A 55,848-nucleotide genomic window follows, 5' to 3' on the forward strand; every position below is an offset into this window, starting at 1 on the left:
ACCTTCTGCGCGATGGTGATCTGCTGCTCACGGGTGGCGTCGTCGGCGTTGTAGCCGTAGGCGCCGCCACCGAAGGCCTGCCAGGTCTGGTGGGTGAACTGCAGACCACCGTAGAAACCGTTGCCGGTGCTGGTGGACCAGTTGCCGCCGCTCTCACACTGGGCGACTGCGTCCCAGACGCTGCTGGCCGAGGCGCTCTGCGCGGCGGCGACGGAGCCCACGGCTGCGGTCGCGCCTGCCACGGCGACACCGGCGATGCGGCGGCGGGCGGGCGAACCCTTCAGGACCTGGGCGTGCTTGGGCGAGTAGAACATGGGGATTGGGGTTTCCTTCCACGGAGTTTCAGGGGCTTCGTGGTTGAAGCTGCCAGACGGTCTGGCTGGCACCTCGTGGGTGCCGTTCTGATGTGTGTGAACTGCCAGAACTGACTGGCTTCGTTCGCGGACGTTTCGGAACGTTACCTTCCCGTGATCTGGCAATGCAACCTGACTCGCCCGTGACGTGGAACTCACCGCCCGCTTACGTTCAGGTCTCCTCCCGCTCATCACTGTTGCGTCGTTCGGCCTCGCGAGCCGAGGTTTCCCGGCGCCGTTGTGCCACAGGCGAATCGAAGGGGGCCGCCAGTCGGTCACCGAGCGTGGCACCGGTCGCGATCGCCATGATGATGCCCAGAGCAGTCAGGACCTCGACGATGCCCTGCTGGACCATCGACCCTTCGGTGACGTCCGCGGGACCGACCATGTGGTACAGCCCGAGGAAGATCGCCAGACCGGGCAGCAGGCCGAAGGTGGCCGGTACCTGGATGGTCAGCGCGGGGGCGTCCTTGCGCAGGGCCACCACGCGGGAGAAGAAGCCGATGACCACGGCCGCGAGGCCGGTCGCGGTGACCCGCCCGACGCCCAGGTCGGACATGAAGGAGGCTGCGGCGACCCCGACGGCGGAGAGGCCGCCCGACCACAGGAGCAACCGCTCGTGGCCCAGCATGGTCATGGCTCCGGTCAGGCCGATGAAGCCGGCCCCGAGGAGGACCAGGGGGAAGGGGGCCGTGGCCCACTCCAGCTGCTCCAGCGGCGGCGGCCGCAGGCCGATGTGGAGGACCGTCACGGCCTGCAGGCTCAGGCCCAGCCCGCCGGCGACACCGATGATCAGGCCGAAGGTGTGCAGCATCACCTCGAAGAGCCGGGCCGTCCCCGTCACGGGGAACCCGGAGAGCACGTCCTCCATCGCCGAGGTCAGCGTCAGCGAGGGCAGCAGGAAGACGATGCCACCGGCCATCGCGAAGACGAAGTCGCTGGGATTGAGCGGCACCGCGTCCTTGACGCTCAGCAGGTACCCGCAGAAGGCGACGATCGTCGCCGCGGCACCGCCGAGCGCACTGAGGTAGAAGTCGGGCAGGTTCAGCCCCGAGACGAGCTTCGCGGCCCCGCTGACGGCGGTGACCGCCAGGAACGCGAGCACGAGGCCGCCCGGGCTCGCCCCGAGCATGAGCGCGACGCCGGCGGCGACGCTGCCCTCCGCGCAGGTGACGACCCACCGCGACCAGGTCCGGGGGGAGGTGTTGATCTCCTTGAGGCGCTGCTGGGCCTGCTCGATGTCGACGTCGCCGTCGACGAGGTCGTCGACGAGGGAGTGGACCTGGGACAGCCGTCCGAAGTCCCGCCGCGGCTGACGCACCACCCGCAGCCGGGAGATGGTCTGGCCGGACGGGGTGCGGCACTGCATGTGCATCGACTGCATCGTCAGGTCGACGTCCATGTCCTCCAGCCCCGCCACGACGCCCACCGCGGTCGTCGCCGCCTCGACGGCGCTCGCGCTCGAGCCGCAGCGCAGCATGACCTCGGCGACGCGCAGCGCGAGGTCCATCGCGCTCGCGGCGGCCTGCTCCTCCGCGACCGCACGCGTGACACGCGGGTCACGGTAGGGAGTGCCGCGCAGCGAACCCCGCAGCGGGATGGTCTCGGTCGGGTTCTCCCCGCGCAGCGAGGGCCGACGTCGCGGCTTCGGCTGCGGCCCCTGCGGCGGCGTGGGCTCCGACGTCGCGAAGGGCCGTGCCCGCCGACGGACAGGACGCTGCTGCTGCACCGGGATGGCCTGCGCCCCCGGCTCCTGCTTCCGCGGGGGCCGCTGCTTCGGCTGGTCGTCCTGCGGCCGCGCGCGGCGGGGCCTGCGTGGTTCCGGTGGCGGCGGTGTCGTCATAGGCCGGGCAGCTGCGGCGGGTCAGGCACGGGCGATTCCAGCATGGGCCACCACGAGACGTCCAGCGAGCCCAGCACGAGACCACCGAGGACGATGAGCCCGACGGCCAGCAGCGCCAGCACGGCCACGACCCGGAAGGGGGTCGGCGTCGTCACCCCTCGGACCATGCTGCGGCTGCCCCGGCGCAGGCTCGGCCCGCCGGGCCCCCACCAGCCGATGACGATCGCGAGCAGCGCGCCGACGGCGATGGGGGCAGGGTCGTCCAGGCGCACCTCGTGGCCGCCCGTGGAGGCGAGTGCGACCGCCGTCGCGAGGAGCCCCGCGGCGCCGACGAGCAGGGGCAACAGGGCCGTCGTGATCGTGGCGAGCAGCGCGCCCAGCAGGTGCAGCGGGCTCGATGCCACCGCGACCGGCGTGTCGCTGCGTCGGTACCCGCGGCGGTAGCGGCGACGCACCGTGGCCGTCATCGACTTGTCCACGGTCCGGGCGACCAGGGACCACAGCAGCACGACTGCCACCCCGACCCACGGCAGGGCGGCGGTCAGCGCCACGAGCGCCACGAGCAGCGAGGCGAGCACGTCGCTGCGCTGCGGCTTGCCGATCCGGGGGTCCCCCGGCCGGTCCGAGAGGCCGGGCGCGACTCCGGGCCACGGCCTGCGGCCGTCGCTCGGCTGCGGCGCGGGCGCCACGGGTTCGGGCTGCGGGTTCGGGTCCTCCCAGGCCCCGCTCCCCCACGGGGGCGGCGGCTGCTGCGGCTGCGCCGGCAGCTGCCGGGTGCGGTCCGGCTCGAGGGTCCGGGTGCGCTGCGGCAGCACGTCGGTGACGGGCCGGCCGTGGGCACGGGCCTCCAACGCCGCGATCACCTCGTCGGCGTCGGGGCGCAGCTCGGGGTCGGGGGTCAGCGCGGCGTGCAGCAGCGGCGCCAGGTCCGGGTCGACGTCCCGCAGGTCCGCCTCGCCGCGCGCGACCCGGGAGAGGATCGCCTCCATACCGCCACGGCCGAAGGGGGACCGGCCGGTCGAGGCGAAGACGAGCGTGGCCGCCCATCCCCACCAGTCGGTCGCGGGGGTGACGTGACCCCCTTCGACCAGCTCCGGGGACAGATAGCCCGGGGTGCCCATGACCAGCCCGGTCATCGTCATCCGGGAGGTGTCGGCGATGTGGGCGATCCCGAAGTCGATGACGACCGGCTCGCCGTCGAGCATGAGCACGTTGCCCGGCTTGAGGTCACGGTGGATGACCCCGACGCCGTGGATGGCCCGCAGCGCCTCCGCGAGACCGCGGGCGAGGGAGAGCAGCTGCTGGGCGTCGAGGGGGCCCTGCTCGTGGACGTACTGCTCGAGGCTCGGCCCCGGCACGTACCGGGTGACGATGTAGGGCTGCTCGGCCTCCAGATCGGCGTCGAAGACCGGCGCGATCCGCCTCGAGCGCACCCTGGCCAGCGTGTCGACCTCGCGCGAGAGGCGGGCGCGGGCGTCCTCGTCGTGCGCGACGTGGGCACGCAGCACCTTGATGGCCACCGCCCGACCGCGCTCGTCGAGCGCCAGGTGGACGATGCCCATGCCCCCTTGGCCGAGCTGCTGGAGCACCCGGTAGGGGCCGATCCGTTCGAAGTCCGCCACTGGCACGCTCCCACGCTCGTCCGGGGCGGGGTCCTCCCCGATGAGCTCAGTCGTCATGGGTCCAGACTAGGGCGACACGGGTGTGAGTTGTCGCAGCGCTACCTGAGTGCCTGCTGATGCCTCACTGCTGGATGTAGGCCTCGAGGTGGTCCCGCTCGGCCGCCAGCGCGTCGATCCGGTGCTTGACGATGTCGCCGATGCTCACCACGGCCTGCAGCTTGCCGTCGCGCAGCACGGGCACGTGGCGGATGCGTCGCTCCGTCATCCGGGCGGCGAGGTCGGCGACCTGGTCGTCCTCCTCACAGGTCTGCACCTGGCGCGTCATGATCGCGCTCACCGGCCCCTCGAGGACGCCCACCCCGTCCCGGTGCAGCCGTCGCACGACGTCCCGCTCCGAGACGATGCCGACGACGACACCGTCCCCGGAGGTGACGACGACGGCGCCGATGCCGTGCTCGTCCAACGCGGCGAGCAGCTCGGTGACGGTCGAGTCGGGCGACACCGTGAACACATCGGTGCCCTTGTTCCGCAGCACGTCCGAGATCTTCATGTATCGACGCTACCGGGCCGCCGATCCCAGCGGTAGCCCTTGCGCGGTACATAGGCTGGTCACCACCGACCGTCAGGAGCACTGCCGTGGCCACTCGCAAGTTCGACCTCGTCATCGCCGCCAACCGCCTGCCCGTCGACCGTGTCGTGGGTCCGGACGGCAGGAACGAGTGGCACCGCTCCCCCGGGGGCCTGGTGACCGCGATGGACTCGGTGATGCGACATCGCGACGGGGCCTGGGTCGGCTGGGCCGGTGAGGCGGGTGAGGCTCCGGCCCCCTTCGCCGAGGCGGGCATGTGGCTGCACCCGGTGCCGGTCTCGCGGGAGGAGATCACCTCCTACTACGAGGGCTTCAGCAACGAGACGCTGTGGCCGATCTACCACGACGTCATCGTGCCGGCCCACTTCCACCGGGAGTGGTGGGCGGACTACCGGGCGGTCAACGAGCGCTTCGCCGAGGCCGTGTGCGACGTCGCCGCGCCGGGCGCGAAGGTGTGGATCCACGACTACCAGCTGCAGCTCGTGCCCGCTCTGGTGCGCGAGCGGCGCTCCGACGTGCGGATCGGCTGGTTCAACCACATCCCCTTCCCGCCGGTCGAGCTCTTCGCCCAGCTGCCGTGGCGCTCACGCATCATCGAGGGCCTCCTCGGCGCCGACTACCTCGGCTTCCAGCGCCAGGCCGACGCCCAGAACTTCCTGCGCGCGGCCCGGCAGCTCGACGGGCGCACGACGAAGGGGGAGACCGTCACCACCACGGACCCGGACGGCTCCGTCCGCGTGGTGCGGGCCTCCGCGGTGCCGATCAGCGTGGACTACGAGGGCCTCGACGAGCTGGCCCGCACCCCGGCGGTGGAGCAGCGGGCGGAGCAGATCCGGGCCTCGCTCGGCGATCCCGAGGTCGTCATGCTCGGCGTCGACCGCCTCGACTACACCAAGGGCATCCGGCACCGCCTCAAGGCCTACGAGGAGCTCCTCGTCGATGGCACCCTGCGCTCGCCGGAGGTGACCTTCGTGCAGGTCGCGACGCCCAGTCGGGAACGGGTCGCGGCCTACCGGCAGCTGCGCAGCGAGGTGGAGACGACCGTCGGGCGGATCAACGGGACCTACTCGGCGATCGGCCGGCCGGCCCTGCACTACCTGCACCGCAGCTACCCGCGCGAGGAGATGGCCGCGCTCTTCCAGATGGCCGACGTCATGCTCGTCACGCCGCTGCGGGACGGGATGAACCTCGTCGCCAAGGAGTACGTCACGTGCCGCCACGACGACGGCGGCGCCCTCGTGCTCAGCGAGTTCACCGGCGCCTGGCACCACATGAAGCAGGCCTTCGTGTGCAACCCGCACGACATCGAGGGGCTGAAGCTGACGATGATGCGCGCGATCGAGACCGACCCCCGGCAGAAGCGGCGCCAGATGCGTGCGCTGCGGCGCCAGGTCAGCGAGAACGACGTGCAGACCTGGGCCGACCGGTTCCTCACGAACCTGGAGCTGGCCCCGGAGCGGCCGGACCGCACCGGGGCGAAGGGGGCCCGGCCGTGACCGGGGAGGGGGCCGCCGGAGCCCTCGAGCGGGTCGCCGGGGCCGGACGACTGCTCGTGGCAAGTGACTTCGACGGGGTGCTGGCCCCCTTCGTCATGGACCCGATGGATGCCCGGGCGCAGGAGGGCACGACCGAGACGCTACGGGCCCTGGCCGCCCTCCCCCGGACCTGGTCCGCCGTCGTCTCCGGCCGCGACCTGGCCACGCTGGAGGCGCTGACCGGGCTCGCCGGGTCCGCGGTCGTGCGGATCGGCAGCCACGGCGCCGAGACCACCCGGGAGAGCGGGACCGGGCCCACCGCGGAGGTGGCCGATCGGCTGCGGCGGCTGCGGGAGGCCGTCCACGCCGCCGTGGCGGAGCGCGACCCGGCCATCCGCGTGGAGGAGAAGCCGACCGCCGTGGTCCTGCACACCCGTGGCCTGGCGCAGGAGAGCGTCGCGGTCGCCGACGAGATCGCCGCGGAGGCGGCCACGGCGGAGGGCGTCGGGCTCCTCACCGGCAAGGCGGTGCACGAGCTGAGCGTCGTGCGGGCCGACAAGGGCACCGCGCTGCAGGGCCTGGCCGGGGAGCTCGGAGCCGACGCGATCGTCTACCTCGGTGACGACGTGACCGACGAGCACGTCTTCGCGGTGCTGGGCCCGCACGACCTCGGCATCAAGGTCGGGGACGGCGAGACCGCGGCGACGGTGCGGCTCACCGACGCCACCGAGGTCCCGGGCCTGCTCACCCGGCTGCGGGAGCAGCGCGCGGAGCGCGTGGCCCGCTCGGGGTCGGGACGGTAGGCGAGAGGCCATGTCCCTGGACATCTTCGCCGCCCGGCCGGACCCGGCGCTGCTCGACCTGCCCTGGTCGGTCCCGCTCGCGCAGTGGCCCGAGGACCTCCTCGCGGCGCTGCCCCGGGGCATCTCCCGGCACGTGGTCCGCTTCGCCCGGCTCTCCGGCGGGATCGTCGCGGTCAAGGAGATCAAGGAGTCGCTCGCCCGCGAGGAGTACCACCTGCTGCGCAACCTGCGCCGGCTGGACCTGCCCTGCGTCGAGCCGATCGCCGTCGTCGCGGGACGCACCGACGAGGAGGGTGCCCCACTCGATGCCTGCCTCGTCACCCGGCACCTGCAGTTCTCCCTCCCGTACCGGGCCCTCTTCAGCCAGCAGCTGCGCGAGGACACCGCCGACCGGCTCGTCGACGCACTCGCGGTGCTGCTGGCCCGGCTGCACCTCGTGGGCTTCTTCTGGGGGGACGTCTCGCTGTCGAACACCCTCTTCCGCCGCTCCGCCGGGGCCTTCGCCGCCTATCTCGTCGACGCCGAGACCGGTGAGCTGCACGACTCCCTCACCGACGGGCAGCGCGAGCACGACCTCGACCTGGCCCGGGTGAACATCGCCGGGGAGATGATGGACCTCGCGGCCGGTGGGTACCTGCCCGAGGGGCTGGACCCGATCGAGGCCTCCCAGGCCGTCATCGGCCGCTACCGGCACCTGTGGCGCGAGCTGACGGAGGACGAGACCTTCGAGGTCGGGGAGCGGTGGCGCGTCGACGAGCGCATCCGCCGGCTGAACGCGCTGGGCTTCGACGTCGACGAGCTGGAGATCTCCACCGACCTCGACGGGTCGTCCATGCGGATCCAGCCGAAGGTGGTCGACGCCGGCCACCACGCCCGCCGGCTGCTGCGGCTGACCGGGCTGGACGTCGAGGACAACCAGGCCCGGCGGCTGCTCAACGACCTGGACTCCTACACCGCCGCCACGGACCGCCAGGGCGAGGACGAGGAGCTCGTCGCCAACGACTGGCTGACCCTCGTCTACCGGCCCACGGTCCGGGCCGTCCCGTCCCGGCTGCGCCGGAAGCTCGAACCCCCGGAGATCTTCCACGAGATCCTCGAGCACCGCTGGTACATGGCCGAGCGGGCCGGGCACGACATCCCCCTCGAGGAGGCGATCACCGCCTACCTCCGAGACGTCCTGCCGGGGCGACCGGACGAGCAGGCCGTGCTCACCACCGACGAACCCGTCCCACCGACCGTGGAGGATGGGTATCCGTGAACCTCCGCACCGCCGACTTCGTCGACCGGATCCCGGCCGGGATCATCGACGAGCTCATCCCGGGCCTCGCGGCGCTCTTCGTGGGAGTCCTCGGCCTGATCGTGCTCCTCGCCGGCGACTCGGGCGCGCTCGTCGCCGTGGGGCTCGTCCTGCTCGGCCTGGCCCTCCTGGTCGACATCGCGCTCATCGTCTGGAACCGGGTGGTGCTCGTGGTCCGCACCGGTCAGAGCATCGGCAAGCGGGTCTGCGGGCTGCAGGTGGTCGACGCCACGAGCGGTCTGCCCCCGGCGGTCGGCCCCGCGCTGCTGCGGGAGCTGGTGGGCCGGGTGGCAGGGGTCTTCTCGTGGCTGTGGGTGCTCATCGACGACCAGGACCGGTCGCTGGCCGACCTCGCCGCGGGCACCATCGTGGTCCACCACGGAGGGTGACGGCAGGCCCCCTTCGCCCGCTCAGGGACGGGGCCGGCGGTACCAGGCCGTCGCCGGGCGCTGCCAGATCGCGATGACGGCGACGAGCCCGCACGGCAGGGTGAGCAGGTCGGCGATGAGCGGCACCGGGTCGGCGACGCTGATCAACCAGCAGATCGACACGAGCACGTAGAGGCCGAAGAGCAGGGTCCCCACGACCCGCGACCACTCCGCCCCGCGCCCGGTCAGCCAGGCCATGACGAGCCACAGCGCGGCGATCCCGAAGGAGATCGCGACCACGAAGATGACGCCGACCGCGAGGACGAGGCCGAGCATCTCGAGGGTGCCGTCCTCGCTGAGGGCGCGCTCGACCTCGCCGCGGAAGTCCTGCCAGTCCGCGGCGAGGGTGAGCGGACCCGCCAGGGCAGTGAGGACCGCGGCCGCCACCATCGCGACCCACGCGATGGTGATCGCGGCCGGTCTGGTCATGGGCCACTGCGGCTGCTGCGGAGTGACACCCACCCGCTCAACCTCTCCGCAGCCGGAAGATCTCGTAGAGCGTGACGCCGGCGGCGACTCCTGCGTTGAGGGACTCCACCGCGCTGCTCATCGGCACCGACACGATCTGGTCGCAGGTCTCGCCCACGAGCCGGGAGAGCCCCTTGCCCTCGCTGCCGACGACCACGACGAGCGGGGTGTCGGCCAGCTCCAGACCGGGCAGCTCGACGTCACCGTCCATGTCCAGACCGATGACGAAGAAGCCGGCCCTGCGGTAGTCCTCGAGGGCCCGCGTGAGGTTGCTGGCGCGGGCCACCGGGATCCGCGCCGCCGCACCGGCGGAGGTCTTCCACGCCGAGGCGGTCATGCCGGCGCTGCGCCGCTGCGGCACGACCACACCGTGGCCCCCGAAGGCACCGACCGAGCGGACGATGGCACCGAGGTTGCGCGGGTCGGTGATCCCGTCCAGCGCCACGACGAGCGGGGTGCCCGGCAGCTGGGAGTTGATGAGGTCCTTCGGGTACGCGTACTCGTACGGCGGCACCTGCAGGGCCAGGCCCTGGTGCACGGCCCCGTCGGTGAGGCGGTCCAGCTCCTGGCGGGAGGCCTCCATGATCGGGATGTCCAGCCCGGCCGCGGCCTTGAGGGCCTCCTTGACCCGGTCGTCCCCCTCGATCCGTCCGGCGAGGTACATCGTCGTCGCCGGCACCCCGGCGCGCAGTGCCTCGATGACGGAGTTGCGCCCGGCGATGACCTCGCTCGAGTCCGCCTTGCGCCGCGGGGCCGACCGGCCCCCGTCACGGCGGCGGGAGTCCCGGCCGGCCTGGTACTTCTTGTGGTTCGGGCGGTCCTCTGCCCGCGGTGTCGGTCCCTTGCCCTCGAGTCCCTTGCGCCGCTGGCCGCCGGACCCGACGGTCGGTCCCTTCTTCGAGCCGCTCCGGCGGACGGCTCCGCGGCGGCCGCTGTTGCCGGCCATCAGTGCTCCCTCCGCGTCAGGGTCCAGCGGGCGCCGCTCGGGGTGTCCTCGAGGGTGATACCGGCGGCCGTCAGCTCGTCGCGGATCCGGTCGGCGGTCTCGAAGTCGCGCGCGGCCCGGGCCTCGGCACGGGCCTCGATCTGGGTGCGCACGACCGCGTCGAGGGCACCGGCCAGCTCGTCCTCGCGTCCCCCCGCGCCACCGGCCCACACTCCGGAGAGCGGGTTGACGCCGAGCACGTCGGTCATGGCGACCACGGTGAGCGCGATCTGGGCCGCCTCGTCGCGGGCCCCCTCGTCGAGTGCGGTGTTGCCGCTGCGGACGGTCTCGTGGATGACCGCGAGCGCGCCGGTGACACCCAGGTCGTCGTCCATCGCCTCGGCGAACTCGACCGGCAGCTCCACGGCCGGGTCGGCCTCCAGGACGGTGTGGGTCGGCAGCGCCCGGCGCAGGAAGCCCTCGATCCGTTCGACGGCGGAGGCGGCCTCGTCGAGGGACCCGACGTGGTACTCGATCATCGAGCGGTAGTGGGCGGCCGTGAGGAAGTAGCGCACGGTGAGTGGGTCGTGCTCGGTGACGAGGTGCTGGACCTCCATGGCGTTGCCGAGGGACTTGCCCATCTTCTCGCCCTTGACCGTCACCCAGCCGTTGTGCAGCCAGTAGCCGGCGAAGTCGTACCCGGCGGCGTGGGACTGCGCCTGCTCGTTCTCGTGGTGGGGGAAGCGCAGGTCGATCCCGCCGCCGTGGATGTCGAAGGCATCGCCGAGGTACTTGCGCGCCATGGCCGAGCACTCCAGGTGCCAGCCGGGGCGCCCGGTGCCGTAGGGGGTGGGCCAGCTGGCCGTGTCCGGTTCCTCGGGCTTGGCCCCCTTCCACAGGGCGAAGTCGCGCGGGTCGCGCTTGCCACGGGGATCGGCGTCGTCCGCGGCGACCATGTCATCGAGGCTCTGGTTGCTCAACCGCCCGTACTCTGCCCAGCTGCGCACGTCGAAGTAGACGTCGCCGGAGCCGTCGTTCGCGGGGTAGGCGTGGCCCCGCTCGATGAGCCGGTCGATGAGTCCGACCATCTCGGGGACGTGGCCCGTGGCGCGCGGCTCGTAGGTCGGCGGCAGCACCCCGAGCAGCTCCAGCGCCTCGGCGGTGTAGCGCTCGTTGCGATAGCTGAGGGCCCACCACGGCTCGTCGGTCCCGTCCGCCTTGCGCAGGATCTTGTCGTCGATGTCGGTCACGTTGCGCACGAGGGTGACGTCGTACCCGTGACCGCGCACGAGCCAGCGCCGCAGGATGTCGAAGGCGACGGCGAAACGCAGGTGCCCGATGTGCGGGGCGCCCTGGGTGGTGAGGCCGCAGATGTACATGCCGACCTTCCCGGGGGTCACCGGGACGAAGTCGCGCTGGGTGCGCGTGGCGGAGTCGAAGAGCTGCAGGGTCACGCGCACAAGGCTAACGGGCGCGGTGGACTACCTTGGGCGCGTGGCAGCACAGGACGTCGACCCGCTGGCCGTGCAGGTCCCCACGTGGGCGGCGCTGGTCCTTGCGCTGGCCGTCGCCACGTGGAGCCTCGCGGTCGGCATCGGTCTGCAGCGCAGGCTGATCCGCATCTGGTTCCGCCCGGGCGCCGGGGCCCTGCCCACGACCGGTCGCGTGCTGCTCCTGCACCTGGTGATCGTCGCCGCCGGCGTGGCCGGCTCCGTCCTCGTGCTGCAGCTGCGGGAGGCGACGACGCCTGCCTCGTTGGTGTGTTGCGCGGGGCTCCTGCTCGTCGTGGTCCCCCTCGGACCGCTCGTCGCGAGCCTGCTTCCGGCGGGGGCACGCGGCCCGAGCCCGGACCGGCAGACCCTCGTGGCGGCCGGGGCCACACTCGCCCAGGCGAGGGTCGTCCGGGGCCTCGGGTTCCCCTTCGCCATCCTCGAGATGGGGATCCTCATCGCGCTGACGCTCGCTGCCCTCGCGGCCTGACCGCGAGGGCAGCGGGCCGCTTCAGTCCGTGATGTTCGGCGCCTCGGCGGCGATCGTCGTGTCCGGCCCGTGGCCGGTGTGCACGACCGTCTCCGCGGGGAGGGTCAGCAGCTTCTCGCGGATCGACTCCACGATCGTCGGGTAGTCGGAGTAGGAGCGCCCGGTCGCGCCGGGGCCGCCGTTGAAGAGGGTGTCGCCGGAGAAGAGCACCCCGAGCTCCGGGACGTGCAGGCAGCACGCACCCGGCGCGTGACCGGGCGTGTGCAGCACGGTCAGGTCGGTACCGGCGACGGTGATGACCTGGCCGTGGGCCAGGGCGCCGTCCGGCGCCCGGTCCGGGTAGGTCATCTGCCACAACGGGGCCTCGTCCGGGTGCACCCAGATGGGTGCCCCCTTCGCGTCGGCGACCTCGGCGGCGGCGTTGACGTGGTCGTTGTGCGCGTGGGTGGACACGATCGCGAGCAACCGGCGCTCGCCGACCGCCTCGAGGATCGGGGCGGCCTCGTGACCGGCGTCGATGACGATGCACTCATCGTCGTCCCCGACGATCCACACGTTGTTGTCCACCTCCCAGGAGCCGCCGTCCAGCTCGAAGGCGCCCGAGGTGATGACCTTCTCGATGCGGGCGGTCACAGGACCACCACCGAGCGGAGCACCTCACCGGCGTGCATCTTGGTGAAGGCGGACTCGACGTCACCCAGGCCGATGCGCTCGGAGACGAAGCGGTCCAGGTCGAAGCGTCCCTGGCGGTAGAGGTCGACGAGCATCGGGAAGTCGCGGCTCGGCAGGCAGTCGCCGTACCAGCTGGACTTCAGCGCCCCACCCCGGCCGAAGATCTCGATCATCGGGAGGGTGACCTCCTTGTCCGGTGTCGGCACGCCGACGAGCACGACCCGGCCGGCGAGGTCGCGGGCGTAGAAGGCCTGCTCGTAGGTCTCGGGCAGGCCGACCGCCTCGACGACGACGTCGGCGCCGAAGCCGCCGGTCAGCTCGCGCACCCGCTCGACGGTGTCCTCGCGGCTCGCGTCGATGGTGTGGGTGGCGCCGAACTCCTTCGCGGTCTCGAGCTTCCGCGGGTCGCGGTCGACGGCGATGATCGTCGTCGCGCCGGCGACGACGGCACCGGCGATGGCGGCGTCGCCGACGCCCCCGCACCCGATGACGGCGATGGACTCGCCGCGGGTGACCTCGCCGGTGTTGACGGCGGCGCCGAAGCCGGCCATGACGCCGCACCCGAGCAGCCCGACCGCGGCGGCGTCGGCGTCCGGGTCGACCTTGGTGCACTGGCCGGCGGCGACGAGGGTCTTCTCGGCGAAGGCGCCGATGCCCAGCGCGGGGCTGAGCACGGTGCCGTCGGTGAGCGTCATGGGCTGCTCGGCGTTGTGGGTGTCGAAGCAGTAGTGCGGCTTGCCCTTGCGACAGGCACGGCACTGGCCGCACACGGCGCGCCAGTTGAGGATGACCGGGTCGCCGGGTGCGACCTCGGTGACGCCCTCACCGACGGCCTCGACGACGCCCGAGGCCTCGTGGCCGAGGAGGAACGGGAACTCGTCGTTGATGCCGCCGTCCCGGTAGGCGAGGTCGGTGTGGCAGACGCCGCACGTGCTGACCTTCACGACGGCCTCGCCGGGGCCGGGGTCCGGGACGACGATGTCGACGACCTCGACCTCGGCGTCCTTGCTGCGGGCGATGACGCCCTTGACGGTCTGCGGCACGGGAGACTCCTTCCTGCGTCGGGGCACGGGATGCCCCCTTCGCGCTCCATCGTGTCCCACGGCCGAAGGGAGCGGCCACCCCGCCCCGGCCCCCGGCTGGCGGCGCCACCGCCAGCGTGCGGGAAGCCGGAGCTTTCCGCCGAGGCAAGTCACTAGGCTTGGCGGCATGCCACGTCCGCTCTTCGACCCGGTCGTGCACCAGCCGCACCGACTCCGGATCTGCGCCCTGCTCGTCCCGGCACGGGGGCTGCCCTTCGCGCGGATCCGGGAGGAGGTCGGCCTGTCCGACTCGGCGCTGAGCAAGCACCTGAGCGCCCTGGAGGCCGAGGACTACGTCACGGTCGCGCGCGAGGTCGCCGCCGGTCGGCGGCTGACCCGGGTGACGCTCACCCCGCGGGGCCGGGAGGCCCTCTGCGGGCACGTGTCCGAGCTGCAGCGGCTGGCCCGGATCGCCTCCCCGCGGGCGAGCTCCTCGATGCGGTGAGCACCGGCGGCTCCTTCCGGGGCGCGGGCTAGCCTTCCCCACCATGAGCGTCCTCGTGATCCAGCACCAGGCCACGTGCCCGCCGGCCCGCCTCGGTCGGTGGCTGCGCGAGGAGGAGGTCGACCTCGACGTGCGCCGGCCGTGGGAGGGCGATGCCCTCCCGGACGACCTCGCCGACCACGCGGGCCTGGTCGTGCTCGGTGGGCAGATGGGCTGCCGGGATGACCGGGTGGCACCCTGGCTGCCGGCGACCCGCGAGCTGATCCGCGTCGCTGCGAAGGGGGCGACCCCCACCCTCGGGGTCTGCCTGGGGCACCAGCTCGCGGCGGTCGCACTCGGCGGCGACGTCGGCCGCAACCCGGCCGGCCGCACCCTGGGGATCTTCACCACCCGCGGCGGGGACGAGCTCGTGGGCGACCCGGTCCTTCGGGCGGCGCAGGACGCGCCCATCCCCCAGTGGAACGACGACATCGTCACCCGACTGCCCTCCGGCGCAACGCCGCTGGCCACGAACGAGCGGGGAGACCTGCTGCTCGCGCGGCTCGCGCCCACCGTCTGGGGAGTCCAGGGCCACCCCGAGGCCGACCGCCGGATCGTCGCCCGCTGGGCCGAGACGGACGCCGGCACCACCGAGCTGGACGGTGTCGACGTCCCGGCGACGCTCGCCTCGATCGAGGCGAGCGAGGCAGCCATCGAGGAGGCGTGGCGTCCGGTGGCCGCCGCCTTCGCCGGACGGCTCTGACCGGCGTTCCCCGTCGCCGGTGACCGAGAAGCGGTTCCGCTGTCGTGGGTTGACTGCCGAGTGCCCCTCATTGGGCATTTCTTGACATGTCGCCCCCACCGGCTGCTCACTAGCCTCGGGCCATGTCCTCCCTGCCGCGACTCTCCGCCCACGCGCTCCTCGGGACCGTGCTCGACGAGGGGTCCTTCGAGTCCTGGGACGAGCCGATCGACACCCGCCACCACCCTGAGGAGTACCGCGAGTCGCTGCGTCGGGCCGCCGAGCGCGCCGGCACGGACGAGTCCGTGATCACCGGTCGGGGCCTCGTGCACGGACGTCCCGTGGCGGTGATCGTCAACGAGTTCGCCTTCCTGGCCGGCTCGATCGGGGCCGCGGCCGCGGCCCGGATCACGGACGCGGTGGCCCGGGCCACCGCCGAACGCCTCCCCCTCGTGGCGTCGACCTGCTCCGGAGGCACGCGCATGCAGGAGGGGACTCCCGCCTTCGTGCACATGGCCCGCATCTCCCGAGCCATCGTGGCGCACCAGGAAGCGGGCCTGCCCTACCTCGTGCACCTCCGGCACCCGACGACGGGCGGCGTCCTGGCCTCGTGGGGCTCGTTGGGCCACATCACCGTCGCTGAGCCCGGGGCGATGGTCGCCTTCCTCGGGCCGAAGGTCTACGAGGCGCTCGAGGGTCGGCCCTTCCCCCCGGGGGTCCAGGTCAGCGACAACCTCGTGCGACGGGGGGTCATCGACGCCGTCGTCCCCACGACCGACCTGGCAGCGGTGCTGGACCGCACGCTCGGGCTGCTCCTCGACCCGCCGACGGCGGCCACTCGACAGGAGCGGCCGGGCCCCGCGGAGCGCCGGAGATCCTCGTGGGAGTCGATCGAGATCACCCGCGAGGACCACCGCGTGGGTGTGCGGGACGTCCTTCGCCACGGCAGTGACTCCATCATCCGGCTGCAGGGGACGGACGAGGGAGAGAACGACCGGACGGTCATGATCGCGATCGCCAGGATCGACGGGATGCCGTGCGTCCTCATCGGTCAGGACCGGAGCCGGCAGTCCCCCTCGTCCCCGATGGGCCCGGCGGCCCTGCGCGAGGCCCGGCGAGGCATGCACCTGGCCAACCAGCTGCGCCTCCCCCTCGTCTCGGTGATCGACACCCCGGGCGCCGAGCTGTCGCCGGAGGCCGAGGAAGGAGCCATGGCCGGGGAGATCGCCCGCTGCATCGCGGGGATGACCTCGCTGACGGTCCCCAGCGTCTCCGTCCTCCTCGGACAGGGGTGCGGCGGCGGGGCGCTCGCACTGCTGCCGGCGGACCGCACCATCGCCGCCGAGAACGCCTGGCTCTCGCCGCTGCCGCCGGAGGGGGCCAGCGTCATCATGTTCGGCGACGCGGGTCGGGCCCCGCAGATGGTGGAGGCGCAACGCGTCTCGGCCTTCGAGCTGCTCGCGGACGGCATCGTCACCCACCTCGTCAGGGAGGCCGAGGGTGAGTCCCCGGAGGCCTTCGCCGACGCCGTGGCGGCGTCGATCGGCGCACGGCTGCGCGAGCTGCGCCGGCCCTGAGCCGTCCCCCGACTACTGCACGGTCGCGTCGACCTCCACCAGCCACCGGCGGACGGAGTCGTTGTGCTGGCCCAGGGTCGGTGGCGCCTCGTGGTGGCGTCGGGCCCCCGCGTAGTCGTTGTCGTCGAGCCGCAGGACGGGCCCCGGCAGCGCGAGACGTCCCTGCGTGGCGTGGTCGACCTCGATCTTCAGGCCCTGGGAGACGGCCTGCTCCCACTCGTAGACCTCGTCGATGGTGCGGACCCGCCCGGACGGGATCCCTGCCTCGGTGAGCACCTCCAGCCAGTGGTCGGCGGGCTCCCGGGCGAAGGTCCTCTCGAGGATCTCGATGAGCTCCTCCTTGTGGGCGACCCGGTCGCCGTTCGTGACGAATCGTGGGTCGTCGACCGCCAGCCCGAGGGCGGGCGCGAACCGCTTCCACAGCGTCTCCGACCCGCACGAGAGCTGGATCGGCGAGGTCGCGGTGTGGAAGAGGCCGTACGGTGCGATCGAGGGATGGTGGGAGCCGGAGAGCCCCGGGACCTCTCCTCCCACGGTCCATCGGGTGCCCTGGAAGGCGTGGATCCCGACGATGCCGGCGATGAGGGAGGTGCGCACGACGCGTCCGCGGCCCGTGCGCTCCCGCTCGTAGAGGGCGGCCACCGTCCCGTAGGCGCCGTTCATCCCGGCCAGCAGGTCCGCGATCGGCACGCCGACCTTGGTCGGCTCGTCGATGCCGGTCAGGCTCATCAGCCCGGCCTCACCCTGGGCGATCTGGTCATACCCCGCCCGGTCCGCCTCCGGACCGTCGTGCCCGAAGCCGGTGATCGAGAGGATCACCAGACGCGGGTTCAGCTCGTGGAGGCGCTCGACGTCGAACCCCAGTCGGTCCAGGACGCCGACCCGGAAGTTCTCCATGAGCACATCCGCCCGCCGCACGAGGGCGGTCATCACGTCGTGGTCCTCGGCGTCCTTGAGATCGAGGGTGATGGACTCCTTGTTGCGGTTGGCCGACATGAAGTAGGTCGACTCCCGCTCCTCACCCTCCCCGAGGAAGGGCGGGCCCCACCCACGGCTGTCGTCGCCGGAGGGGCCCTCGATCTTGATGACGCGGGCCCCGAGGTCCCCGAGCATCATGGCTGCGTGGGGCCCGGCGAGCGCCCGGGTCATGTCCAGGACGATGGTCCCGGACAGTGGCCCGTCGCCCGCCGGATCCGCAGCAGGACCGGTGTCCGTCACGCCTGCCCCATGTCCACGATCGCCGCGACGGGGCCGCCACCGTCGGGTCCCTGGTGAGCTGCCGACACCGAGACGAAGACGGCCGGGTCACCCGTGACGGATGCGGTCACGCCTCCCACGGCAGCCTTGATCTGCCGGTGCCAGTGGACGTCGGAGTCGTCGAGCATCGCATTGCGCCGGCCCCGCACGTGGCCGTTCTGACTGGTCTCGCACTTGAGGAACACGTTGACCAGTCGCCCCTCCAGGTCGGTGCTCCGGGGGCGCTCCGGCAGGTCGAGTCCGGCGTCCTTGATCGCGTCCCAGATGCCCTCGGCGTCCAGCGCGTCCTCCATGACCGAGTGGCCGATGCGATAGTTGCCGCCGACCCCACGCGCGTTGCCCACGACGACGATCTGGGCCCGGTCCAGCTCGACCCCCGAGGAGCAGGACGCGACCGAGGAGTAGAGGTCGCGGTTGGCCAGGACGTCGTCGTCGGTCGGCATCTCGATCTCGCCGAGGGCGACCGCGATCCCGAGCGCGGTGACGCCGTTGGACAGGTCCATCGACTTGAGGGTGTCGTCGGTCCACACCGTCTTCCCCCGGCTCTTGGCGTCCCTGATCGTGTCGATCGTCAGCAGCGGGGTCTTCGTCTGGACGTAGTGCACGTCAGCGGGGTCGGTGATCCCCGCCTCCGCCATCGCGCGGGTGACACCGGCCGCGACCTTCTCGATCATCGGGGTCCGCCCGATCTCCTCCGGCAACAACTGGTCGCTCATGGCGAAGCCCACGCTGAGACGGAGCTCCTCGCTCGGCTGCGCCTTCTCCGGGGGCAGCGTGGCGAAGATGGTCGCGTGCGGGCTGATGACGCCGTCGGTCCCCCCGGACCAGACGATCGGGATCTGGTGCACCTCGTCCGCGGACCGGGTGCCCTTCTCCTCGATCACCTCGCGGAATGCCCGGTCCGCGATGATGCGGGTGTAGTCGTTGACCCCGCCGTTGCCCTCGGTCTTCCCGATGATCGCGATCACCCGATCGGCCTCCAGGGTGCCGTCGTCGATGAGCTTGGCCAGCTCACTGGCGTCGGCGACGGAGTGGATCGGAACCTTACGGACTTCGATTGCTGACGGCACTGGCGCTTCCTTCCATTGGGTGGTGGTGGATCCCGGCGAGCTAGCGGGCGGGCACGACCCGCGTACCCGCCCGCCCCTCGATGGCCTCGGTGATGCGCTCGAGGGACGTGATGATGCCGATCCCGGTACCGGACTCGGCGAAGGTGGTGACGGCCTCGACCTTGGGCCCCATCGACCCGGCCGCGAACCCCTGCTCGGCGCTGAGCTCGCGCATCTCGGCCGTCCCGACCTCACCGATGGGCCGTGAGGAGTCGCTGCCCCAGTCCGCCACCACCGCGTCGACGTCGGTGGCGATGACGAGATGGTCCGCGCGCACCTGCTGCGCGACGAGCGCCGCGGTGAGGTCCTTGTCGATGACGGCCTCCGCGCCGACGCTGGCCCCGTCGGCGTCGCGGAACGTGGGGATCCCCCCGCCCCCGGAGCACACGACGACGAAGCCGGACCTCATCAGGACGTCGGCGGCTGCCCCGTCGAGGCACTCGACGGGTGTCGGCGAGGCGACGAGACGACGCCAGCCACGCTCGGGCACCTCGACGAACTGCTGGCCCTGGTCGATGAGCGGTTGCGCCTCCGCGCGGGTCAGGTACCGGCCGATCGGCTTCGTCGGGTCGACGAAGTGCGCGTCCGCCGGGTCGACGAGCGTCCGCGAGACGAGCGCGGCGGACCTGCGGTCGAGGCCCCTCGCCGCGAACATCTCGTCCAGGGCGTTGATGATCAGCATGCCGATGGTCGCCTGCGTCTGGGCGCCGCACCAGTCCAGGGGCACGGGCGGCACGCGGCCGGCGGTGAGCTCGTTCTTCACGAGGAGGTTCCCGACCTGGGGGCCGTTGCCGTGGGTGACGAGCACCTCGTGACCGGCAGAGACGAGGTCGACGATCGGGCCCGCGGCCCGACGGATGGCAGCCCGCTGGTCCTCCGGACGTGCACTCCCGTCCGGGGACGTCATGGCATTGCCGCCCAGGGCGATGACGAAGCGCATGTGAAGCACGCTACGAGCCGACCCCACGCACCCACATTGTCAATAGTTACCGAATCAGAAATTGGTCTGGGCAGGTCATGACAATCAGGCCAGTTCTCGTCCCAGAATCTGCCGCACCCCCTTCGGGGGCCGGCCGAGAAGCGCGGTGAGTGGCCCGGGCCCGGCCGGCAGGCCGTGCCGGTCGTAGTAGGCGAACATCGCCAGGAGCCAGTCGTGCACCCGCCGGTCGAGGCCGGCTCCGGCGCCGGCCGACCACTCGCGCACGGGGGTTCGCCGCACCGGCACGGGACGACCGAGCACCGCCTCGGCGGCACCGGCCACGTCCCGGACACTGACCAACTCCGGCCCGCCGAGCTCGTAGGTCGCCCCGATGTGCCCCGGTCGGAGCAGCACGGTCGCTGCCGCCTCGCCCACGTCCTCGACGTCGACGAGCCCGAAGCTGCGATCGGGGTCGTAGACGACATCGAGGCCGGGAGGGTCCGCCCGGAGCCCGGGGAGCAGGTTCTGGACGTAGGCACAGGGCTGCAGGATCGTCCAGTCCAGTCCGCTGCGCCGCACGAGGTCCTCGGCCACCGCCTTGCCCAGGTGGTGCGGCATCCGTGGCGCATAGGGAGCGGCCACGGAGTGGTGGACGACGCGGCGGATGCCCACCTCCCGGGCGGCGCGCAGCGCCGAGTCGACGAAGGCCGGCTCGTCGACGCTCATGTTGGGTGCCATGAGGTAGAGGGCCTCGCACCCCCTCATCGCGGTCCGGAGGTCGGCCGCCTCGGCACGCCCCAGGGGACGGGCACCGGCACCGGCACGGCCCAGTGCCGAGATCACCGCGCGCCCCGTCTTCCCCCGACCACTGAGCACGGCGACCCCGGCACCTCCCGCCATCAGAGCCAGTCCACCTCGGCGCTGGCCCGGCCGCCGCTGAGCCGCGCGTAGCCGGGTCCCCGATCGAAGAAGGGCTCCTCGGTGCGGGCCGCACGCATCCGTCGGCGTTCGGCCGCGGTGGCCCCGGCATCATGGCCCAGGTCGTCGGTCTCGACCGATCCGGTCAGCACGACGCCGTAGTCGCGCAGCGCCGCCGTCGCAGAGACCTTGGCCCAGGCCACGTCACGGACGACGGCGTCCGGCTCCCGGTCCAGTGGGTCGCCCCAGCCGCCGCCTCCGGTGGTCCGGATGCAGATCGTCTCGCCCGCGGCCACCTCCTCCTCGTCGGCGAGGGCGTCCACGTGCCGCTCCCGGTCGGTCCCCGGGTTGATGACGACCTCGAAGGGGGCCCCGGCCCGACCGCCCTTCACGCCCCAGCAGGCAAGGATGGAGCGGTCGGCGATGGACATGAACCGTGCGTCCCTCAGCATCCGCAGCCGCTTCTCGTACCCCAGACCACCACGGAACTGCCCCGCTCCCCCGGAGTCGATGGCCAGACCGAGGCCCTCCACGATGAAGGGGAACCGCGACTCGGTGAACTCGGTCGGCAGGTTGCGGGAGTCCGGCACGACGTGGATGGTGTCCTCGCCGTCGGCGTAGTACCGACCTCCGGAGCCGCCCCCGAGCACCTCACGCATGAGGTAGGGCCGGCCGTCCCGGCCCTCGCCGTACACACCGGTGTACCGGATCGTCTCCTGGTCCGCAGGCATCCGTCCGTCGACCGCCTTGGCGATGACGCCGGCGAGCACGCCGAGCAGGCGGAGGATGACGAATGTCCGCGCATTCGTCGGGGCGGGGAACTCCGGGGTGAGCAGGGTCCCCTTCGGCGGGAAACGCATCTCGATGAGCGGCACGATGCCCTCGTTGACGTCGAGCTCTGCCATCCGTTCCGGGGTCTCGGCCAGGTTCCGCAGGATCGGGGCCAGCCACTTCTTGAGGAAGACGCCGTCGGAGTAGTCGGCGCAGTGGTTGATCGGCCCCTTCGCCTGCGGCGAGGTGCCGGCGAAGTCGAATATCAGCCGCTCCCCCTCGGGGTCCTCGGCCGAGGTCCTCGTCAGGGTGATCCGCTGGGTGTGCAGCTTGGGGTCCTCGACACCGTCGTGCTCGGCGTAGTCCTCCCAGGTCCAGGTGCCCACCGGGATCCGGCTGAGGATCTCCCTTCGATAGGTCCGCGTCGTGTTGTCGATGACCGCGTCGAAGGCCGACTCGACCGCTTCGCGGCCGTACCGGTCGAAGAGCTCGCCCAGCCGCCTGGCTCCCATCAGGCAGGCCGAGCACTCGGCATCGAGGTCCGCGGCCAGCGCCTCCGGGGTCCGGGAGTTGCGCGTCATGATGCGCAACGCGGACCGGACCGGGGTCCCGGCGTCCCAGAGCTTGATCGGCGGGACCATCAGCCCTTCCTCGAACACGCTCGTGGCGCCGCTGGGCATCGATCCCGGGACCGCCCCGCCGATGTCGTCGTGGTGCCCGAAGGCCTGGACGAAGGCCACCACCTCCGGTCGCCCCGAGTCGGGCGAGGTGTGGAAGACCGGCACGGTCACGCACAGGTCCGGCAGGTGGCCGATCCCCCCTTCGGACTCGTAGACGTCGTTGTGGAAGAAGACGTCGCCCGGCACCATCGTCTCCAGGGGGAAGTCACGGGCCACGGGGTGGACGAGGGCGCTGTAGGAACGCCCCGTGAGCTTGCGCATCAGGCGGTCGTGGATCCCTGCGCGGAAGTCGTGGGCGTCCCTGATCATCGGGGAGCGGGAGGTCCGTGCGATCGCCGTCTCGACCTCCATCTCGACGGAGGCGAGGCTGCCCTGGACGATCTCGACGATCACCGGGTCGGCACTCGCCCCCGCGTCCGGGGTGAGCGAGCCGAATGGGAACTCCGTGGGAGCAAGCCTGGATGTGGTCATGCCTCGACTCCTTCGCGAGTGACGATGATGTTGCGGTAGGCGTCGATGCGGACGACGAACCCGGGGTGGACGGGCACGGTGGCCCCGAACTCCTCGATGACGGCCGGGCCCGCCAGCCGGGCACCGGGGGCGAGGTCCTCGCGCCAGTAGACGGGGGTGTCGACCCGACCGCGTTCCGGGTCGAAGCAGACGCTGCGCCGACCGGTCGGGACGGTCGGTGGGTCCGACTGCGGGGGCTCCGGGGTGAGCTCAGGACGTCGGATCGGCCCGATGCCGGACACCCGGAGGTTGACCCACTCGACCTGCTGGTCCGGATTGCCCTCGAAGTCGTACCCGTACAGCGCGCGGTGCTCGTCGTGGAAGCGACGGGCCACCGCGTCGACGACGTCCTGGGTGATCGGGCCCTCCGCCACGGGGACACGGACCTCGAAGGCCTGCCCGAAGTAGCGCAGGTCGGCCGTGCGGACCAGCTGGTGGACATCGTGGTCGAACCCCTCCCGGGTGAGGGCGTCGACCGCACGCTCCTCCAGCTCCCCGTAGACCGTGGCCAGCTGGTCGGTGCGCAGCTCGCTGTGCAGGGTGACGGAGGTCTGCACGTAGTCGTTCTTGACGTCGACGGTCAGCAGGCCGAAGGCGGACAGGTTGCCGGGGTTCAACGGCACGAGGACGGTCGTGATGTCGAGGATGTCCATCAGCCGGCACAGCAGGAGCGAGCCGGAGCCCCCGAAGGTGGTGAGCGCGAAGTCCCGGACGTCGAGCCCCCGCTTGACGGTGACCTGGCGCAGCGCGTTCGCCTGGTTCCACGCGGAGATCTCGAGGACCCCGACGGCGCATTCCTCGACGGTCATCCCGAGGGAGTCGGCCAGACGCTCCAACGCGCTCCGGGCACCATCGACGTCCAGCCCGATCTCGCCGCCGAGCAGGTGGGCCGGGATGCGACCGAGCACGACGTGCGCGTCCGTGATGGTCACCTCGGTGCCCCCGTTGCCGTAGCAGACGGGGCCGGGGTCCGCGCCGGCCGACGCGGGCCCGACCTTGAGCGTGCCCTCGGGCGACAGCCCCGCGATCGAGCCGCCTCCGGCACCGACCGTCACCACGTCGATCATCGGGATCTTGCTCGGGTAGACGCCGACCGAGCCCTCCGTCGTCAGGGTCGGGTCACCGTCGATGACGACCGAGACGTCGGTCGATGTCCCACCGCCGTCACAGGTGAGGACCCGGTCGAAGCCCGCCAGGTCACCGATCATGGCCGCGCCGAGGGCCCCCGCCGCAGGTCCGGAGAGCACCGTCGTGATCGGCTGGTGGACCACCTCGTCGGCGCTGAGCACCCCACCGTTGGACTTCATGACGTAGAAGGGGAGGGCGGATCCGACGGTGAGGTCGTCCAGCCGGGTCTTGATGTTGTCGATGTAGCGGGAGAGCCGCGGTTTGACCGCAGCGTCGACGAGCGTGGTCATCGACCGCTCGTACTCCCGGTACTCCCGCAGCACCTCGGAGGAGACCGAGACGACGGCGTCCGGGTGTTCCTCCCGCAGGATCTCGCGCATCCGCTGCTCGTGGGCCGGGTCGGCGTACGAGTGCAGGAGGCAGACACCCAGGGTGTTCACCTCGTGCTCGCGGAACCAGCGCGCGACCTCGCGCGCCCGCTGGTCGTCGAAGGCCTCGATCTCCTCACCGGTGAAGTCCAGCCGTCCGGGCACTCCCTTGACGAGGTCCCGGGGGACGATGCGTTCCGGCTTGACCCAGAAGTAGGAGTTCCCGTACCCGTCGGGTACGGACTGCCGGGCGATCTCCAGGATCGCCTCGTACCCGGCGTTGGTGATGAACCCCATCCGCTCGAGCTTGCCCTCGAGGAGCTGGTTCGTCGCGACCGTCGTGCCGTGGCTGATCGCGCCGACCGCGTCGGCGCCGAGACCGAGCTCCGCCAGGACCTTCGCGGTGCCGGCCAGGAACCCTTCTGCCGGGTCCGCGGGCGTGGAGGGGGTCTTCGTCGTGACAGTCCGCCCGGTGAGCTCGTCGAACGCGACGACGTCGGTGAAGGTGCCGCCCGTGTCGATCCCGATCCTGATGTGGCTGTCCCGTTGCACCTTGCGCCTCCTGGTTGTGGTCATCGATGCCACCCCATCGCGGCAGCACCGCCGTATCCACGGCAGTACCTGACGTCACGTCCTCGCCTTGTTGGCAAGAGTCGCCGAATCACAGCGTCGGACGGCGGGCTCCGGCACCGGTCTGCTGCTCGAAGGCCCGCGCGATCGCCAACAGCCGGCGTTCGGTGTTGGCAGCCGTGACGATCTGCAGGCCCACCGGCAGGCCGTCGTCGGTGAATCCGGCAGGAACCGACATCGCCGGGCAACCGGTCACCGAGATGAGGAATGCCGAGCGCATCCAGTCCAGGTAGGTCGCCTGGACCTGCCCGTTGATGTCCGCCGGGTACTCCATGTCGGCAGAGAAGGGGGGGACCTGGCTCACGGGCAGGACGAGTGCGTCGTACTCCTCGAAGAACTCCCGCATCCGGTCGGCCAGGGCCGATCGCCTCCGGTAGGCACGGGCGATGTCGGCACCGGTCAGCGACTCCCCGGCGCGGATGTTGTCGGCCAGGGACTGCTTGAAGGAGTCCGGGTGGCGTTCGAGGAGCTCCCCGTACGAGGCCTGGAAGTGCCACGCCCGCAGTGTGCGGAAGGTGTCCTCGGCACCTCGCAGGTCAGGAGCGGCCTCGCGGACCCGGGACCCCGCCTGCTCGAAGACGGCCCCCTGCGCCCGCACGATGTCCGCCACACCGGCATCGACCTCGAACCCGCCTGCCAGGTCGATCGAGAGCGCCACCCTGAGCCCGCCGAGGTCCGCAGGAGGTACCTCGTCGAAGACGCTGCCCGGGTCCTGCCGGGAGATCGGGACCCGGTCGGTCGGGCCGGACACCACGGAGAGCAGCAGAGCCAGGTCGTCGACGCTGCGGGCCAGGGGCCCCTGGACCGAGACGACCTCCCAGTAGTTGGGGTTGGGCCACTGGGGGACGCGTTGGAAGGAGGGACGCATCCCCACGACATTGCAGAAGGATGCCGGGTTGCGCAGGGAACCGCCCATGTCGCTGCCGTCCGCCAGCGGGATCATGCCGCTGGCCAGTGCCGCAGCCGCACCTCCGCTGGATCCTCCCGCGGACCGGGTCAGGTCGTAGGGGTTGACGGTCGTCCCGAAGAGCGGGTTGAAGGTGTGGGAGCCCGACGCGAACTCCGGGGTGTTCGTCTTCCCGACGATGATCGCCCCGGCGGACCGGACCCGCTGCACGAGGAGCTCGTCCTGCTCGGGGACGTGGTCGGCACGTACGGGCGATCCCGACGTCGAGAGCCAGCCGCCGACGTCGTGGGTGTCCTTGACGGCGAAGGGCAGCCCGTGCAGGGGGCCGACGTCGTCACCGCGGGCGAGCTGCTCGTCGGCCAGCGCGGCCGCCGCCCGGGCCCGGTCGGGGTCCGGGCTGACGATGGCGTTGACGCGGGGGTTGACCTGCTCGATGCGCTCCAGGTGCAGCTCCAGGAGCTCTCGGGCAGAGATCTCCTTCGCCCGCACGGCGTCCCGCATCCGCCGGGCACTCGAGTAGTGGTCGAGGTGGTCCGTCACGGCACACCCCTGGTCAGCGACGGCGTCCGGCCAGCGCGCCCGCGAGCACGCCGGCCAGGACGAGGGCGCCACCGACCAGTGCGCCCTTCACGAGATCCTCCGCCGAGGATCCCGCCTGGGCGCTGGGCCCCGCGAAGCGGGTGCCGCCCGCGGCAGCGGGTGCGCCGGCGCCGACTGCCGCCGGTCCGGCCACCTCGGCCGGCGCGGCTGCCGGCACCTCCACGCCCGTCAGCACGTCGTTGATCGCCCCGAAGAACTGGCCGGCCATCCGCTTGCTGACCGAGGTCAGCATCCGCTGGCCCACGCCGCCGATCATGCCGCCGACGACGGCGTCCGCGTCATAGCTCAGGTCGGTGGTCCCCCCTTCGCCCGGCTCGAAGCGCACCCGCACGGTGACTCCGATGGTGCCGGCCGAGCCGGCGCCGTCGACCCGCATCGTCAGCGACGAGTGCGGCTCGAGGTCCTCCAGCTCCACGGCTCCCTTGTAGGTGCCCTTGATGGAGGCCACGCCGGCCGTCACGGTCAGCTCGTAGGAGTTCTCCCCCGTCGGCTCCAGGCGTTCGCATCCGGGGATGGTCCTGGTGAGGACATCGGGGTTCAGCAGTGCGTCCCAGACGTCCTCGGGAGGGGCCGCGAGGTGGGTGGATCCGGAGAGCTTCACTTGGAGGTCCTTTCGGCGTCGTGGTTGCGCCCGGTCCCGGGTGCGCCCCGGTGGGTGAGCCGGAGGGCGTACAGCTCGGAGGGCGATATCGGCATGGCGGTGATGGGGAAGCCCTCGGCGTCCTCGATGGCGGATGCGAGCGCCGCCGAGACCGGGATCACCCCGGCCTCTCCGGCTCCCTTGAGCCCCAACGGGTTCATCGTCGAGGGCGTCTCCTGGTGGTCGATCTCGATCCCGTCGGGCACCTCAGTGACGTACGGCATGAGGAAGTCCATGAAGGAGGCATTCTGCAGCTGGCCGTGCTCGTCGTAGGCCATCCGCTCGTACAGCGCGCCTCCGACGCCCTGGGCCACCCCACCGTGGATCTGGCCCTCGACGATGCGGGGGTTGATCAGTGTCCCGCAGTCGTGCACCACGGCGTACGTCAGGATGTCGATCTCCGCCGTGTCCGGGTCGGTCTCGACGATCACGGCGTGGACGCCGCTGGCGAAGGTGCATCCCATGGGCGAGTAGTAGTCCTTGCCCTCCAACCCGGGCTCGTCGTCGTCGGCGACGGGTGGCTTGGTCGCATCCCCCACCGCGAACTGGGTCGCCGCACGGGAGGCCTCGTCGAAGGCGTACCGGAGCGGGTTCGAGAGCACGGACAGCGTGCCGAGCGCGATCTGGCTCTGCGGCGCCCCCTTGACGTGGACGATGCCGTCGCTGATCTCGAGGTCCTCGACATCGGCCTCGAGCGCGTCGGACGCGAGGCGGAGGGCCTTCTCCCGCGCGTTGCGTGCGGCCATGGCGATGGCGGACCCGCTCATCACCGCGGCGCGGGAGGCGAAGGTGCCGACGGAGTACGGGGAGCGCCGGGTGTCGCCCGTGACGACCTCGACGTCCTCGAAGGGGACCCCCAGCTCGTCGGCCACGATCTGGGCGAAGGCGGTCTGGTGGCCCTGTCCCTGCGTCGTGAGCCCGGTGGAGACCTTGACCTTGCCGCTGGTCTCGACCTGCACGTGACCGCCCTCGTACGGCCCCACGCCGGTCCCCTCCACGTAGCAGGCGATGCCGATACCGACCCGGCGGCCGGCAGCCTGTGCCTCCTCGCGGTAGGACTCGAAGTCCGACCAGTGGATGAGTTCCTTCGCCTTGTCCATCAACCCCGGGTAGTCGCCGGAGTCGTAGACGAGTGGTCGACCGTCCTGGAAGGTCAGGTCGCCCTGGGCGTACGGGAACTCGTCGGGCTGGATGAAGTTCGCCTCACGGACTGCCGTGCGGTCCAGACCGAGGTGGGCGGCGATGGCGTCCATCGTGCGCTCCATCGCATAGGCGCCCTGCGGTCGGCCCGCCCCGCGGTACGGGGTGACGATGACGGTGTTGGTGTAGAGGCTCTCGAAGGTCACCGAGTAGTTCGGCGGCTTGTACGGGCCGAGCAGCTGCGTCGAGGTGATGATGGGGACGATCAGGCCGTACGGGGTGTAGGCACCGTTGTCGTGCCAGAAGTGCACCGAGAGGCCCTGCATGCGCCCCTCGTCGTCGAAGCCGACCTCGATGTGGTGCTCCTGGCCGCGTTCGTGCGCGGCCGAGATGAAGTGCTCACGCCGGTCCTCGGTGAACTTCACCGGGTGGCCCAGCGCCACCGCGGCCATCGGGACGAGGAGCTCCTCGGGCCACGGGTGCATGATCTTGACCCCGAAGCCGCCCCCGACGTCCGGGGTGACGACATCGACCTGTCCCAGGCCGAGGCCGAGCTTCGCGGCCACGGCTGCGCGCACGCCGGTGGAGGTCTGCGTCGAGGTCCACACCGTCATCCGGTTCAGGTCCCCGTCCCAGCGGGCCACCGTCCCGCGCCCCTCGAGGGGGGTGGAGGCACTGCGCTCGATGCTCAGGTCGAGGCTCAGCCGGTGGGGCGCCGCGTCGATCGCAGCAGCCGCATCGCCGAAGGACTGGTGCAGCGTCGCCGCCCGGTTGTCCGCGACGTCGTCGTGGACGAGGTCGCTCGCCTCCCGGGCCGCAGGAATGCCCACGACGGGGTCGAGGAGCTCGTACTCGACCTCGATGCGGTCCAGGGCGTCCTCGGCGACGTAGCGGTCGTCGGCGACGACGAAGGCGACCGCCTCCCCGACGTAGTTCACCTCGTCCTTCGCGAGTGCGTACTGGGTGCGCCCGTGCGTCAGGGCAGGGTGCGGGATGAGCAGCGGCAGCGGGTCGGCCATCGGGCCGGTGAGGTCCTCATAGGTGTACACGGCGTGCACCCCCTCGATCTCGAGGACGCCCTCGACCTCGATGTCGACGATGCGCGCGTGTGCGTGCGGGCTGCGCAGCACCGCCGCCTCGAGGGCGCTCGGCACCACGTCGTCGGTGTAGCGGCCCTGTCCGGTGACGAAGCGCTCGTCCTCGACCCGGGCGACGGGCTCACCCATCATCCTCGTGGTCATCGCCCGTCCTCCTCCCGCTGGATCTCGGCCGCGCGCAGCACCGATGCGACGATGTTCTGGTACCCGGTGCACCGGCAGAGGTTGCCGGCGACCATGTCGCGCGCCTCCTGCCGATCCGGGTCCGGGTTGTCCCTGATCCCGGCGCTGATCGTCGTGAGGAACCCGGGGGTGCAGAATCCGCACTGCAACCCGTGGCACTCCTTGAAGGCCTGCTGCACCGGGCTCAGCCGACCGTCCCGACACGCCAGTCCCTCCACCGTCGTGAGCTCGTGGTGCGAGGCACTGACGGCGAACATCAGGCAGGACCGCATCGGAGCACCGTCGACGAGGACGGTGCAGGCACCGCAGACCCCGTGCTCACAGCCCACGTGCGTGCCGGTCAGGCCGAGGTCATGACGGAGGGCGTCGCTGAGCAGTCGTCGCGGCGGCGCCTCGATCGTGTGCGTGATGCCGTTGACCCGCAACTGGATCGGCATCGTCTCCTCGACGGCGGGATCGTCCATGGTCAGGCCCTTCCCTTCTGCATCGTCCTGGCGCGGGCGTCCTCGTCGGCGGCACGGAGCACCCGGGCGGTGAGCGTGCGCGCCAGCAGTGCCCGGTAGTCGGCCGTGGCGTGGATGTCGGGCTCGGGGTCGAGGCGCTCCAGGGCGTGCTCGCCGGCGGCCGCCAGGCTCCCTTCGTCCAGCTCGCCGCCCGGGAAGCACTCGGTGAGGTCGACGACCTCGGGCACGTCCGAGACCGACACGAACCCCGCCCGCGCGTGCTCGATCCGGCCCTCCTCGTCGTGGGTGACCACGGCCCCAACGCCGCAGAGGGCGTAGTCACCGTGTCGACGCGCCACCTCGTCGTAGGCGATGCCGCTGCGGGCCGGGAGCGCCGGCATGAAGGCCTCGACCGCGATCTCGTCCGGCTCGAGGCTGGTCTCCATGGCGCCGACGAACAGGTCGGCGGCCGGGATCTCGCGCCGGCCCCGCGTGGACGCCACGGTCAGGCTGCCCCCCGTGAGGCAGAGGATCATCGGCATCTCCCCGGAGGCGTCGGCGTGGACGATCGAACCGACGCTCGTCCCCCGGTTGCGGATGGTCGCATGGGCGACGTGCTGGAGGGCGGCGGCGATGAGGGGTTGGACCCTGGCCGCCCCGTCGTGCGCGAGGAGCGCGCTGTGGCGCACGATGGCACCGAAGCGGACCCCGCTGTCGTCCACCGTGATGTGGGAGAGCTCCTCCAGCCCGTTGATGTCGATGAGCACCGGGACGGTGCTCAGCCGCATCGACATCAACGGGATGAGGCTCTGCCCCCCTGCGAGGACCTTGGCCTCGGGCTCCGCGGCCCGCACGGCCAGGGCCTCGGCCAGGTTCGTCGGACGTTCGTACCGGAAGGGAGCGGGTTTCACGTGTAGGTCAGATCCGTTTCGTCACTGGGTTCGTTGGCGGGAGCGTCCCTACGGTTGACGAGGTGGTAGAGCACGAGCAGGAGGATCGTGCCGAAGGCGATACCACCCAGCTGGAAGTCCTCGGTGAACTTCAACGTCACGTCACCGATCCCGACGATGAGACCGGCGGCCAGCGGGACGATGTTCTTGGGGCTCCCGAAGTCGACGTCGTTGTCCACCCAGATCTTGGCTCCGATCAGCCCGATCATCCCGTAGAGCACGACCGTGATCCCGCCGAGGACTCCCCCGGGGATGGCGTTGATGATGACGCCGAACTTCGGCACCAGCCCCAGGATGATCGCCACGATCGCCGCCACGTAGTACGCCGCGGTCGAGTAGATCCGGGTGGCCGACATGACGCCGATGTTCTCGGCGTAGGTCGTCGTCGGCGAGGCGCCGACCGAGCTGGCCAGGACCGTGGCCAGACCGTCCGCCCCGAGTGCCCGGCCCATGTAGGGATCGAGGTCGTCGCCGGTCATCTCGGCGATGGCCCGCACGTGACCGGTGTTCTCGGCGACGAGGGCGATGACGCCGGGGAGCGCCAAGAGGATGAAGGTCAGCGAGAAGCTCGGACCGTGCACGGCGGCGACCCCGTCGGCGAGGTCCCCGCTGGGAAGACCGAACCACGAGGCGTCCCCGATGCCGGTGAAGCTGACCCGGTCGTGGGGGACGGCCTCGCCGTTGCTCGTCGGCGTGACCGACGTGATCGGCCCGAGCGTGAGGTCCGCGAGCCACGAGAGGAGGAAACCGAACACGAGGCCGAGGAACACCGCGATCCGCGCCCAGAAGCCGGGAAAGAGCACGGCGCCGACCACGAGGAAGAGCGTCGTCAGGATCGCGATCCACTGGTCCTGGGGCCAGTACGTGTCCGCCACGACGGGCGCGAGGTTGAAGCCGATGAGCATGACCACGCCGCCGGTCACCGCCGGGGGGAGGACCTTCTTCAGCAGGCTCGGGCCGGCGAAGTGGACGGCCACGCCGACCAGGGCCAGGACGGCACCCGCGGCCAGGATGGCGCCGGTGACGTCGGAGGAGTCACCGCCCTGGGAGCGGATGGCGACCACGACGGCGACGAAGGCGGCGCTCGTGCCGAGATAGCTGGGCACCCAGTTCCTGACGATCACGAGGAAGAGGATCGTCATCAGACCGGAGAAGAGGATCGCCAGGTTCGGGTCCAGCCCCATGACGACCGGGAAGACGAACGTGGCCCCGAACATCGCGACCACGTGCTGGGCGCCGATCCCGATCGTCCGCCCCCAGCTCATGCGTTCATGAGGACCCACCGACTCGCCGGGCGGCGGCGTCTTTCCCCCGTGTACTTCGGTCCACCTGAACATGTTCGCCATTGAAAGCTCCTAGGTGCTGAGGTGAGGTCATGAGCCTATGTCGCGGGTCACACCCACTCACTGGCAAGTGCTGCCAGAACACCCGATCGACTGCTGTCAACCATGACCCTCGCCCGGATCGTCGCCGTGACCCGCCCGGAGGCGTGGCTCACAGCTGGATCCTGCGCACCTGGAGCGCGACGGCGAGATTCAGCCGGAGGGCGGGGTCCGTGGTGAAGGGGCCGAGCAGCTGCTCGAGCTTGGTGATCCGGTAGCGCATCGTGTTGTAGTGGACGTACTGGATCCGCGACGCCTCCGCGACATTGAGGTTCGCGTCGAGGAGCACCTGCAACGTGTCCCTCAGGTCCTCGGCCTCGGGCCCCTCGGCGGCCAACTCACCCAGGACGTCCTCGGCGAAGGCGGCCATCTCACCCCGGTCGGGGATCAGCCCGATGAGGCGGTGGATACCGAGGTCGTCGAAGTGTGACGTGCCGCTGCCCCCCGTGAACCGGTAGCCGACCTCGTTGGCCCGACGTGCCTGCCGGTAGGCGGCGGACAACCCGTCCCACGCACGAACCAGCCGACTGGTTCCGACGGAGAAGGGACGTCGACTCCCACCACGATCCCCCGCCACCTCGCTGACGATGTCGGCGACCTGGCGCTGCAGATGCTCCGTGGCCGCCTTCGGCTCGTCCCGCAGGTTCTCCGGAGCCGAGATGATGCTGACGACCTCGTCGAAGAAGTCGGCCGTGGGGTGCTCGGCACCGTGGGAGGCGACCACCTTCTTCCATGCCTGGAAGAAGCGCTCCCGCCACTCCCTCGGGTTGCCACCCGGCGAGGCGCCCTTGGCCGGTGGATCGAGCCTGGCCGTCACCACCATCGCCGGCAGGTCGATGCTCCACCCCAGGCCCTCGGCGTAGTCCCGCACCCGGCTCTCGTCGCCGGCCCGGTCGCTCAGGACGTCCCTGAGGAAGTCCCCTCGGTACTTCGACTCCACGGCGCTGACGGCCTGCTGCTGGGAGATGAGGAGGGCGGCGACGGCCGACGCCCGTTGCAGGGCGTACACGTCGTCCTTGGGGATCGCCCGGTGCGGGTCGAAGGCGACGAGGCGCGCCAGGTCGCTGCTGGCCGCGACCACCGGCTGCACCAGGACCTGTCCACCACCGATGCTCATCGGTCGCACCCGCAGGCGTTCCACCCGGATCCGGCCGGTGGGGTCGGACAGGTCCTCGCCGGCCAGGGTCGCGCGCATGTCATCGGTCAGGGCACCGGCCAGCTCGCGCCCGTCCACCGTCGTCACGAGGACACCGATCCCCAGCACCTGGGCGATCCGGGTCGCGATCTCGTCGAGACCGGCGCCCTCGAGGACGAGGCCCTCGAGGGCGGCGTGCAGGGTGTCCGTGCGCTCCAGGACGCCCTGCTGGACCTCCGTGAGGCGCACGTGGACCTCCTCGAGCAGGTCGTCGAAGGCGAGATCGGCCGAGAGCGCCAGCAGGGGGAAGCCCAGCTCGTCCGCGACCTCCAGGACCCTCGGGGGGATCTCCCCGAGGTATCGACCGACCTTGACCCCCAGCGCCGAGACCTGTCGCTCGTCCAGACCCCGGACCAGGTCGATCAACCGCTCCTCGTCGAGGCCGACGAGCGGGAACCCGGCCGTGACGAGGAGCGCGTGGGGACGGACCCAGTCGACGATGTCGGGCACCTCCATGACGTTCAGCCGCGTCACGACCCGGTCCAGACCGGAGTGGCCGGCCAGCACCGACGTGGCCGCCAGGGCGTCGACCCTCAGGACGTCACGAAGGGGGACCCGGTACCCGTGTTTCATGAAAGAGTGTCAATTCTGTGGGAAATGATTGTCATCTCTTGCCTTAAACAAGGCTAACAGGAGCGATTACGGTCCACATATGACCACGGGAACGATGTCGTGACCACGACGGTCCTCGCCGACGTCGCCGCCGCCGGCCCCCGGTGGATTCGCGAGCTCCTCACCACGGTGCCCGGGCAGGTTCCCGTCCTCCACTCCGGACCGGACGCGGTGTACCTGGACGTCGGTGACGACGTCATCGCCGTCCTGTCGCGGCGGGCGGTGCTGGTGCCCGGCTCCTTGCACACCACCCTCACCAGCACCGGCGAGCTCACCCTCGACGGCCACCCTCCTCTCCCCGGCAGCCCGGTGACGATCAGCGGCGGAGCACTCCACTTCTCCGGGGCACGGGTCCGCGTGGGACGCATCAGCGCCCACCCGGCACCGGCCATCGATCCCGGTGCTGCCTCACGGATGGCATCCCGCCTCGCGCCGGCACTCGGCTCCACCCACGCTGCGCGGGCCGAGCTGCCGGCATCGGCCCTGCGGGACCTGGCAGCAGCGGATGCTCGCGCGGTCACGGCCCTGCTGGGCCTGGGCAGTGGACTCACCCCGCTCGGTGATGACGTCCTCAGCGGCTGGCTCGCCACCGTCGTGGCCGCGACGCACCCGTGCGCAGCCCGCATCGGCCACCACGTGCTCGCGCTCGCCGGGGAGCGCACCACTGCGCTCTCGGCGACGCTGCTGCGTCGAGCAGTGCACGGCGAGACGGTCCCCCAGTTCGCCGAGCTGCTGCACGCCCTCTCCGCCCACCCCGAGCGGGTCGCGCCGGCGGTCGCAGACCTGACAGGCATCGGTCACACCTCCGGTCACGGCCTTGCGCTGGGACTCTCGCTCGCCCTGGACCACCTCAGATCAAGGAGCACCTGTTCATGACCTCCACCACCGACCCCCGTGTCCATGTGGAACGACGCCCCGGCGCCTACGCGGACTCCGTCGCGCTCCTGCAGGTCAGCAAGGACGTGGCTGCTGTCGCGGGGGTCCGGGCTGCGCAGGTCGCCATGGCGACACCGCTGAACCTCGACGTCATCGCCTCGATGGGCTTCGAGCTGCCCGAGACGACCCCCAACGACATGGTCGTGGCGATCCGCCTCGAGGAGGAGTCCGCGCTCGAGGAGGCGCTCGCCGCGGTCGACACGGCACTGGCCGCCGTGACCAGACGATCGGACTCCTCCGGCGACGTGACGGAGCCGGCACGGACCGTGACCAGTGCCATGAGGCGCTCCGACTCGGCCCTGGCCCTCGTCTCCGTCCCCGGGGCGAACGCCGTCGTCGAGGCGATGGATGCCATCGACGCCGGCCACGACGTCATGGTCTTCAGCGACAACGTGCCCCTCGACCAGGAGGTCGCGCTGAAGCAGCTCGCTGCCGCACGTGACCTGCTCGTCATGGGCCCGGACTGCGGGACCGCGATGATCGACGGCATCGGCCTCGGTTTCGCCAACTCGGTGCGGCCCGGGCCGGTCGGACTGGTCGCGGCGTCCGGCACCGGCTGTCAGCAGCTGATGTGCCTGCTCGACCACGCCGGGGTCGGCATGAGCGCTGCCCTCGGTGTCGGCGGTCGCGACCTGAGCGCCGAGGTCGACGGCCTGGCGACCAGGCAGGCGATGCGCCGACTCGACGCCGACCCGGCGACGGAGCTGATCGTCGTGGTCTCCAAGCCACCGGCGGAGCAGGTGGAGGCCGAGCTGCGCCGCTTCGCGGAGACGCTCGGCACTCCGGTCCACTTCGCGCTGCTCGGGCCGGGGCGACCCGACCTCACCCGAGCGGCCGCGACCATCCTGACCACGCTCGAGCGCCCGGTGCCCTCCTGGCCGACGTGGGGCGCTGCCACCACGACGGCCCCCACGGGGCACCTGCGCGGACTCTTCGCGGGCGGGACGCTGTGCGACGAGGCCATGATCAAGTCCACCGGCCACGTCGGTCCGGTGTACAGCAACATCCCGTTGGACTCCCGGTACACGCTCGACCCGACGCTCACGGCCGACGGCACGGTGATGATCGACTTCGGTGAGGACTCCATGACCGCGGGTCGCGCCCACCCGATGATCGACCCCACCATCCGGCTCGAGCACCTCGCCGCCACCGCCGAGGACCCGCGCGCATCGGTCGTGCTCATGGACATCGTGCTCGGCCACGGTGCCGACGCCGACCCCGCCGCCAGCGCGGCGCCCGCGATCCGTGACGCCATCGCGACGGCTCGCGCCGACGGTCGGGACCTCGTCGTCCTCGTGAGCTGTATCGGCACCTCCGGGGACCCACAGGTCCTCGATGTCCAGGCGACGGCCCTCGCCGAGGCCGGAGCCGAGGTCTTCCTGTCCAACGCCCAGGCGGTCGACCGGGCGCTCTCCCTGATTGGAGCCGCAGCATGACGACGACGCACAGCAGCCCCACGGCCGGGGTCGTGTCGGCAGGTGCCGGCATCTTCGCCGACGCCCTGGACTCCCAGGCCGTCCCCGTGAGCCGGGTCGACTGGAGGCCCCCGATGACGGGGTCCGAGGCCGACCTCGCCACCGTCGCCACCGACCCCCTTCGCGCCGAGGCGAACAGACGTGCCGTCGAGGCCGTCCTCGGCGTCCAGGCGATGGTCGTCGACGTGGCCCCCGCCCATGAGGTCCTGGGTCTGGAGCGCGGGCAGTTCCTGCACGCCGGACCGCCACTGACCTGGGACATGGCATCGGGCCCGATGCAGGGTGCCCTGATGGGGGCCGCTGCCCTCGAAGGGCTCGTGGACGACCCGGAGGACGCCGCCGTCCTCTTCGCCGACGGGGGCACCGTCAGCTTCGAGCCGTGCCACCACCGTCGCGCCGTCGGCCCGATGGCCGGCGTCGTCTCCCCCTCCATGTGGATGTGGGTGCTCGAGGACCCGGAGGACGGGCGGCGCACCTACTGCTCCCTCAACGAGGGGCTCGGGAAGGTGCTGCGCTACGGGGCGTACTCCCCGGAGGTCCTCACGCGGTTGCGGTGGATGTCCGACACGCTCGGACCGATCCTCGCCGAGGCGGTCCGCGAGACCGGCCCCGTCGACGCGACCGCGATCCTCGGGCAGATGCTGCAGATGGGCGACGAGGCCCACAACCGGAATCGCGCGGGCACCCTCATGCTGCTGCGCGACCTGGCCCCCGCACTGGTGCGCAGCAGTGCGGACCCCGGCGACGTCGCGGACGCCTTCGCCTTCATCGGCGGCAACGACCACTTCTTCCTCAACGTGGCGATGCCGGCGTGCAAGCTCCAGATGGATGCCGCCCGCGGCATCGAGGGCTCGACCATGGTCGTGGCCATGGCCCGCAACGGCACCGAGTTCGGCATCCAGGTCGCCGGCACCGACGACGAGTGGTTCACGGGTCCGGCCCAGATCGCGGACGGACTCTTCCTCGGGGACTTCGGCCCGGAGGACGCCAATCCGGACATCGGCGACTCGGCGATCACGGAGACCACGGGCATCGGCGGCTTCTCGATGGCCACCGCGCCGGCGATCGTGCGGTTCGTCGGCGGCTCGGTCCCCGATGCCCTGGCCACCACCCGACGGATGGGCGAGATCACGCTGGCCGAGAACAATCGCTGGGCCATCCCGGTCCTCGACTTCCTCGGCGCCCCCACCGGCATCGACGTGTCGAAGGTGTGCCGCACCGGCGTCCTGCCGCAGATCAACACGGGCATGGCGGGCCGGGTCGCGGGGGTCGGTCAGGTGGGCGCTGGGCTCGTCACCCCTCCCGCCGAGATCTTCCCCTCTGCGCTGGCAGCGCTGGCCGCCCGCACCCGGGCCCGGGCCGAGCAGTCGGTCCGGGCTCCGGACGTCACGAGGTAGCCACGACGAGCGCGGTCGCGATCGCCGCGCAGCCCTCACCCCGACCGGTGAGCCCGAGCCCGTCGCTCGTCGTGCCGCTGACGGCGACCGGGGCACCGCAGGCGGCCGACATGACCTGCTGCGCCTCGTCGCGGCGGGTGCCGACCTTGGGGCGGTTGCCGATGACCTGGACCGCGACGTTGCCGATCTCGAAGCCCGCCTCCCGCACGATTCGGCTCGCCTCGGCGAGCAGGGTGGCGCCCGGGGCGCCGGCGAGCTCCGGCCTGCCGGTCCCGAAGTGCTGCCCCAGATCGCCGATCCCGACCGCGGAGAAGAGCGCGTCGCAGGCGGCGTGGCAGGCGACGTCGGCATCGGAGTGGCCCGCGAGGCCCGGCTCCCCCGGCCACAGCAGCCCGGCGACCCACAGCTCCCGGCCCGCCCCGGGCTCCGCGAAGGCGTGGACGTCGACCCCGATCCCGGTCCGTGGCAGCTGCTCCATGACGGCAGTCTGGCACCGTGGGATGCAGGCCGAGGCGATGGGCGTTGCAGCGGACATGACCATCCTCGACTCCGTCGTGATCGGGGCCGGGCAGGCCGGGCTCTCCAGCTCCTTCCACCTGCGCCGCCTCGGCATCGAGCACGTCGTCCTCGACGCCAACGCGCGACCCGGCGGCGCCTGGCAGCACCGGTGGGACTCGCTGTCGATGGCGGACGTGCACGGCGTGGCCGACCTGCCCACGGCCACGGCACCGGGCGGGTCCGAGGCCCGCGCGAACGAGGTCATCGCCGAGTGGTTCGACGACTACGAGCAGGCCCACGACCTCCCGGTGCTGCGCCCGGTGCACGTGCGCGAGGTGGTCGACGTCGACGGCGTCCTGGGCATCCGGTCGGTCGAGGGCGGCCAGTGGTCCGCCCGAACGATCATCAACGCCACGGGCACCTGGACCAACCCCTTCGTGCCGAGCTACCCCGGGCAGCGCGACTTCGCCGGGGAGCAGTGGCACACGGTCGCCTACCCGGGCGCCGAGCACTTCCGGGGCAAGCGGGTCATCGTCGTCGGGGGCGGTACGTCCGCGGTCCAGTTCCTCGGCGAGCTCGCCCCCGTCACCGACGTGCTGTGGGCGACCCGCCGTCCTCCGGTGTGGAACTCGGGCGGCTTCTCCGGACGGGAGGCGATCGCCATGGTCCAGGAGCGCGTCGCGGGCGGCCTCCCCCCGGCCAGCGTCGTCAGCGTGACCGGCCTGGCGCTGCGCCCCCAGGAGGAGGCCGCGCGGCGAACCGGTGTCTACGACCGTCGGCTGCCGATGTTCCAGCGGCTCGAGACGGGCGGGGTGCGCTGGGCCGACGGCACCTTCGAGCCGGTGGACGCGGTCCTGTGGGCCACCGGGTTCCGCCCGGCGATCCGCCACCTGGCCCCGCTCGGACTGCGCAGCCCGGAGGGCGGTATCGCCCTGCGTCCAGGGGCCCGTGACGTCCAGGCGAGCGTGACCACCGTGGCCGACCCCCGCGTGCAGATGGTGGGCTACGGCCCCTCGGCGAGCACGATCGGCGGCAACCGGGCCGGCCGTGCGGCGGCGCTGGCCGTGCGCGACCACCTCGGCCGAAGGGAGAGTGCCTAGCCCCGGGAGCCGGTGGCCAGCAGGTGCTCGGCGAGGACGAGGTCCGCTGCCGTAGTGATCTTCAGCGCGCGGTGATCCCCCTCGACGACGATCACGTCGTACCCGAGCGCCTCGACGAGTGCCGCGTCGTCGGTCGCCTGCGTACCGGCCGCGTGGGCCCGTTCGAGCACACCGCGGTCGAAACCCTGCGGGGTCTGCACGGCCCGCAACGGGGCCCGGTCCGGGGTTGCGGTGATGACCCCCCGCTCGTCGACCGCCTTGATGGTGTCCACGACGGGCACGCCGGGGATCGCCCCCTTCGCGCCGTCGGCGAGTGCCGCGAGCACGCGCGTGAAGACAGGCATCGGCGTCAGGCAGCGGGCGGCGTCGTGGACGAGCACCCGGGTCACGTTCTCGCTGAGGGCTCCCAGTCCGGCAGCCACGGAGCCGGTGCGCTCCGCCCCGCCGGCGACGGCACTGATCCGCACGCCCTGCCGGGTGCCGGTGAGGCCGCCGACCTCCTGGAGGTGGCTCGCCGGGACCACGAGGACGACCTCCTCGACCGCCGGCACGGCGAGCACCCCGCCCAGGGCCCGGGAGAGCAGCGTGGCCCCCGCCAGCTCGACGAAGGCCTTGGGCCGATCGGCCCCGAGGCGCGTTCCGGACCCGGCCGCGACGAGCACGACGCCCGCACCGGAGGGGGTGCGGGCGTCGTGGTGCAGTGCTTCGGTCAGGACGCGAGGACCTCGTCGAGGATGACCCCGGCCTTGTCCTCGTCGGTCTTCTCCGCGAGCGCCAGCTCGGAGACGAGGATCTGGCGCGCCTTGGCCAGCATCCGCTTCTCCCCGGCGGACAGGCCCCGGTCCTGCTCACGGCGCCACAGGTCGCGCACGACCTCGGAGACCTTGATGACGTCACCGGAGGCCAACTTCTCGAGGTTGGCCTTGTAGCGACGCGACCAGTTGGTGGGCTCCTCCGCGTGCGGGGTGCGCAGCACCTCGAACACCCGGTCCAGCCCCTCCTTGCCGACGACGTCGCGGACACCCACGAGGTCGCAGTTCTCGGCAGGGACCTCGATGGTCAGATCGCCCTGCGCGACCTTCAGCTTGAGGTATTGCTTCTCTTCGCCCTTGATCTTTCGGAACTTGATCTCTTCGATCAGTGCAGCCCCGTGGTGGGGGTATACGACCGTCTCGCCGACCTTGAAAACCATGTGGAGATTTCCCCTTTCGCGACCTCCAGATTATCACGGAGTGGTGCAGCTCTCAGAGCCGGCCCACAACCCGGGACCACCACGCCGGCCGCCGCGTCGGCGGCACACCCGGACCGGCCCGTCGCCACCTTCGTGGGCGGCACCGCTAGGCTGTGCCCCGTGAAGCGCAATCTCCTCCACCGGGGCCGGGCCGTCGTCCTGGCCATCGCCGTCGCCGCCGGCACCGCCGGCTGCACGGTGAACTCGCCGTTCCAGACCGCCGAAACCCAGCAGATCACCGACGGGGTACCGCTCGACCTCCAGCAGGCGGAGCTGCGCAACCTCGTGCTGGTCAGCGACCTCGACGGGGGTCAGGCGACCCTCACCGGGACGGTCGACAACCTCACCGAGAAGGAGATCACCCTCGAGGTCACGGCCGGCTCGGACACCGTGAAGCAGAAGGTGCCCCCGCACGAGCTCTTCCGCTTCAGCGAGGACAAGCCGGTGACCATCAAGGGCCTCAAGGCCGGCGCCGGTGACATCACCTCCATCCGGATCAGCGCGGGCGGCAGTGACTCCTCACCGGTCGACGTCCCGGTGCTGCCCGCCGAGGGCTACTACAAGAAGTACGCCCCGTCGGACTACACCCCGGTCCACAACCCGCAGCACACGTCGGACGAGAAGTCCCACTGACCCGCTGACGAAGGGCGCCGCCCGGTGAGCCACGAGGCTCCCGGGCGGCGCCCTTCGATTCAGCCCGCTCAGCCCTCGAACTTGTAGCCGAGTCCGCGCACCGTGATGATGTGCACCGGTGCAGCCGGGTCCGGCTCGATCTTGCCGCGCAGCCGCTTGATGTGTACGTCCAGGGTCTTGGTGTCGCCGACGTAGTCGCTGCCCCAGATCCGGTCGATCAGCTGCATCCGGGTCAGCACCCGGCCGACGTTGCGCAGCAGCATCTCCAGCAGCTCGAACTCCTTCAGCGGCAGCTGCATCGGCTCCCCGTCCACGGTCACGACGTGCCGTTCGACGTCCATGCGCACCGGACCGCCCTCGATCGTCGAGGGGACCAGCTCCTCCGGCTCGTTGTTGCGACGAAGCACGGCCTTGATCCGGGCGAGCAGCTCACGCGAGCTGTAGGGCTTGGTGACGTAGTCGTCGGCGCCGATCTCGAGACCGACGACCTTGTCGATCTCGTCGTCCTTGGCGGTCAGCATGATGACCGGGACGTTGGACTGGGCCCGGATGGCGCGGCACACCTCCGTCCCGGACATGCCCGGCAGCATCAGGTCCAGGAGCACCAGGTCGGCACCGTCGGACTCGAAGGCGGCGATGGCCTCCGTTCCCGTCTCGGTGACGGCGACCTGGTAGCCCTCCTTCTCCAGCAGGTAGGACAGTGGGTCCGAGAAGGACACCTCGTCCTCCACGACGAGGATTCGGGTCATCAGCGGTTCTCCTTGGTGGTGGTCGGATCTAGGTTCTCATCGTCCGCAGGAACCGCGGAGGGCAACCTGATGGTGAAGGTGGACCCGTGCTCGCCGTCGCTCCACACGCGCACGTCGCCGCCGTGGTTGGCGCAGACGTGCTTGACGATCGAGAGCCCCAGCCCGGTGCCTCCGGTGGCCCGGGAGCGGGCGGCGTCCCGGCGGTAGAAGCGCTCGAAGATCCGCTCCTGGTCCGCCGCCGGGATGCCCGGCCCCTGGTCGGTGACGGTGATCTCGACGGTGTCCTCGAAGCGGCGGGCGCCGACCCCCACCGAGGTGCCCTCGTCGGAGTAGGAGACCGCATTGCCGACGAGGTTGCGCACCGCCGTCACGAGCATGTCCTGGTCGCCTCGCACGAGCGGGCCCCCGTCGACCTTGGCGGTGAGGGTCATCTCCTTGGCCTCCGCCTCGAGTCGCTGGTGCTCCAGAGCCTCCTCGACGACCTCCCGGACCTCCACGAGACCGGGGTCCTGCAGCACGGGGCTGCCCTGGAGCCGGGAGAGCTCGACGATCTCCTTGATGAGGGTCGTGAGGCGCACGGCCTCGCCCTGCATGCGCTGGGCGAACCGGTCGACCGCCTCCGGGTCGTCCTTGGCGCCCTGCACCGCCTCCGCGAGCAGCGAGATGCCGCCGACGGGGGTCTTCAGCTCGTGGCTGACGTTGGCGACGAAGTCCCGCCGGGTCGCCTCGACCCGGTGCCCCTGGGACTGGTCCTCGACGAGGACGAGCAGGTGGTCCACGCCGAGGGGTGCCACGCGGACCGCGGCGAAGATCACGGCGCCGGTGCCACCGCTGCGCAGCTCGAACTCCGCGTCGCGGATGACCCCGTCCCGGGAGACCTGCCGGGTCATCTCGCGGATCTCCTCGTGGGCGATCCAACCGGTGCGCACCAGCCCGAAGGTGACGGCCGACGGGGAGCTGCGCACCACGCGGCCGTCGTGGTCCACGACGAGTCCGGAGGAGCGCAGCACGGCGAGCACGGCAGTGACCCCCGGCGGGATCTCCGACTCCGGCTGGGGCACGGACCTCTCCCGGTCGCTCAGCCCGAGCGCGGCCCAGACGAGGAAGCCGATGAGCAGGCCAGCGGCTCCACCGAGGACTGCTGCGGTCGTAGGCTCCACGGGCCAGACCATAACCGCAGGCGGGTGGCGCGCGCTCTTCGTCCCGGGCGCGCCGCCCGCACGCCCCCTCGTGTTCACCCGCGGTCCGGAACGCGTTCACCCCCGGGGTGTGGGGTGGGAGGTGCCGGCCGGATCATGCCTCCTTGCCGGTGAACCACGATCCACGACTCCCCGGAGGACCTCCCACGATGCGCACCGCCTTCCACGACGAGCTGAGCCAGGTGACCGACGACCTCGTCGAGCTGAGCGAGCTCGTGCGCTCGGCGATCCGCTCCTCGACTACGGCCCTGCTCGATGCCGACGTGCGCCTCGCCGAGCAGGTCATCGAGTCCGACCGCGAGATCGACGCCCGCCGCAACGAGCTGGACGCCCGGTCGGTGGACCTGCTCGCGCTGCAGGCGCCGGTCGCCAGCGACCTGCGCCGGGTCCTGACCTCCATGCGGATGTCCGGGGACCTGGAGCGGATGGGGGACCTCGCTCGCCACGTCGCCAAGGTCACCCGGCTGCGCTACCCCGAGCCGGCCGTCCCCCCGGAGCTGCACGACACCTTCCGCAGGATGGGCGAGGCCGCCGAACGCATCGTCGCCCGGGCCGCCGGGGTCATCGTCAGCCAGGACCTCTCCGAGGCCCGGGACATCGAGACCATCGACGACGAGCTCGACGAGCTGCACCGGTCGATGTTCACCCACCTGGCCGACACCTGGCAGCACGGGACGACGAGCGCCGTGGACGTGGCGCTGCTCAGCCGGTACTACGAGCGCTTCGGCGACCACGCGGTCACCGTCGCCCGCCGCGTGCGCTTTCTCGTCACCGGCGCGATGGACTCCGTCGAGCACGACGCCGTCGACGTCGACGACGGCGTCTGAGGACTCCTCAGCGGCCCTGACCGGCCACCGCGGCGGCCTCCGCCGCAGCGGTCTCCGGGTCGAGGTACTCCGCGGGCCGGGTCGGCATGAAGTCCTCCCCCAGGTCGTAGACCAGCGGCATCCCCGTCGGGATGTTCAGCCCGGCGATGTCCTCGTCGCTGATTCCGTCGAGGTGCTTCACAAGCGCACGAAGGGAGTTGCCGTGCGCCGTGATCAGCACCGTCCGCCCGGCGGCCAGGTCCTCACGGACCGGCCCCTCCCAGTAGGGCATGAGCCGCTCGATGACGTCCTTGAGGCACTCGGTGCGCGGCACCTCCATGCCCGCGTAGCGCGGGTCGTCGGTCTGGGCGTACCGGTCGTCCGTGGCGATCTCCGGCGGCGGGGTGTCGAAGCTGCGGCGCCAGAGCATGAACTGCTCCTCGCCGTACTTCTCCCGCGTCGCGGCCTTGTCCAACCCCTGCAGGGCCCCGTAGTGGCGCTCGTTGAGCCGCCAGTCCCGACGCACCGGGATCCAGTGCCGGTCCGCCACGTCGAGGGCGAGGTTGGCGGTGGTGATCGCGCGCCGCAGCACGGAGGTGTGCTGGACGTCCGGGAGGATGCCGGCCTCCCTCATCAGCTCCCCGCCACGGACGGCCTCCTCGCGCCCTTTCGCGGTCAGGTCGACATCGACCCAGCCCGTGAAGAGGTTCTTCTCGTTCCAGTCGGACTGGCCGTGACGCAGCAAGATGAGGGTCGACATGGGGGCAGCGTAACCATGCGCGGTCCCGGAGGCGGAGGAGCGTGCGGCGCTCGGCCCGAATCAGGACGTAGGCCGCCCCGCGGCCGTAGTCCCCAGGGCCGAGTGCCGTACGCACTCCGCCGTGAGGGACCGCCCGGCCACCCTGCGCCTCAGGCCCCCGGGTCTCCCTCGCGCTGGAGGACCGAGCGGAAGGCCTCGAGGTTGCGCAGCGACTCCCCGCGGGAGACCCGCCAGTCCCACTCCTTCTGCATGGAGCTGCGGAAGCCGAGCAGGAGGAGCTCGTTGAAGGGGTCGTCGGCGGCCTCGAGGAGCATGCCGAGGAGCTGGTCGACCAGCTCCTTGGTCACGGCGCGAAGGGGGATCCGCCCCCGGACGTAGACGTCACCCGTGTCGTCGACGGCATAGGTGAGCAGGGTCATGCGCAGGTTGCGCCGGAGGAGGTGGCGGTTGAAGGCCTGCTCGTTCTCGTCGGGGTGGCGGATGACGAAGGCGGTCGCGGCCAGGTCGTGCTCGCCGACGACGAGCGAGGCCACGGTCTTCAGCTTCCGCTCCCCCGGGAGGGAGACGACCAGCTCACCATCACGGACGCCGGGTTCGAACTCGACCTCCGCGTCCTCGAGCGCCCCCCGTACGGTCTCGAGCACCTGCTCCGGAGTCACGTCGTCCCGGGTCATCTCGAAGCCTCCACCACTGTCTGCCGACGTTCGGACACGGCTTCACGGTAGACCTCCAGGAGCCGGTCGACGGTGGCGCTCCACCCGAAGGCCTGCGCGTGGGCCGGCCCGCGGGAGCGCAGGTCCTCGGCACGGTCCGGGTCCTGCAGCACCGCGGCGATCTCCTGGGCCCACACCCGCGGGTCGTGCCCGCGGACGAGGACCCCGGCGGAACCGACGGCGGTGGGCAGGCCGCCCACGTCGGCCGCGAGGACGACCGCTCCGCAGGCCTGGGCCTCGACCGCGACCAGCCCGAAGGACTCGCTGTAGGAGGGCACCGTGACGACGTCGGCCGCCCGGTACCACTCCGCGAGGCCCGCGCGGGTGGTCGGGGGCGCGACGTGGAGGACGTCCGCCACACCGAGCTCCTCGCCGAGCCGCTGCAGCTCGTCGGGGGCGGCGTGCCCCCGGCCGGAGGCGCCACCCAGCACCGCCACGACGAGCCGCTCGCGCAGCTGCGGCATGCGCGTCAGCAGCTCCGCCGCGGCCCGGACGAGGACGTCGGGTGCCTTGAGGGGCTGGATCCGGCCGACGAAGAGGAGGACGACGGCGTCCTCGGACAGTCCCAGCCGGGCCCGCGCCCGGTCCCGGGCCCCCGGGTGGAAGACCTCGAGGTCGACGCCCGGCGGGACCACCTCGATCGTCTCGGGGGCGGCGTCGTAGTACTCGATGAGCTCCTGCTCCTCGCGCACGGTGTTCGCGACCAGCCGGTCGGCGATGTCCACGACCTGCAGCTCGCCGATCTCACGGGTCTGCGGCTCGGGAACGTCGTCCTCGGCCAGGGTGCGGTTCTTCACGCGGGCCATCGTGTGCATGGTGTGCACGAGCGGCACCTGCCACCGCTCGGCGACGAGCCATCCGACCTGTCCGGAGAGCCAGTAGTGGGAGTGCGCCACGTCGTAGTGCCCCGGCGGGACCCTGGCGATCTCGTGCATGATCCCCGCCGCGAAGGCGCACAGCTGCCCGGGCAGGTCCTCCTTGAGAAGGCCCTCGTAGGGCCCGGCGTCGACGTGCCGCACGCTCACGCCGCGGGACATCTCGACGACGGCGGGCTGGTCCGCCGAGGTGCGGCGGGTGAAGATCTCCACCTCGACCCCGCGGCGGGCCAGCTCCAGGGCGGACTCGACGACGTAGACGTTGAGCCCACCCGCGTCGCCCGTGCCCGGCTGGTCCAGCGGGGAGGTGTGCACGCTGATCATCGCGACCCGGCCGATGTCAGGGCCGGTCACGGCAGCACCCGTGATCCGTTCATCCGGGCCAGCCTACGTTCGCCGCCGGGTTGCGGCCGCCGGGGCCGCTGTCTCAGCGGTCGTAGTCGTCCTCGATGCGCACGATGTCGTCCTCGTCGAAGTCGCCCCAGGCGATCTCGAGCACCCGGGCCGGGCGCTCGCCGCGGTTGTGCATCCGGTGACGCGCCCCGAGGGGGACCCAGACCCGCTCGTCGGTGGCCGCGGTCCACGTCTCGTCCCCGACGGTGACCTCCAGCGGGCCGTCGAGCACCTGCCACAGCTCGGCACGTCGGGCGTGGGCCTGCAGCGAGAGCCGATGCCCCGGTGAGACGGTGATGACCTTGACGGTCGTCGACTCGTTGTACGAGAACTGCTCGAAGCCGCCCCACGGTCGGCGGGAGGTGACGATGCTCCCTCGAGGGTCCGGACGATCCTCCACGCGCTGCTCCCCTGTGTGCTCGGTACTGCCCCAGCGGGCATTGTGCCCCACGGTCAGCGCCGGGAACGTCCCAACAGCTGGTCGATCGCGGGGCGCACGTCCGCCAGGTAGACGCCGGCGATGACGATCCCGATGATGGAGAGCAGGCCCAGCCCTCCCGTGGGGCCGATCGCGGTGAAGCCCATGAAGGCCGCGAGGACGAGCAGCGCGACCCAGAAGACCTTCGTCTGCTTGCCCGCCGCCGGGAAGGCGTCGCTGCGGGTGCGGGCGGCATGCACGAGCGCGAAGATCTCCGCCCCCAGCGCCAGGAGCGCGAGGGCCTGGATGATCCAGAACTGGATCTGACCGATGATCTGCACGCACCCAGCCTATGCGGACGTGTCCAGGACGATGGTCACCGGACCGTCGCCGTGGATGTCGACGGCCATGTCGGCGCCGAAGGCGCCGGTGGCCACGCCGACGCCCCGCTCGGCCAGCCCGTCCGCGACCGCCTGCACGACCGGCTCTGCCACGTCGGCCGGTGCGGCGGCGTTCCAGGACGGCCGGCGCCCCTTGCGCACGTCCGCGTGGAGGGTGAACTGGCTGACGACGAGGACCTCGCCGCCGCTCTCCTGCACGGAGCGCTCCCCCGGCATGATGCGCAGCTCGGCGGTCTTGCGCACCGTGCGTGCCACCTCCTCGGGTCCGTCGTCGTGGGTGACGCCGACGAGCGCGACCAGGCCGGGACCGATCTCACCGACGACCTCTCCCGCGACGACGACGCGTGCCGAGGTGACGCGCTGCAGGACGGTCCTCATGCGTCGGCCTCCCCAGCGAGGTCGAGCACCCGGACCTCGCCCACCGGCTCGCCGTGCCCGAGCACGGGCTGGCGGGCGAGCCCCCGCAGTGCGGGGGTGTCGGCGCCGAGCGCGAGGAGGGCGTGGGCGAGCAGCGCCCGCCGGGCACGCGGCCCGGAGGCCCCGTCGGCCACCTTGAGGGCGATCCCCCGGCCGTCCGGCAGGCCGGCGGCGTAGACCGCCTCGGCGCCGTCCTTGGCGACCAGCCCGGGCACGCCCTCCATGAACGCCGTGACGTCACGACCGGTCCCGCCGACCATGCCCGGCTCGGCCCGCATGGCCGCCGCGACCCGCCCTTCCGGGGTCCCCGGGTCGGCGGCGGCGAGCACACCGAAGACCCGGGACAGGCCGTCGAGGGGGACGGCGAAGAGCGGTGCGCCGCAGCCGTCGACGGTCACGTGGCTGACCGGCCCGACGTCCCGGGTCGCGGTCTCGTGGATGGCCTGCTGCAGCGGGTGCTCGGGCTCCAGGTAGCTCTCGATCGGCCAGTCGTTGATCCGGCAGGTCGCGAGCATCCCGGCGTGCTTGCCGGAGCAGTCCATGGCGACCGGCTCCGGACCACGCCCCTCGACCAGCCAGCGGGCGTGCTCGAGCTCGCCGAGCGGCAGCGCCGGAGTCGTGCGCAGGGCCGTGGCGTCCAAGCCGACCGAGTCGAGGATCCGCGCGACGCCGTCCAGGTGACGTCGCTCGCCGGAGTGGCTGGCGCACACCAGGGCGAGCAGCTCGGGCGGGAGGTCGAGGCCGGCGCGGACCATCGCCAGCGCCTGGACCGGCTTCAGGCTGGAGCGGGGCAGGACCGCATCACCGGTGCGTCCGTGGCGAAGGGGGGTGCCCCCTTCGCCCGTCGTGGCCACGAGAGTGGCCCGGTGGGCGGACTCGACGAAGCCCCCGCGGGTCACGTGGACCAGCACGGGGGCATCGCTGAGGAGGGGCGTCGCGGGAGCCTGGGCGGTCATCTGCCCGAGGGTACCGGCGCCCTCCGGCTCACTTGGCGGACGCGGAGGTCTTCTCGGCGGCCTTGGTGGTGGCCTTGCTCGAGGCGCTCGTGGTCTTCTTCGCGGAGGTGGAGGCGCCCTTGGCCGCGGTCCGGGTGCGGCTGGCACCCTTCTTCGCGGTGGTCGTGGTGCCCTTGGCGGCGGAGGCCGTCTTCTTCGCGGAGGCGGACACGGCCTTCTTGGCCTTCGTGGTGTCGACGTCGACGTCCACCGAGTCGGCGACGGCGTCGGCGGCCGTGGCGGCCTCCTTGCGGCCGATGGTCAGGGTGCGCTTGGCGGAGGCCTCCAGGTCGGAGACGGCCTTGCGGGCGGTGGTGACGACGCCCTTGGCACGGGCGACGGTGCTCTCCGCCTGACCGATGAGGTCCTGGGTGGCCTGCTGGTTGCGCACGCGGGTCACGAGGGCCTCGCCGCGCTTGGTGAGGTCGACGTAGTAGGTCTGGGCGTCGCCCGGGGCGGCCAGGACGCGGGCCTGGACCTTCTTCGGCTCCAGCTCGGCGCCGAGGGCGGCCAGCTGCGAGGAGTAGCCGCGCAGGGCCTCCGCGGCCAGGTCGGTGGCGCCGAGAGTGGCGTAGGTCTGGTCGGTGACGACCTTCTTGACGGTGGTGGTGACGCTCATGTGGTCCTCCTGGTGATCGTCCCGGCCCGTCAGGACCGGGTCTTCGTGGTGGTCGACTTCTTGGTGGTGGATCGCGTGCTCGCGGCGGCCTTCGTGGCCGGCGCCTTCGTCGCCGTACTGGTCTTCTTCGCGGTGCCCTTCTTGGCAGTGGCCTTCTTCGCGGTCACGTCCCGGCGCGCCTCCTTGTGGGTGGCACGGGAACGAGGCGTGGGGCGGGCCGGCTCGACGTCCGCCTCACCACCGCCGACGAAGGACTCGTAGATCTCCAGCAGCGACTGACGCTGCCGGGCCGTCAGGGCCGGGTCGTTGCGGATGGCCGCGCGGGTGGTGGCACCCGCCTCGGCGACCGCGTCCTTCGGGTCGAGCAGACCGGCCTGCACGTAGAGGGTCTCCGCGGAGATCGACAGGCCCCCCGCGATCTGCTGCAGGATGTCGGCGCTGGGGCGCTTGACCCCCCGCTCGATCTGCGACAGGTACGGGTTGGAGATCCCGGCCAGCGCGGAGAGCTGCCGCAGCGACAGCTTGGCCAGCACGCGCTGCTCACGGAGGTACTCGCCCAGGTTGTTGCCCAGGCCTCCGTGCAGCGCGTCCAGCGGGTTCTTCGACATGACCCCATAGTGCTTGCTTTAGTTAGCACAATGCAAGCTGGAGGCAGCAGGAGTGACGGACCTCTCAGTCGCGGGGGACGATGACCGTCTGCGCGGCGGCGATGTCCGGCTCGACGAGGAGATCCGCGTCGACGTCGGTGTTGCGCTTGATCACCGCGAGCGCGATCGGGCCGTCCTCGTGGTGGCGCGCGCGGGAGGTGATCCGCCCGACGGTCTTCTCCCCCAACCTGATCTCGGCGCCGACCTCCGGGAGGATGTGGCCCGAGCCGTCGAGGTGCAGGAAGACGATGCGACGCGGCGGCCGACCGAGGTTGTGCACCCGGGCCACCGTCTCCTGCCCGCGGTAGCAGCCCTTGTGCAGGTGCACCGCGGTCCGCAGCCAGTCCACCTCGTGCACGATCGTGCGGTGGTCGGTCTCCGCTCCGAGGCGCGGCCGCCAGGCCGCGATCCGCAGCGCCTCCGCCGACCAGGTGCCGACGAGCTCGCGATCACCCACGGTGGCGGCCAGCTCCCCCTTCGGCACCACGACCTCACGCCACGGCCGGAACCTGCCGGGGTGCTCCTCGGGGGGCGGGCCGTAGAGGGCGGTGTCACCGACGACCCCGGGCCACGGATCCACCCACGTGGGGGGCTCGCCGGGAGCGCCCTCCCGGCCGATGGTCTCGCCGAGGACGGCGTACTCCTCGGTGACGTCCGCGACCTCGACGCGCAGCATGAAACGCATCGAGTCCAGCCACTCGGCCAACGCCGGGGCGGTCCCGGGCTCGACGGTCAGCCAGGTCCGCTCGCCGTCGTCGACGAGGTGCAGGTCGTGCTCGACCTTGCCCTTGGGGGTGAGCACGAGCGTCTCCGCGGAGGTGTGCGGAGGCAGGTCGCTGAGGTGCTGGGTGGTCAGCGTGTGCAGCCACGAGAGCCGGTCCGGGCCCGTGACGGTCACCACGCCCCGGTGGGAGAGGTCGACGACGCCCAGGCCCTCCTCGAGCAGTCGCTGCTCGCGGAGGGGGTCCCCGTAGTGGGCGGCGACCCCTTCGTCGATCCCCTCGGCGGGGACCGCGCCCGGGGTCCGGAGCAGTGCAGAGGCGGTCATGCCCCTCCTTCCTCGGCGGCGGCGTCCGCGCAGCGTGCGCAGTGGCCGTGGATCGCCATGTGGGTCGGGTCCGCGACGAATCCCGTCCCGGACCGCAGTCGTTCGGTGAGACCCTCCGCGAGTGAGGCATCGGCCTCCAGGACCTCGCCGCAGTCACGGCAGACCAGGTGCAGGTGGCCGTGGTGGCCCGCCAGCTGGTAGGTCGGCGCGCGGTGGTCGAGGTGGGTGTGGTCGACGAGACCCACGTCCTGGAGCGCATCGAGGGTCCGGTAGATCGTCGAGGGCGGCAGCGGCGGGCCGCCGTCCTCCCCGACGGCGGCGACGATGTCCTCCGGCGTCAGGTGGGAGCGCTCGCCGAGCACCGCCAGCACCCGCCGACGCTGCTCGGTCATGCGCAGGCCGTGCCGGCGCAGCACCTCTCCCGGGTCCGTCATGACACCAATCTACGTCCCTCGGGCATACAGACACCGCCCAGCCTTCGGCTCTACGCTGTGCGTCATGCTGGAGGACTTCTCTGACGCGCCCGAGCGCGAGCGTCGCCGCCCTCGACGACCCATGGGCACCGGGAAGCGGATCCTGGTCTCGTTGCTCGCCCTGGTGCTGCTCGTCATCATCGGCATCGGGGCCTACGTCTGGTTCCTCAGCAACAAGGTGGACCGAAACCTCGACCACGAGGACCTCCTGGGCACGCAGTCCGAGGACTACGACCCGAACCGGGACTCCAGCGGCAACAAGCTGGTCACCGGTGCGGGCACGAACTACCTCCTCCTCGGCTCGGACGCCCGTCCCGGCGAGTCCTTCAGCCGGGCCGACGTCATCCAGCTCGTGCACGTGGACGAGGACAACGACAACATCTGGCTGATCCACTTCCCGCGTGATCTCTACGTCCCCATCGACGGCCACGGGAAGGACAGGATCAACGCCGCCTACGCCTACGGGAAGTCCCCGCTGCTCGTCCGCACCATCCAGGACCTCGTCGGGGTCAAGATCGACCACGTCGCCCAGACCGACTTCGAGGGCTTCGTCGCGCTGACGAATGCCCTCGGCGGGGTCACGGTGAACAACCCCCAGGGTGGGGACGACTTCCCGGAGGGCCGGATCGAGCTCGGCGGCGACAAGGCGCTGGATTTCGTCCGTGAACGCAAGAGCCTGCAGGAGGGCGACATCTCCCGCGGTGAACGCCAGCAGGCCTGGCTGAAGGGGATCATGAACGAGACCCTCACCCCGAGCGTGCTCCTCAACCCCGCGAAGCTCAGCGACGTCATCGACGCCGGTACCAAGAACACGACCGTCGACAACCAGCTGACGACCTCGAAGATCCGCAGTCAGGCCATCGCGTTGCGTGGCGTGCGGGGAAGCAACATCCACTTCCTGACGGCGCCCTTCGACGGGTACGGCACGACCTCCGGCGGCGCCTCGATCGACGTCCTGGACGAGCGTGGGATGGAGCGCCTGGGCGAGGCCCTGCAGCGCGACGACATGGCCTCCTACGTGGAGTGACCCGCCGCGGGTCACTCCACCCGCTTCAGCTCCCCGGAGACGTGGCTGGTCATCGGCTCACCGACCGCGGCCATGTCCATGACCCACATGAGGTTGGACTTCACGAGCCCGTACATCCGCTGGGCGCTCGTGTACTCCTTGGCGCTCGGGGAGCGCAGGACGCCGTCGGTCTGCAGCTCGATCCGGCCGGGCTCCTGCGTGCCGTAGTACATCTCGACGATGCCGGTCGGGTGGGTGAGGAGCAGCTCCACCTCGCCCTCGCCGGCCCCGGCGCGCCAGAATCCCAGCTCCGTGGCCGCGGGCCGCACGATCTCCCCGTCCTCGTCGAGGAGCCAACTGCTGCTCTCCCACCGCAGGAAGGGGCGCTCGTCGTGGCTGACGACGATCTCCTGCCCGAAGCGCGAGGACTCGATGGTCGGGTACCCGAGGACTCCGGCGCCCTCCCACCGGCCGACCAGCCAGGCCAGGGGAGCGATGTCCGGGTGGATCGTGGGATCGAGGGTGAACACGCCCCACATCGTAGGCGGAGCCTTCAGGTGATGGGCATCCGTGCGAGCGCGAGGACCACCGGACCGACGAACAGCACGGAGGCGACCCCCGCGGCCACGGCGCCGGGGGCGGTCGTGAGCGCGGGCTGCTGGGAGATCGCCCGGCGCAGGCACAGCGCCACGGCGGCGGCGGCCAGCCCGACGAGGACCGGACCGGCCTCCCCTCCCTCACCGAGGGTGACGTGCACGAGGAGACCGACCGCCCCTCCGACGAGCATCTCCACCGGCAGCATCCAGGCCGCGGTGCCCGGACGCTCGAGGACGAGGTCCACCAGTGCGGCCACGGACACCGACACCCCGGCGACCGTGGCCACGGTCGCGTCCACGGGATGGGTCGTGACGAGCACTGCCCCGGAGACGAGGACGAGGATCCCCAAGGAGCTCCCGGTGAGCAGCTCCGCCAGGCGGGCGCGCGCGTCCTCGCGCACGAGCGGGTGCAGGCACATCAGCACCACGCCCCCGGCCACGGCGACCGGCACCTGATGCAGCCGGGGCGGGCCGCTCTGCAGCAGCAGGGCCACGGCCAGCGCCAGGGTCGTGAGGGCGAGCACGACGCCCGCACCGACCGGCGCGGGCGACCGCACGAGCCGGGGCCACCCCCGGGCGACCACGAGGCCCGTGACGAGCACCGCCGCCACGTCGGCGAGGTGCTGCCCGGAGAGGCCCGCCAGCGTGACCACGATGCCCGCGAGCACCGCACCGAGGACCACCAGGGGACGCGGACGCACCGGGACCGCGGGCACGTCAGTCGCGATGGAGGAGGTCACCTGTGGAGGGTAGCCGTCCCGAGACGGCATAGTGTCGAGGTGACGGCCCGCGTCGAGACCGCGCGGGAGGGAGTGCCCACCCCCATCCGACGCCCAAGGAGTTCGAGTTGCCCACGTACCTCACCCAGCTCCCGACCGACCGGGCCGCCGAGGTGCGAGCCGCTGCCGAGTCGGCGGCCCGCGAGGACGGCGTTCCGCCGCTCAGCGAGGCCTTCCTGCTCGACCTGGACCGTCCTGGTGACCGCCTGCTCACCCTCGAGGAGGACCGGGTCGTCGCGGCGGCCGTCGTCGCGCAGGACGAGTCCGTCGAGGCCTTCGTCCTGCCCGCCGCCCGGGGGCGGGGCCTCGGCCGCGCCCTGCTCGATGGGGTCCTCACCCGGCGTCCCGGTGCCCGGCTGTGGGCCCACGGCGACCTGCCGGCGGCCCGGGCCCTCGCCGCCGGGCTCGGTCTCGACGTGGTGCGCGAGCTGCTCGTCCTCTCGCGGCCGGTGGAGCCCGGCGACACCGACGAGGTGACGCTGCCGGAGGGCTACCGGAGCCGTCCCTTCACCCCGGGGCAGGACGAGGAGGCACTGCTGGAGGTCAATGCGGCCGCGTTCGCCGACCACCCGGAGCAGGGGGCGCTGGACCGGCGCGGCCTGGCCGACCGGGCGTCGCAGCCGTGGTTCGACCCCGCGGGGATCATCCTCCTCGAGGATGGGGACCCGAGCCGGCTCGCGGGCTTCCACTGGACGAAGATCGACCCTCCGGGCGGCGAGGTCGGCGAGGTCTACGTCGTCGGGGTGCACCCGCAGCTGCACGGCCGCGGCCTGGGCGGTCCGCTCACCCGGCTCGGCCTGGCGCACCTGGCGCGGGCGGGCGTGAGCGAGGTGGAGCTGTACGTCGAGGGCGACAACACGCCCGCCCTGGCCACGTACCGACGAGCCGGTTTCACCCGCAAGGACGCCCACGTCATGTATGCCCGGCCGGACGGGATGGCAGGCTGAGGCCATGTCGAAGCGATCGACCCCTCAGGCGCCGGCCGCTGCGGCCGCGCCGGTCGACACCCCGATCGGGATCAGCGCCTCCCCGGCCACCACCCCCGGCCCCCGCCCGCGGGCATCCGACGGCCGCTTCGTGCGGGTCGTGCAGGACGAGGAGTCCGGCGAGGACTCCGACCTGCCCCGCGACCGCTTCCTGGACCGGGAGCTGAGCTGGCTGCAGTTCAACGAGCGGGTGCTGCGGCTGGCCACCGACGAGCAGGTGCCCCTCCTGGAGCGCACCCGTTTCCTCGCGATCTTCACCAGCAACCTCGACGAGTTCTTCATGGTGCGCGTCGCGGGCCTGAAGCGCCGGATCGCCACCGGCATCGCCGTGCGCAGCCCCTCCGGCCTCGAGCCGCGGGAGGTGCTCGAGCAGATCGCCGACAACGCCCACGACCTCACGCTGCGCCAGGCCCGGGCCTTCGAGGACTCGATCCGCCCGGCCCTGGCCGACGAGGGCATCACGATCGTGCACTGGGACGAGGTCGACCCCGCCGAGCAGGAGCGACTCGGCACCCTCTTCAGCGACACCATCTACCCCGTCCTGACGCCGCTGGCCGTCGACCCGGCCCACCCCTTCCCCTACATCTCCGGACTCTCGCTCAACCTCGCCGTCATCCTCAGCAACCCCGGGACCGGCAAGGAGCACTTCGCCCGCATCAAGGTCCCGCCCTCCCTCCCCCGCTTCCTCAAGGTGCGCCGGCGGCAGCCGTCGGTGACCTCCGACCTCTTCGAGGCCCGCTTCGTGCCCCTCGAGGACGTCATCGCGGCCCACCTGCACATGCTCTTCCCGGGCATGGAGGTCCACGAGCACTACGCCTTCCGGGTCACCCGGAACGAGGACGTGGAGGTCGAGGAGGACGACGCGGAGAACCTGCTGACCGCCCTCGAGAAGGAGCTGACCCGACGTCGCTTCGGCGCCCCGGTACGACTCGAGGTCGCCGAGGACATGGACGACCACGTCATGGACCTGCTCACCCGC

General features: G+C 71.7%; 57 protein-coding genes (2 of these 57 cut by a window edge). 17 read left to right on the top strand and 40 right to left on the bottom strand.

Annotated features, from left to right (window positions below; genetic code table 11):
• The 4 genes from JCO01S_RS16345 to JCO01S_RS04245 form a co-directional block, all read right to left on the bottom strand.
• Positions 1-314, bottom strand: partial view of a transglycosylase family protein gene (locus JCO01S_RS16345; RefSeq protein ID WP_068251200.1) — the start only. 559 nt of this gene lie to the left of the window's left edge; the window shows 314 of its 873 coding nt (coding positions 1-314); its start codon is at positions 312-314; the stop codon falls past the left edge of the window.
• A 211-nt stretch (positions 315-525) separates the two neighbouring features.
• A complete protein-coding gene (locus JCO01S_RS04235) occupies positions 526-2,196 on the bottom strand; it encodes a threonine/serine exporter family protein (protein ID WP_157074471.1) in 1,671 nt (556 codons plus the stop codon).
• Positions 2,193-3,875: a serine/threonine-protein kinase gene (locus tag JCO01S_RS04240; RefSeq protein ID WP_068251206.1), complete on the bottom strand. Its 1,683-nt coding sequence runs from the start codon at positions 3,873-3,875 to the stop codon at positions 2,193-2,195. The genes JCO01S_RS04235 and JCO01S_RS04240 overlap by 4 nt, the downstream gene beginning before the upstream one ends.
• Before the next feature lie 64 nt (positions 3,876-3,939).
• Complete coding sequence (locus JCO01S_RS04245; RefSeq protein ID WP_068251209.1) at positions 3,940-4,368, bottom strand: CBS domain-containing protein; 429 nt, start codon at positions 4,366-4,368, stop codon at positions 3,940-3,942.
• Between the two features lie 86 nt (positions 4,369-4,454).
• Between JCO01S_RS04245 and JCO01S_RS04250 the strand changes: the two genes are divergently transcribed.
• The 4 genes from JCO01S_RS04250 to JCO01S_RS04265 are packed head-to-tail and all read left to right on the top strand — an operon-like array spanning position 4,455 to position 8,371.
• The gene (locus JCO01S_RS04250) at positions 4,455-5,903 is read left to right on the top strand and encodes an alpha,alpha-trehalose-phosphate synthase (UDP-forming) (protein ID WP_068251210.1); all 1,449 of its coding nucleotides are present in this window, start codon (positions 4,455-4,457) and stop codon (positions 5,901-5,903) included.
• The gene (gene otsB / locus JCO01S_RS04255) at positions 5,900-6,685 is read left to right on the top strand and encodes a trehalose-phosphatase (RefSeq protein WP_068251214.1); all 786 of its coding nucleotides are present in this window, start codon (positions 5,900-5,902) and stop codon (positions 6,683-6,685) included. The genes JCO01S_RS04250 and otsB overlap by 4 nt, the downstream gene beginning before the upstream one ends.
• A gap of 10 nt (positions 6,686-6,695) precedes the next feature.
• Positions 6,696-7,943: a DUF4032 domain-containing protein gene (locus JCO01S_RS04260; protein WP_068251217.1), complete on the top strand. Its 1,248-nt coding sequence runs from the start codon at positions 6,696-6,698 to the stop codon at positions 7,941-7,943.
• Complete coding sequence (locus JCO01S_RS04265) at positions 7,940-8,371, top strand: RDD family protein (protein ID WP_068251219.1); 432 nt, start codon at positions 7,940-7,942, stop codon at positions 8,369-8,371. The genes JCO01S_RS04260 and JCO01S_RS04265 overlap by 4 nt, the downstream gene beginning before the upstream one ends.
• Before the next feature lie 21 nt (positions 8,372-8,392).
• On the opposite strand, the gene JCO01S_RS04270 is transcribed toward JCO01S_RS04265, so the two are convergent.
• Genes JCO01S_RS04270 through cysS form a run of 3 tightly spaced genes read right to left on the bottom strand, consistent with a single transcriptional unit; the run spans position 8,393 to position 11,257 of the window.
• Positions 8,393-8,839: a hypothetical protein gene (locus JCO01S_RS04270; RefSeq protein ID WP_157074472.1), complete on the bottom strand. Its 447-nt coding sequence runs from the start codon at positions 8,837-8,839 to the stop codon at positions 8,393-8,395.
• A 37-nt stretch (positions 8,840-8,876) separates the two neighbouring features.
• A complete protein-coding gene (gene rlmB, locus JCO01S_RS04275; protein ID WP_068251226.1) occupies positions 8,877-9,824 on the bottom strand; it encodes a 23S rRNA (guanosine(2251)-2'-O)-methyltransferase RlmB in 948 nt (315 codons plus the stop codon).
• Positions 9,824-11,257: a cysteine--tRNA ligase gene (gene cysS / locus JCO01S_RS04280; RefSeq protein ID WP_068251229.1), complete on the bottom strand. Its 1,434-nt coding sequence runs from the start codon at positions 11,255-11,257 to the stop codon at positions 9,824-9,826. The genes rlmB and cysS overlap by 1 nt, the downstream gene beginning before the upstream one ends.
• Positions 11,258-11,297: 40 nt before the next feature.
• Here cysS and JCO01S_RS04285 point away from each other — a divergent pair, with 40 nt between their 5' ends.
• Positions 11,298-11,783, top strand: coding sequence for a hypothetical protein (locus JCO01S_RS04285; protein WP_157074473.1), 486 nt, complete (start codon positions 11,298-11,300; stop codon positions 11,781-11,783).
• A gap of 21 nt (positions 11,784-11,804) precedes the next feature.
• Here JCO01S_RS04285 and JCO01S_RS04290 read toward each other — a convergent pair whose 3' ends face one another.
• Both JCO01S_RS04290 and JCO01S_RS04295 read right to left on the bottom strand, forming a co-directional pair.
• On the bottom strand, positions 11,805-12,416 hold the full coding sequence (locus tag JCO01S_RS04290) for an MBL fold metallo-hydrolase (protein ID WP_068251234.1): 612 nt from the start codon (positions 12,414-12,416) through the stop codon (positions 11,805-11,807).
• Complete coding sequence (locus JCO01S_RS04295; RefSeq protein ID WP_068251240.1) at positions 12,413-13,498, bottom strand: S-(hydroxymethyl)mycothiol dehydrogenase; 1,086 nt, start codon at positions 13,496-13,498, stop codon at positions 12,413-12,415. Before JCO01S_RS04295 ends, JCO01S_RS04290 begins: the two co-directional genes overlap by 4 nt.
• A gap of 166 nt (positions 13,499-13,664) precedes the next feature.
• Here JCO01S_RS04295 and JCO01S_RS15860 point away from each other — a divergent pair, with 166 nt between their 5' ends.
• From JCO01S_RS15860 to JCO01S_RS04310, 3 genes are all read left to right on the top strand, one after another.
• Positions 13,665-13,982, top strand: a complete 318-nt coding sequence (locus tag JCO01S_RS15860) for a transcriptional regulator (RefSeq protein ID WP_068251241.1) — start codon at positions 13,665-13,667, stop codon at positions 13,980-13,982.
• A 43-nt stretch (positions 13,983-14,025) separates the two neighbouring features.
• Positions 14,026-14,724, top strand: coding sequence for a type 1 glutamine amidotransferase (locus JCO01S_RS04305; RefSeq protein ID WP_084342621.1), 699 nt, complete (start codon positions 14,026-14,028; stop codon positions 14,722-14,724).
• A gap of 122 nt (positions 14,725-14,846) precedes the next feature.
• The gene (locus tag JCO01S_RS04310; protein ID WP_068251246.1) at positions 14,847-16,280 is read left to right on the top strand and encodes a carboxyl transferase domain-containing protein; all 1,434 of its coding nucleotides are present in this window, start codon (positions 14,847-14,849) and stop codon (positions 16,278-16,280) included.
• A 12-nt stretch (positions 16,281-16,292) separates the two neighbouring features.
• On the opposite strand, the gene JCO01S_RS04315 is transcribed toward JCO01S_RS04310, so the two are convergent.
• The 13 genes from JCO01S_RS04315 to JCO01S_RS04375 all read right to left on the bottom strand — a co-directional run bounded on the left by JCO01S_RS04315 (position 16,293) and on the right by JCO01S_RS04375 (position 33,680).
• The gene (locus tag JCO01S_RS04315; RefSeq protein WP_281189168.1) at positions 16,293-17,498 is read right to left on the bottom strand and encodes a CaiB/BaiF CoA transferase family protein; all 1,206 of its coding nucleotides are present in this window, start codon (positions 17,496-17,498) and stop codon (positions 16,293-16,295) included.
• Positions 17,495-18,607: a barbiturase gene (bar, locus tag JCO01S_RS04320; RefSeq protein ID WP_068251249.1), complete on the bottom strand. Its 1,113-nt coding sequence runs from the start codon at positions 18,605-18,607 to the stop codon at positions 17,495-17,497. Before bar ends, JCO01S_RS04315 begins: the two co-directional genes overlap by 4 nt.
• Positions 18,608-18,647: 40 nt before the next feature.
• Positions 18,648-19,586 (bottom strand): carbamate kinase, encoded by a 939-nt coding sequence (locus JCO01S_RS04325; RefSeq protein WP_068251255.1) that lies wholly within the window; start codon positions 19,584-19,586, stop codon positions 18,648-18,650.
• An 84-nt stretch (positions 19,587-19,670) separates the two neighbouring features.
• Positions 19,671-20,465, bottom strand: coding sequence for an NAD(P)H-binding protein (locus JCO01S_RS04330; protein WP_068251257.1), 795 nt, complete (start codon positions 20,463-20,465; stop codon positions 19,671-19,673).
• Positions 20,465-22,405 (bottom strand): hydantoinase B/oxoprolinase family protein, encoded by a 1,941-nt coding sequence (locus tag JCO01S_RS04335; RefSeq protein ID WP_068251258.1) that lies wholly within the window; start codon positions 22,403-22,405, stop codon positions 20,465-20,467. Before JCO01S_RS04335 ends, JCO01S_RS04330 begins: the two co-directional genes overlap by 1 nt.
• Complete coding sequence (locus tag JCO01S_RS04340; RefSeq protein ID WP_068251259.1) at positions 22,402-24,516, bottom strand: hydantoinase/oxoprolinase family protein; 2,115 nt, start codon at positions 24,514-24,516, stop codon at positions 22,402-22,404. Before JCO01S_RS04340 ends, JCO01S_RS04335 begins: the two co-directional genes overlap by 4 nt.
• Before the next feature lie 85 nt (positions 24,517-24,601).
• Positions 24,602-26,017: an amidase gene (locus JCO01S_RS04345; RefSeq protein WP_068251375.1), complete on the bottom strand. Its 1,416-nt coding sequence runs from the start codon at positions 26,015-26,017 to the stop codon at positions 24,602-24,604.
• Positions 26,018-26,030: 13 nt separating this feature from the next.
• Positions 26,031-26,678: an SRPBCC family protein gene (locus tag JCO01S_RS04350; RefSeq protein WP_068251265.1), complete on the bottom strand. Its 648-nt coding sequence runs from the start codon at positions 26,676-26,678 to the stop codon at positions 26,031-26,033.
• A complete protein-coding gene (gene cutA / locus JCO01S_RS04355; protein WP_068251268.1) occupies positions 26,675-29,098 on the bottom strand; it encodes an aerobic carbon-monoxide dehydrogenase large subunit in 2,424 nt (807 codons plus the stop codon). The genes JCO01S_RS04350 and cutA overlap by 4 nt, the downstream gene beginning before the upstream one ends.
• Positions 29,095-29,601 carry a (2Fe-2S)-binding protein gene (locus tag JCO01S_RS04360; protein WP_068251270.1) on the bottom strand — a complete coding sequence of 169 codons (507 nt, stop codon included), beginning with the start codon at positions 29,599-29,601 and terminating at the stop codon, positions 29,095-29,097. Before JCO01S_RS04360 ends, cutA begins: the two co-directional genes overlap by 4 nt.
• A gap of 2 nt (positions 29,602-29,603) precedes the next feature.
• Positions 29,604-30,491, bottom strand: a complete 888-nt coding sequence (locus JCO01S_RS04365) for an FAD binding domain-containing protein (RefSeq protein ID WP_068251272.1) — start codon at positions 30,489-30,491, stop codon at positions 29,604-29,606.
• On the bottom strand, positions 30,488-31,795 hold the full coding sequence (locus tag JCO01S_RS04370; protein WP_245634323.1) for a uracil-xanthine permease family protein: 1,308 nt from the start codon (positions 31,793-31,795) through the stop codon (positions 30,488-30,490). The genes JCO01S_RS04365 and JCO01S_RS04370 overlap by 4 nt, the downstream gene beginning before the upstream one ends.
• A 229-nt stretch (positions 31,796-32,024) precedes the next feature.
• Positions 32,025-33,680 (bottom strand): PucR family transcriptional regulator, encoded by a 1,656-nt coding sequence (locus tag JCO01S_RS04375; protein WP_068251274.1) that lies wholly within the window; start codon positions 33,678-33,680, stop codon positions 32,025-32,027.
• A gap of 99 nt (positions 33,681-33,779) precedes the next feature.
• Between JCO01S_RS04375 and JCO01S_RS04380 the strand changes: the two genes are divergently transcribed.
• From JCO01S_RS04380 to JCO01S_RS04390, 3 genes are read left to right on the top strand one after another with little or no spacing between them, the layout of a single operon-like run.
• A complete protein-coding gene (locus JCO01S_RS04380; RefSeq protein ID WP_068251276.1) occupies positions 33,780-34,595 on the top strand; it encodes an oxamate carbamoyltransferase subunit AllH family protein in 816 nt (271 codons plus the stop codon).
• Positions 34,592-36,091, top strand: a complete 1,500-nt coding sequence (locus JCO01S_RS04385) for an AllF/FdrA family protein (protein ID WP_068251279.1) — start codon at positions 34,592-34,594, stop codon at positions 36,089-36,091. The genes JCO01S_RS04380 and JCO01S_RS04385 overlap by 4 nt, the downstream gene beginning before the upstream one ends.
• A complete protein-coding gene (locus JCO01S_RS04390) occupies positions 36,088-37,527 on the top strand; it encodes a YlbE family protein (RefSeq protein WP_068251282.1) in 1,440 nt (479 codons plus the stop codon). The genes JCO01S_RS04385 and JCO01S_RS04390 overlap by 4 nt, the downstream gene beginning before the upstream one ends.
• Here JCO01S_RS04390 and ispF read toward each other — a convergent pair.
• Complete coding sequence (ispF, locus tag JCO01S_RS04395) at positions 37,517-38,005, bottom strand: 2-C-methyl-D-erythritol 2,4-cyclodiphosphate synthase (RefSeq protein WP_068251285.1); 489 nt, start codon at positions 38,003-38,005, stop codon at positions 37,517-37,519. The genes JCO01S_RS04390 and ispF overlap by 11 nt on opposite strands.
• A 55-nt stretch (positions 38,006-38,060) precedes the next feature.
• Between ispF and JCO01S_RS04400 the strand changes: the two genes are divergently transcribed.
• On the top strand, positions 38,061-39,125 hold the full coding sequence (locus JCO01S_RS04400) for an NAD(P)-binding domain-containing protein (RefSeq protein WP_068251381.1): 1,065 nt from the start codon (positions 38,061-38,063) through the stop codon (positions 39,123-39,125).
• On the opposite strand, the gene ispD is transcribed toward JCO01S_RS04400, so the two are convergent.
• Positions 39,122-39,787 carry a 2-C-methyl-D-erythritol 4-phosphate cytidylyltransferase gene (gene ispD / locus JCO01S_RS04405; protein WP_245634324.1) on the bottom strand — a complete coding sequence of 222 codons (666 nt, stop codon included), beginning with the start codon at positions 39,785-39,787 and terminating at the stop codon, positions 39,122-39,124. The two genes, JCO01S_RS04400 and ispD, sit on opposite strands and share 4 nt — an antisense overlap.
• A 47-nt stretch (positions 39,788-39,834) precedes the next feature.
• The gene (locus JCO01S_RS04410) at positions 39,835-40,317 is read right to left on the bottom strand and encodes a CarD family transcriptional regulator (RefSeq protein WP_068251291.1); all 483 of its coding nucleotides are present in this window, start codon (positions 40,315-40,317) and stop codon (positions 39,835-39,837) included.
• Positions 40,318-40,476: 159 nt separating this feature from the next.
• On the opposite strand from JCO01S_RS04410, the gene JCO01S_RS04415 reads away from it, so the two are divergent.
• Entirely contained in the window at positions 40,477-40,989 is a 513-nt protein-coding gene (locus JCO01S_RS04415; RefSeq protein ID WP_068251294.1) for a hypothetical protein, read from the top strand.
• A 68-nt stretch (positions 40,990-41,057) separates the two neighbouring features.
• Here JCO01S_RS04415 and JCO01S_RS04420 read toward each other — a convergent pair whose 3' ends face one another.
• Entirely contained in the window at positions 41,058-41,738 is a 681-nt protein-coding gene (locus tag JCO01S_RS04420) for a response regulator (RefSeq protein ID WP_068251298.1), read from the bottom strand.
• On the bottom strand, positions 41,738-42,898 hold the full coding sequence (locus tag JCO01S_RS04425; RefSeq protein ID WP_084342626.1) for a sensor histidine kinase: 1,161 nt from the start codon (positions 42,896-42,898) through the stop codon (positions 41,738-41,740). Before JCO01S_RS04425 ends, JCO01S_RS04420 begins: the two co-directional genes overlap by 1 nt.
• Positions 42,899-43,086: 188 nt before the next feature.
• On the opposite strand from JCO01S_RS04425, the gene phoU reads away from it, so the two are divergent.
• Positions 43,087-43,764, top strand: coding sequence for a phosphate signaling complex protein PhoU (gene phoU, locus JCO01S_RS04430; RefSeq protein ID WP_068251304.1), 678 nt, complete (start codon positions 43,087-43,089; stop codon positions 43,762-43,764).
• 7 nt (positions 43,765-43,771) lie between these two features.
• Here phoU and JCO01S_RS04435 read toward each other — a convergent pair whose 3' ends face one another.
• The 11 genes from JCO01S_RS04435 to JCO01S_RS04485 all read right to left on the bottom strand — a co-directional run bounded on the left by JCO01S_RS04435 (position 43,772) and on the right by JCO01S_RS04485 (position 51,463).
• The gene (locus JCO01S_RS04435) at positions 43,772-44,503 is read right to left on the bottom strand and encodes a phosphoglyceromutase (RefSeq protein WP_068251307.1); all 732 of its coding nucleotides are present in this window, start codon (positions 44,501-44,503) and stop codon (positions 43,772-43,774) included.
• A 149-nt stretch (positions 44,504-44,652) separates the two neighbouring features.
• Complete coding sequence (locus tag JCO01S_RS04440; RefSeq protein ID WP_068251310.1) at positions 44,653-45,177, bottom strand: type III secretion system chaperone family protein; 525 nt, start codon at positions 45,175-45,177, stop codon at positions 44,653-44,655.
• Entirely contained in the window at positions 45,174-46,445 is a 1,272-nt protein-coding gene (gene mshA / locus JCO01S_RS04445) for a D-inositol-3-phosphate glycosyltransferase (protein ID WP_245634325.1), read from the bottom strand. Before mshA ends, JCO01S_RS04440 begins: the two co-directional genes overlap by 4 nt.
• A 73-nt stretch (positions 46,446-46,518) precedes the next feature.
• The gene (locus JCO01S_RS04450) at positions 46,519-46,884 is read right to left on the bottom strand and encodes a phosphomannose isomerase type II C-terminal cupin domain (RefSeq protein ID WP_068251312.1); all 366 of its coding nucleotides are present in this window, start codon (positions 46,882-46,884) and stop codon (positions 46,519-46,521) included.
• 53 nt (positions 46,885-46,937) lie between these two features.
• The gene (locus JCO01S_RS04455) at positions 46,938-47,243 is read right to left on the bottom strand and encodes a DUF2516 family protein (RefSeq protein ID WP_068251315.1); all 306 of its coding nucleotides are present in this window, start codon (positions 47,241-47,243) and stop codon (positions 46,938-46,940) included.
• Positions 47,244-47,252: 9 nt separating this feature from the next.
• Positions 47,253-47,681 (bottom strand): D-aminoacyl-tRNA deacylase, encoded by a 429-nt coding sequence (dtd, locus tag JCO01S_RS04460; RefSeq protein WP_068251319.1) that lies wholly within the window; start codon positions 47,679-47,681, stop codon positions 47,253-47,255.
• Positions 47,678-48,676 carry an asparaginase gene (locus tag JCO01S_RS04465; protein WP_068251322.1) on the bottom strand — a complete coding sequence of 333 codons (999 nt, stop codon included), beginning with the start codon at positions 48,674-48,676 and terminating at the stop codon, positions 47,678-47,680. The genes dtd and JCO01S_RS04465 overlap by 4 nt, the downstream gene beginning before the upstream one ends.
• Positions 48,677-48,704: 28 nt before the next feature.
• Positions 48,705-49,334, bottom strand: a complete 630-nt coding sequence (locus JCO01S_RS04470; protein ID WP_068251325.1) for a hypothetical protein — start codon at positions 49,332-49,334, stop codon at positions 48,705-48,707.
• A gap of 29 nt (positions 49,335-49,363) precedes the next feature.
• A complete protein-coding gene (locus JCO01S_RS04475; RefSeq protein ID WP_068251329.1) occupies positions 49,364-49,942 on the bottom strand; it encodes a helix-turn-helix domain-containing protein in 579 nt (192 codons plus the stop codon).
• Positions 49,943-50,006: 64 nt separating this feature from the next.
• Entirely contained in the window at positions 50,007-51,029 is a 1,023-nt protein-coding gene (gene ygfZ / locus JCO01S_RS04480; RefSeq protein ID WP_068251332.1) for a CAF17-like 4Fe-4S cluster assembly/insertion protein YgfZ, read from the bottom strand.
• The gene (locus JCO01S_RS04485) at positions 51,026-51,463 is read right to left on the bottom strand and encodes a Fur family transcriptional regulator (protein ID WP_068251335.1); all 438 of its coding nucleotides are present in this window, start codon (positions 51,461-51,463) and stop codon (positions 51,026-51,028) included. The genes ygfZ and JCO01S_RS04485 overlap by 4 nt, the downstream gene beginning before the upstream one ends.
• Before the next feature lie 64 nt (positions 51,464-51,527).
• Between JCO01S_RS04485 and JCO01S_RS04490 the strand changes: the two genes are divergently transcribed.
• The gene (locus tag JCO01S_RS04490; protein WP_068251338.1) at positions 51,528-52,529 is read left to right on the top strand and encodes an LCP family protein; all 1,002 of its coding nucleotides are present in this window, start codon (positions 51,528-51,530) and stop codon (positions 52,527-52,529) included.
• An 11-nt stretch (positions 52,530-52,540) separates the two neighbouring features.
• On the opposite strand, the gene JCO01S_RS04495 is transcribed toward JCO01S_RS04490, so the two are convergent.
• Both JCO01S_RS04495 and JCO01S_RS04500 read right to left on the bottom strand, forming a co-directional pair.
• Positions 52,541-53,047 carry a heme-binding beta-barrel domain-containing protein gene (locus JCO01S_RS04495; protein WP_068251340.1) on the bottom strand — a complete coding sequence of 169 codons (507 nt, stop codon included), beginning with the start codon at positions 53,045-53,047 and terminating at the stop codon, positions 52,541-52,543.
• Positions 53,048-53,061: 14 nt separating this feature from the next.
• Positions 53,062-53,844, bottom strand: a complete 783-nt coding sequence (locus JCO01S_RS04500) for a hypothetical protein (protein ID WP_068251343.1) — start codon at positions 53,842-53,844, stop codon at positions 53,062-53,064.
• 107 nt (positions 53,845-53,951) lie between these two features.
• Between JCO01S_RS04500 and mshD the strand changes: the two genes are divergently transcribed.
• Positions 53,952-54,830 carry a mycothiol synthase gene (gene mshD / locus JCO01S_RS04505; RefSeq protein ID WP_068251346.1) on the top strand — a complete coding sequence of 293 codons (879 nt, stop codon included), beginning with the start codon at positions 53,952-53,954 and terminating at the stop codon, positions 54,828-54,830.
• A 4-nt stretch (positions 54,831-54,834) separates the two neighbouring features.
• On the top strand, positions 54,835-55,848 hold the start of the coding sequence (locus JCO01S_RS04510; RefSeq protein ID WP_068251388.1) for an RNA degradosome polyphosphate kinase. 1,251 nt of this gene lie beyond the right edge of the window; 1,014 of the gene's 2,265 nt are visible here — the first part of the coding sequence; its start codon is at positions 54,835-54,837; its stop codon lies beyond the right edge, outside the window.

It is taken from the genome of Janibacter corallicola NBRC 107790 (genome assembly GCF_001570965.1).
GTDB lineage: Bacteria > Actinomycetota > Actinomycetes > Actinomycetales > Dermatophilaceae > Janibacter > Janibacter corallicola.

Coding starts and splice junctions, on each gene's coding strand:
- rlmB (WP_068251226.1), bottom strand. CDS start 9,824: ATGGCCGGCAACAGCGGCCGCCGCGGAGCCGTCCGCCGGAGCGGCTCG.
- JCO01S_RS04235 (WP_157074471.1), bottom strand. CDS start 2,196: ATGACGACACCGCCGCCACCGGAACCACGCAGGCCCCGCCGCGCGCGG.
- JCO01S_RS04475 (WP_068251329.1), bottom strand. CDS start 49,942: ATGTCGAAGAACCCGCTGGACGCGCTGCACGGAGGCCTGGGCAACAAC.
- JCO01S_RS04240 (WP_068251206.1), bottom strand. CDS start 3,875: ATGACGACTGAGCTCATCGGGGAGGACCCCGCCCCGGACGAGCGTGGG.
- JCO01S_RS04330 (WP_068251257.1), bottom strand. CDS start 20,465: ATGGCGGGAGGTGCCGGGGTCGCCGTGCTCAGTGGTCGGGGGAAGACG.
- JCO01S_RS04490 (WP_068251338.1), top strand. CDS start 51,528: ATGCTGGAGGACTTCTCTGACGCGCCCGAGCGCGAGCGTCGCCGCCCT.
- JCO01S_RS04340 (WP_068251259.1), bottom strand. CDS start 24,516: ATGACCACAACCAGGAGGCGCAAGGTGCAACGGGACAGCCACATCAGG.
- JCO01S_RS04270 (WP_157074472.1), bottom strand. CDS start 8,839: ATGACCAGACCGGCCGCGATCACCATCGCGTGGGTCGCGATGGTGGCG.
- cutA (WP_068251268.1), bottom strand. CDS start 29,098: ATGACCACGAGGATGATGGGTGAGCCCGTCGCCCGGGTCGAGGACGAG.
- JCO01S_RS15860 (WP_068251241.1), top strand. CDS start 13,665: ATGCCACGTCCGCTCTTCGACCCGGTCGTGCACCAGCCGCACCGACTC.
- JCO01S_RS04465 (WP_068251322.1), bottom strand. CDS start 48,676: ATGACCGCCCAGGCTCCCGCGACGCCCCTCCTCAGCGATGCCCCCGTG.
- JCO01S_RS04370 (WP_245634323.1), bottom strand. CDS start 31,795: ATGAGCTGGGGGCGGACGATCGGGATCGGCGCCCAGCACGTGGTCGCG.
- JCO01S_RS04495 (WP_068251340.1), bottom strand. CDS start 53,047: ATGTGGGGCGTGTTCACCCTCGATCCCACGATCCACCCGGACATCGCT.
- JCO01S_RS04440 (WP_068251310.1), bottom strand. CDS start 45,177: ATGACCCGGGACGACGTGACTCCGGAGCAGGTGCTCGAGACCGTACGG.
- ygfZ (WP_068251332.1), bottom strand. CDS start 51,029: ATGACCGCCTCTGCACTGCTCCGGACCCCGGGCGCGGTCCCCGCCGAG.
- JCO01S_RS04420 (WP_068251298.1), bottom strand. CDS start 41,738: ATGACCCGAATCCTCGTCGTGGAGGACGAGGTGTCCTTCTCGGACCCA.
- JCO01S_RS04470 (WP_068251325.1), bottom strand. CDS start 49,334: ATGAGCGTCACCACCACCGTCAAGAAGGTCGTCACCGACCAGACCTAC.
- JCO01S_RS04410 (WP_068251291.1), bottom strand. CDS start 40,317: ATGGTTTTCAAGGTCGGCGAGACGGTCGTATACCCCCACCACGGGGCT.
- JCO01S_RS04435 (WP_068251307.1), bottom strand. CDS start 44,503: ATGTCGACCCTCATCTTGCTGCGTCACGGCCAGTCCGACTGGAACGAG.
- JCO01S_RS04260 (WP_068251217.1), top strand. CDS start 6,696: ATGTCCCTGGACATCTTCGCCGCCCGGCCGGACCCGGCGCTGCTCGAC.
- JCO01S_RS04390 (WP_068251282.1), top strand. CDS start 36,088: ATGACGACGACGCACAGCAGCCCCACGGCCGGGGTCGTGTCGGCAGGT.
- JCO01S_RS04400 (WP_068251381.1), top strand. CDS start 38,061: ATGACCATCCTCGACTCCGTCGTGATCGGGGCCGGGCAGGCCGGGCTC.
- ispF (WP_068251285.1), bottom strand. CDS start 38,005: ATGGAGCAGCTGCCACGGACCGGGATCGGGGTCGACGTCCACGCCTTC.
- phoU (WP_068251304.1), top strand. CDS start 43,087: ATGCGCACCGCCTTCCACGACGAGCTGAGCCAGGTGACCGACGACCTC.
- JCO01S_RS04310 (WP_068251246.1), top strand. CDS start 14,847: ATGTCCTCCCTGCCGCGACTCTCCGCCCACGCGCTCCTCGGGACCGTG.
- dtd (WP_068251319.1), bottom strand. CDS start 47,681: ATGAGGACCGTCCTGCAGCGCGTCACCTCGGCACGCGTCGTCGTCGCG.
- JCO01S_RS04325 (WP_068251255.1), bottom strand. CDS start 19,586: ATGCGCTTCGTCATCGCCCTGGGCGGCAATGCCATGACGTCCCCGGAC.
- JCO01S_RS04360 (WP_068251270.1), bottom strand. CDS start 29,601: ATGGACGATCCCGCCGTCGAGGAGACGATGCCGATCCAGTTGCGGGTC.
- JCO01S_RS04305 (WP_084342621.1), top strand. CDS start 14,026: ATGAGCGTCCTCGTGATCCAGCACCAGGCCACGTGCCCGCCGGCCCGC.
- JCO01S_RS04375 (WP_068251274.1), bottom strand. CDS start 33,680: ATGAAACACGGGTACCGGGTCCCCCTTCGTGACGTCCTGAGGGTCGAC.
- JCO01S_RS04335 (WP_068251258.1), bottom strand. CDS start 22,405: ATGACCACATCCAGGCTTGCTCCCACGGAGTTCCCATTCGGCTCGCTC.
- JCO01S_RS04245 (WP_068251209.1), bottom strand. CDS start 4,368: ATGAAGATCTCGGACGTGCTGCGGAACAAGGGCACCGATGTGTTCACG.
- JCO01S_RS04385 (WP_068251279.1), top strand. CDS start 34,592: ATGACCTCCACCACCGACCCCCGTGTCCATGTGGAACGACGCCCCGGC.
- JCO01S_RS04485 (WP_068251335.1), bottom strand. CDS start 51,463: ATGACGGACCCGGGAGAGGTGCTGCGCCGGCACGGCCTGCGCATGACC.